The organism is Trinickia terrae (genome assembly GCF_005144415.1).
In the GTDB taxonomy this organism is placed as follows: domain Bacteria; phylum Pseudomonadota; class Gammaproteobacteria; order Burkholderiales; family Burkholderiaceae; genus Trinickia_A; species Trinickia_A terrae.
Window position 1 is genome coordinate 1 of record NZ_SWJE01000005.1, and the last position, 57,671, is coordinate 57,671.

Sequence of the window (57,671 nt, forward strand, 5' to 3'; positions counted from 1 at the left end):
AATGCTCAGCTTTTGCTTATTCATGATCGAATCCTTTCAGGTTAGTACTACTACTCACAATGATTAAACCCATGTCGGGAAAGAACGCGCACTTGGCGCTTTACAACTCCATCATCACTACACGAACCACAACTACCCACGTGCTAGACTGCCTTCACAACAATCGAACCAACACAAACCATGAACCGGCCCGATCCCTTCTACGTCAAAACCATCGCCGTCGGAAAAGAAATCGTCGGCTTCACGAACGACAGCGACAACCTAAAAAACGCGTCCTATTTCCTCCACTCACTTATCGCAGAACACGGCGAGGACGAAATCGCCGTCGTCATTCAGCGAAACGACGGATTCACAATCGGAGAAATCTGGAATCGCTACTCGTCATATCACTCGCTCAAAACGATCCACGACTTTGAGCACTATCTGACGCTTCAAGGCTTCTACGCGTCAAAGTTGTAGTGCCCACCAGCACAGACACCGGCGGCTCGACAAAAGGTTCGAACTCCTCCAGGTACTTCAGCGCCCGAGCCCGAACAACTCGCTTCACCATTACCCCGCCCGACACAACCGAAGCCCACGCCCCCACCAGCTCCCGACGATCCAACGGACCGCCCCCGCTCAAAACGCACAGGTACAGGCCAAAACCTTCACTTCGTCCAAGCCACAATTCCGGCTCCCCACCCGCCGCCACCAACTGCGGACGGACCGCCTCATAACCGCGCATCAACGTCGGTTCGTCCGCCCCCTTAGCGCCGGGCCACAACATGACCACGTTTGCATCAGAAGACGGCTTACACATGCACATCATCTATTCCCCTCCTGTCAAATCGCTGCAAGCACCGCAACCGCCCGCACGGTCCACACCGCACCATGCGCACAACTCAGCAACAACGTCGCCCGGCAACGCGCCTACGTCTCGGCACCGAACATCAACCGGCATAGGCGTAAGAGACACGGGCACCATCGGTTCGAACAGCCCCGACATACCCTCGCTCATCCGCGCCCAAACCACGCTAATCGCCACGGCTCACCCCGTTCGTTGAATGCCGCAATCCGAAAAACAGATGCGATATATTTAATGCTCCGCCACAACCAGGGAGAAACCATGACGCGCCCTAGCATCGCACTAATAGCGATTGGAACAGTCATCAAAGAATTTGAAGACGGCCCAGACAACGGAAACCAAGCATGGGACTTCTATTCAACTGAACTCGGAAAACACGAAAACCCAGTAGCCATCGTTATTGGCAACGACCAATGCGAATACTTCGGCGAAATCTGGAGCAGAAACGACGTACCGGCCTCATACCAAAATTTCCACACACGGATGAGCTTCCTGGGCGTATATGGGGACTACGACGACTAACGCCCCAGCAAATCGCACCCCGACAGCAACCCGAGCACCGCTGCACCTCGCACGCGGTGCACATTCACTGCCCCACCAGCGACAGAGCGCCAACGTTCCGCCAACTCCCGCCACGAAACACGACCGCTGCAAAGAACCTGAAGCCACGCCCCGCCGTACATGCCCCGCTCAACAAGAGCAAACGGCTCATACCCACCAACCGTCAGCAGACCCTTAATCTCCGCATAGCCCGTACTCAACGCCTCAACGTCCGCCAACCCCGGCCCACACGTCAGAGTCACCAACCGAAGCTCACCAGACATAAGCCCTCTCTCCGTTCGTATCTGCACCAACGCCCTCAAAAGACAGGCGGCTATACAAGCCCGCCATGCAAAGCAACCGCTATCCGAGGGGGAGGCAACAGCGCGGTTGAATCCTTTCGCATGCGAACGCGGTGTACCCAATGGGTTTACCTTCTCACCGGAAATGCTAGACTTTCGCTATCGCCACAAACATGGCGTTTTCTCCATGCAAATAGTATGGAGAAAACGCCACATGGTCAAGGGAAATTTATGGATATCGCCGAACTGCTCGACGCAGCAAAACGGAAGGAAGGATCGAACACCGCAGTGGCGGAGAAGCTTGGATACCACTACACCAAGCTATCGCACTGGCGCTCGGGGAGATACAAGCCGGACGCCACGGAAATCATGATGCTTGCAGAAATGGCAGGCTTGCCAGCGCTCGAAACACTCGCCGAGATCGAAAGCCAGCTCGACACCGACCGCGCGTCAGTGTGGAAACGCGCCCTGGGAAACTTGCGTGCAGCAGGAATTGCGGCAGGGGTAGTAATAGGAACAACGGGAGTGGTCGCGAGCGTCGCACCGCAAAAAGTGCAAGCCGCTGAACATGAAGTGGCGCGCCCGGCTGGGATCGAACCAGCAACCCCTGCCTTCGGAGGGCAGTACTCTATCCATTGAGCTACGGGCGCTTCGGCATGACACGCGCTGCCCGAAGAGGAAATAACGGGGACAACGTGCATACGAGGAGACCGAGAGAATACCCGGTTTCGCTGCCCCCGTCCACCGCGCCCCCGGCGAGCCGCCTCCCGTTCGCCTTCATCCGCCGCCCATTCCCCTTCCGCTGCGGGTAAACGCCTGCTTAAGCGTCCCGTCCCGCGCTCGCCGACGCCAAAACGTTGCGTCTATAATCGTCCGTGCTTGATAGAAGACAAAAGACTAGCTGTTGCCGTTGCCGTCGCGCTGTACCGCTCACCTGACAAAAACCTTGGGAGACGAGACAAGCATGAGCGAAGCACCCCACGGAGCACCGATCAAAACACCGGGGCAACTCATTGCCGCGGTCATCGCCGGCTTTGCCGTGCCGATCGTCATCATCATCCTTCTCGCCAATTACGTTAACAAGTCGACCCGCACCGGCGCCGGCACCGACGGCATGTCCGACGCCGTCGTCGCTCAGCGCATCGCGCCGCTCGCGCAGGTCAATCTGCGCGACGCCAACGCGCCGCGCGTCTACAAGTCCGGCGAGCAGGTCTATCAGGCCGTCTGCTCGGCCTGCCACGCGACCGGCAACGCCGGCGCGCCGAAGTTCGGCAACGCAGGCGACTGGGCGCCCCGCATCGCGCAAGGCTTCGATGCGCTCTGGCACACCGCACTGACCGGCAAGAACGCGATGCCGGCGCGCGGCGGCACGAGCCCCGACGACTACAGCGACTACGAAATCGGCCGCGCCGTCGCATACATGGCTGACCACGGCGGCGCCCAGTTTGCCGATCCGCCGGCGCCGGCTGCGAGCGGTGCGGCGGGGCAGGGCGCGGCGGCGGGCGCTGCCTCGGAAGCGTCGGCGTCGGCCGCGGTCAGCGCCGCCAGCGCGCAAGCCGCAGCAGCGATCGCCGCGCTGTCGAGCGCGCCGCAAGCGAACGCGGGCGCCGCGCCGAGCGCGGACGCGGCGCAGGCAGGCAAGGCGCTCTATCAGCAGATCTGTCAGGCCTGTCACGCGGCGGGCGTGCTGAACGCGCCGAAGTTCGGCGACAAGGACGCCTGGGCGCCGCGCCTGAAAGACCCGATGGACGTGGTCTACAACTACGCGCTGCACGGCAAGGGCAACATGCCGCCGAAGGGCGGTTCGACCGCGTCGGATGCGGATGTGAAGGCCGCCGTCGACTACATGGTCGGCGCGGCGAAGTAGCGAACGGCGTATCGGCGTCCAGCGACGACGCCGATTTCCCTCCCTGCGAGCGCCCCGCGCCGCAGGGATTTTTTACGCCTGTCGATAAGAAGGAATCCGGCGCGCCGCGAGAAGCATCAAGGCTTCTGCAACAACGCCTTCAAGCTCGCCAGCCGATCCTTCGGCGTCATCGGCGCTTCTTCCGGCGCGGGCGGCGGCGCGTCGTCGAGGCCCATTTCGGGGATGAATCGCGACGGCTCGCACACGACGGTCTCGCGCGCCCGCTTGCGCTTCTTGCACCAGTTCAGATGCAGGCTGCGCTGCGCGCGCGTGATCGCCACATACATCAGGCGCCGCTCTTCCTCGATGCGTGCATCGTCGATCGGCTCGTCGTCGGCGCCGCCGCGGTGCGGCATGATCCCTTCCTCGACGCCCACTAGGAACACGTGCGGATACTCGAGCCCTTTCGATGCATGCACGGTCGACAGGCGCACAGCGTCCGGGTCCTCCTCCTTGCCTTCGAGCATCGACATCAGCGCGACGGTCTGGATCAGGCCGAGCAGGTTCTTGCCGGTGTCGGCGAGACCGTCCGCGTTGTCATAGCCGGTCGCCTCGCCTTCGCCGTCGTCGGAAATCTCGCGCTCGGGCTTGGTCCCCTTGCGCTTCAGCCATTCGAGAAACTCGAGCACGTTCTGCCACTTCGACTGCGCCTGACGTTCGTCGAACGCGTCGTAGAGGTAGGCCTCGTAGTGGATCGCTTCCATCAGGTCGTCGAGCAGCGTCGTGGCGGGGTCTTTGTCGGCGCGCTCGGTGATGCGCTGCATGAAATCGCAGAACGCGCGCAGCGGCTCGACCTGCCGCGCCGACAGGCGCGCCTCGATGCCGCCCATGTAAACCGCCTCGAACAGCGACACCTTCGCCTGCCCCGCAAACGCCCCGAGCGCTTCGAGCGTCGTGTTGCCGACGCCGCGGCGCGGCGTGGTGATCGCGCGGATGAAGGCAGGGTCGTCGTCGGCGTTGGCGACGAGCCGCAGGTAGGCGCAGATGTCCTTGATCTCGGCCTTGTCGAAGAACGACTGGCCGCCCGACAGCACATACGGAATGCGCTCGCGGCGCAGCACTTGCTCGAAGATGCGCGCCTGGAAGTTGCCGCGATAGAGAATCGCATAGTCGCGGAACTGGGCGCGCCGCTCGAACTTGTGGGCCGACAGGCGAAACACGACCGATTCCGCCTCGTGCTCCTCGTCGTTGCACGGCGTGACGGTGATCGAATCACCCATCCCGTGCTCGGACCACAGTTTCTTCTCGAACAGCTTCGGGTTGTTCGCGATGACGTTGTTCGCGGCGGTCAGAATGCGCACCGTCGAGCGGTAGTTCTGCTCGAGCTTGATCAAGTGCAGCTTCGGAAAATCCTTGCCGAGCTGCGCGAGGTTTTCGAGCGTGGCGCCGCGCCAGCCGTAGATCGCCTGATCGTCGTCGCCGACCGCCGTGAACGCGGCGCGCGGCCCTGCGAGCAGCTTGACTAGCTCGTACTGGCACGCGTTGGTGTCCTGATACTCGTCGATCAGCAGGTAGCGCAGCTTGTTCTGCCAGCGGTCGCGCACCGCCTCGTTCTTCTTGAACAGCTCGGCGGGCAGGCGGATCAGGTCGTCGAAATCGACCGCCTGGTATGCATGCAGCGTCGCCACGTAGTTCCGGTAGACGATCGCGGCCTGGTGCTCGTCCTCGTTCGACGCGATCGCCATCGCCTCGTCCGGCATGACGAGACCGTTCTTCCAGAGCGAGATGATCGTCTGGATCTTGCGGATGAAGCCCTTGTCGGTGGTGCCGACCTGCTCCTGGATCATCGCGAAGCAGTCGTCGGAATCCATGATCGAGAACTGCGGCTTCAGGCCGACGTGCTCCGCTTCCTGGCGCAGGATCTGCACGCCGAGCGAGTGGAACGTGCAGACGGTGAGCTGATTGACGGGCACCTTGCGCCCTTCCTTGCCGGGCGCCGAGAGCGTCTTGCCTTCGAGCAGCTTGCCGACGCGCTCGCGCATTTCCGCGGCGGCCTTGTTGGTGAACGTGACGGCTGCGATGTGGCGCGGCTCGAAGCCTTTGTTTTCGATCAGATGCGCGATTTTCTGGGTGATCACGCGCGTTTTGCCGCTGCCCGCGCCGGCGAGCACGAGACACGGACCGTCGAGATAGCGCACCGCTTCGCTTTGGGCGGGATTCAGGCCTGCGGACATCGTCTTTGGAGGGGTTACGGTTGGCGGCTCGGGGGCCGGAAGCGCATCCGGGGATGCCGCCAATGATGCTTGAAGGAAGTGCGCGATGTTAACACGGATAGGTTGCGCCGGAATTCGCGGCGCGCCGGCCTTGTTTCGCGCGGGCGCGCTCGGACACGCCGCATTCGTCATGCCAAAATAACCGCGGTTGCGCGCGGCACGTCGCCGCGCGCCATTTGATGATGGATGCTCGCATGACATCACCCTTGAAAATCGGTTTGATGGGCTACGGCTACGCCGGCAAGACCTTCCATGCGCCGGTGATCGCGCACTGCGGCCACGCCGAAGTCGCCGCCATCGCCACCAGCCAGCCCGAGCAGGCGCGCGCCGACTACCCGAACGCCGAGATCGTCGCGGACCTGGACGCGCTCGTCGCGCTCGAGACGGTCGAGTGCGTGGTCGTCGCGACGCCGAACGACACGCACTTCGAGCTCGCCGCACGCGCAATCGAGGCGGGCAAGCATGTGGTCGTCGACAAGCCGGTCACGCTTTCCGCCGACGATGCCCGCACGCTCGCGCTCCTCGCCAAGAAATACGGCGTGCTGTTCGCGCCGTTCCACAACCGCCGCTGGGATGGCGATTTCATGACGGTGCGCGAACTCGTCGCAAGCGGCGAGCTGGGGCGCATCACGCATTTCGAATCGCACTTCGACCGTTTCCGTCCGCTCGTGCGTCCGCGCTGGCGCGAGGAAGCGTCGCGCGGCGGCGGCCTGCTGTTCGACCTGGGGCCGCACCTGATCGACCAGTCGCTGGCGTTGTTCGGCGCGCCCGAGACCGTCAACGCGACGGTGAAGATCCACCGCGACGAGGGCGTCGCGCCCGACTACGTCCACCTGCAGCTCGGCTACGCAGACAAGGAAGTGGTCCTGCACGCGACCGCGCTCGCCGCGCTGGAGCCGCCGCGCTTCGCGATCCACGGCACGCGGGGCAGCTACGTGAAGAGCGGGCTCGACACGCAGGAAGACCAGCTCAAGGCGGGGCTGCGTCCAGGTCACGTCGATTTCGGCGCGGGCAATCCGCCGGGCTTGCTGCGCATGCTCGAAGGCGAGCAAGAGGTGGAGCGCTCGCTACCGACGCGCGACGGCAACTACGCGGACTTTTACGGAACGCTTGCGGCAGCGATTCATGACGGCGCGCCGTTCCCGGTCACACCGCAGGATGCCATCGACGTCATGACGATCATCGATCTGGCGAATCAAAGCGCGGAGGAGGGGAAGCGCTTGCCGTTCGAGCGCGTGGGTTTCGAATGACGTGGACCGCTTGCGCCGCGAGCCAGGCTGCCATTCCGAAAGGAACGAACCGTTACAAATTATTCCGCTCGCGGCGTCATCGCTTCACGCTTGCGGGCCGTTTTTTCGGCGGCGGTTTCCCCTCGCAAAACAACTAGGAGAATGGAATGCAACGCTTGATTCGCGCGGTCGCTTGCTGCGCGCTGGTGGTATCGCTGGCTGCGTGCGTGGTGCAGCAGCCGCGGGTCGTCGCGCCGCCGCCTGGGCCGAGCCCGCATGAAGTGGCGATGCGGCGTCTCGGCGAAGTGAACACGCGCATCGACAACCTGGGCCGTCTCATCGACGCTCGCGTCAATCAAGGCTACTACCCGCCGCCGCAGGGTGGCGCGCTGCATCACCGCCTCGACGTGATCCGCCAGGAAGCGCACGATATGTCGGCCCAGCGCGGCGGCGGCCTGTCCGGCGACGAGCAGCACGTGCTGAACGAGGAACTCGACGGCGCGGCGCGCGCAATCGGACAGTAAGCTACCGGTCGCTCGAGTTTCGGGCGAAGCGCGGGAAGCATGGCGGCGGACTCGATGTCCGCCGCTTTTCATTTGTGGGTTTACCAAGCCCGCCAACCCTCAATTGACAACCCTATTACGCTCGCGTAAATTCGCCGCACGCGTCGGGAGAGCGCGCTGGCCACGGGTATCCGGCAAGGCCGCGCCGCCGAAGGGGCACACCCGCAAACTCTCAGGCAAAAGGACCGACGGCGTCGAAAAACCCGCTTGAAAACGTTTGGATCCGCGATGTTGCGCGCCGCTTTCGTGCGCTGCCGCGCGGGTTTGCTGCCGGTTTCGTCCGGAAGAGGCAACGTATCGAGCGCTGGTTTTTCGCACTCTGGAGAGCGGCAGCGGCCTTCGCTTCGTCATCGAAGCAGGCAGGCTGCCCACCGAAGGGGCGCGCGTTCGAAGGGAGGGATCCCGGGCAACGCAATCTCTCAGGTACCGAGGACAGAGGGGTCATGCATGACAACATCGCTTGCGGCCGGAAGGCTGTGAGGGCGGTGCCGCATGCGTGGCTTTTTTGTTTTCGCGAGACACCTGACGAGGCCCCGATGACCGAACTGAAACACACCCCGCTCCACGCCACCCACTGCGCGCTCAAGGCGCGGATGGTCGACTTCGGCGGCTGGGACATGCCCGTCAACTACGGCTCGCAGATCGACGAGCACCACGCCGTGCGCCAGGACGCCGGCATGTTCGACGTCTCGCACATGTGCGTCGTCGATTTCCGCGGCGAGCGCGTGCGCGCGTTCTTCGAGCATGCGATCGCGAACAACGTCGGCAAGCTGCAGACGCCGGGCCGCGCGCTCTATTCGTGTCTCCTGAACCCCAACGGCGGCGTGATCGACGACCTGATCGTCTACTACTTCGCCGAGGACTTCTTCCGCCTGGTCGTCAACGCAGGCACTGCCGACAAGGACATCGCCTGGTTCGGCCAGCTCAACGCCGAAGGCGGCTACGGCCTTGCGATCACGCCGCGCCGCGACTTGGCGATCGTCGCCGTGCAGGGCCCGAACGCGCGCCACAAGGTGTGGGCAGTCGCGCCGTCGGCGCGCACCGCCACCGAACTTCTCAAGCCGTTCAACGCGGCGATCGTCGAAGGCACGCCGTTCGGCGAATTGATGATCGCGCGCACCGGCTACACGGGCGAAGACGGCTTCGAAATCGTGCTGCCCGCCAGCTTCGTCTGCGAATTCTGGGATTCGCTGCAGCGCCAGGGCGTGCGCCCCTGCGGCCTCGGCGCGCGCGACACGCTGCGCCTCGAAGCCGGCATGAACCTCTACGGTCAGGACATGGACGACAACGTCTCGCCGCTCGACGCCGGCCTCGCCTGGACCGTCGATCTCACCGCGCCGCGCGACTTCGTCGGTCGCGCCGCACTCGAGGCGGCCGGCTCGAAGGCCGCGTTCGTCGGCTTGATCCTCCAGAAGGAAAACGGCAAGGCGGGCGGCGTGCTGCGCGCGCACCAGAAAGTGCGCACACAAGCGGGCGAAGGCGAAATCACGAGCGGCACGTTCTCGCCGACCATGCAGGAATCGATCGCGTTCGCGCGCGTGCCGGCCGGGGTCGCCGTGGGCGACACCGTGCAGGTCCAGATCCGCGACAAGCAACTTCCCGCGCGCGTGGTAAAACTGCCATTCGTGCGCAACGGCAAAGTGCTGGCGGCCTGACAGCCTGCCCTCTTATCCATTCCGCGGCGCCCGACCCCAATTCAACGCATACCAACCAGGAGCATCCGATGAGCAACGTCCCGGCCGATCTGAAATACACCGACGAACACGAGTGGATCCGCACCGAAGCTGACGGCACGCTGACGGTCGGCATCACCGACCACGCGCAGAGCACGCTCGGCGACATCGTCTTCCTCGAACTGCCGGAAACCGGCAAGCAGGTGAAGGCGGGCGACGCCGTCGGCGTCGTCGAATCGGTGAAAGCCGCGTCGGACATCTACTCGCCCGTGTCGGGCGAGGTGATCGCCGCCAACACGGACGCCGTCGACACGCCGGAAGAAGTGAACAGCGACGCCTACGGCACGTGGCTCTTCAAGATCAAGCTTGCGGACGGCGCCTCGACCGACAGCCTGATCGACGCGGCCGCCTACGAAAAGCTGGTCAATTAATCCTCCCCCACAGCATGGGGCCAGAGTAGGTGCTGAAGCGCCGACTCTGGCCGACACAGGAACGCCATGAAGCTCGAACACCCGGATCGTCTGATGAACCGCACCCCTCTCTCGCTTGCCGCACTCGAAGTGCACGATGCCTTCGCCGAGCGGCACATCGGCCCGGACGCCGCCGATCAGCACAAGATGCTCGAAGCGCTCGGCTTCGCGTCGCGCGCCGCGCTGATCGACGCCGTGATCCCACAGACGATCCGCCGCACCGAGCCGCTGCCGCTCGGCGCTTTCGCGCAGCCAAAAAGCGAGGCGGAAGCGCTCGCCGCATTGCGCGAGCTCGCGGACAAGAACCAGGTGTTCCGCTCCTACATCGGCCAGGGCTACTACAACGCCCACACGCCGGCGGTGGTCCTGCGCAACGTGCTCGAGAACCCGGCCTGGTACACCGCGTACACGCCGTACCAGCCCGAAATCTCGCAAGGGCGCCTCGAAGCGCTCCTGAACTTCCAGCAGATGGTGATCGACCTGACGGGCCTCGCCATCGCGAACGCGTCGCTGCTCGACGAAGCGACCGCCGCAGCCGAAGCGATGACGCTGCTGCAGCGCGTCGGCAAGCCGAAGTCGAACGTGTTCTACGTGGCCGACGACGTCCTGCCGCAAACCATCGAAGTGATTCAAACGCGCGCGAAGCCGGTCGGCATCGAGGTGAAGGTCGGCCCGGCCGCTGAAGCCGCCACGTCGAACGCGTTCGGTGTGCTGCTGCAATATCCGGGCGTGAACGGCGACGTGCGCGACTATCGCGAACTCACCGAAGCGATCCACACGGCGGGCGGCCACGTGGTCGTCGCCGCCGACCTGCTCGCGCTCACGCTCCTCACGCCGCCGGGCGAATGGGGCGCGGACGTCGCCGTCGGCAACTCGCAGCGCTTCGGCGTGCCGGTCGGCTTCGGCGGCCCGCACGCGGCCTACCTCGCCGTGCGCGACGAGTTCAAGCGCCAGATGCCGGGACGGCTCGTCGGCGTGACCGTCGATGCGCAAGGCAACCCCGCGCTGCGTCTCGCGCTGCAAACGCGCGAGCAGCACATCCGCCGCGAGAAGGCGACTTCGAACGTCTGCACCGCGCAGGCGCTGCTCGCGATCATGGCGAGCATGTACGCCGTCTATCACGGCCCGCATGGGCTGAAGACGATCGCGCTGCGCGTGAACCGCATCGCCGCGCTGCTCGCGGCCGGCGTCAAGCAGCTCGGCTACGCGCTCGCCAACGACACCTTCTTCGACACGCTCACGATCGAAACCGGCGCCCACACGGCCGCTGTCCATGACGCGGCGAAAGCGAAGCGCATCAACCTGCGCCGCGTGAGCGCGACGCGCGTGGGCGTGTCGGTCGACGAGACCACGACGCGCGCCGATCTCGCCGGCCTGCTCGCCGTTTTCGCGCAAGCCACGGGCGCGATCGACGTGCCGCACATCGACTCGCTCGACGCCGCGCTGACGGGCGCCGGCGCCGATGCAAGCGCCTCGGTGCCCGCCGAACTCGTGCGCACGAGCGCGTATCTCACGCACCACGTCTTCAACCGCCACCACTCCGAGACCGAGCTGCTGCGCTACCTGCGCAGCCTCGCCGACAAGGACCTCGCGCTCGACCGCTCGATGATCCCGCTCGGCTCGTGCACGATGAAGCTGAACGCGACCTCGGAGATGCTGCCGGTCACCTGGCCCGAGTTCGGCCAGATCCACCCGTTCGCGCCCGCCGAGCAGACCGTCGGCTACCGCGAGATGATCGACCAGCTCGAACAGATGCTCGTCGCCGCCACGGGCTATGCGGCCGTGTCGCTGCAGCCGAACGCAGGCTCGCAGGGCGAGTACGCCGGTCTGCTGATCATCCATGCTTACCATGAGTCGCGCGGCGAGGGCCATCGCGACGTCTGCCTGATCCCGGCGTCGGCGCACGGCACCAACCCGGCCTCGGCGCATATGGCGGGGATGAAGGTCGTCGTCGTCGCCTGCGATGCGCAGGGCAATGTCGATATCGAAGATCTGAAGGCGAAGGCCGAGCAGCACGCGCAGAACCTCGCCGCGATCATGATCACCTACCCGTCGACGCACGGCGTGTTCGAGCAGAACGTGCGCGAGATCTGCGAGATCGTTCACGCGCACGGCGGCCAGGTCTACGTCGACGGCGCCAACATGAACGCGATGGTCGGCCTCACCGCGCCGGGCCAGTTCGGCGGCGACGTCTCTCACCTGAACCTGCACAAGACGTTCTGCATTCCGCACGGCGGCGGCGGGCCGGGCGTCGGCCCGGTCGCGGTCGGCCCGCATCTCGCGCAGTTCCTGCCGAACCAGTGCTCCACCGGCTACAAGCGCGAAGCGAACGGCATCGGGGCGGTGTCGGCGGCGCCGTACGGCTCGGCGTCGATTCTGCCGATCTCGTGGATGTACATCGCGATGATGGGCGCGAAGAACCTCACCGCCGCGACCGAGACCGCGATTCTCAACGCGAACTACGTCGCCAAGAAGCTCGCGCCGCACTACCCGGTGCTGTATTCGGGGCCGGGCGGGCTCGTCGCGCACGAGTGCATTCTCGACCTGCGTCCGATCAAGGATTCGAGCGGCATCAGCGTCGACGACGTCGCCAAGCGTCTCGCCGACTACGGCTTCCACGCGCCGACCATGAGCTTCCCGGTGCCGGGCACGCTGATGGTCGAGCCGACCGAATCGGAATCGAAGGAAGAGCTCGACCGCTTCATCGAGGCGATGATCGCGATTCGCGAGGAGATCCGAGCCGTCGAGGAAGGCCGCGCCGACCGCGAGGACAACCCGCTCAAGCACGCGCCGCATACGGCGGTGGCCGTCGTCGCCAACGAGTGGCCGCATGCGTATTCGCGCGAGACCGCGGCGTACCCGCTGCCGTCGCTGATCGCCCGGAAGTACTGGCCGCCGGTCGGCCGCGCGGACAACGCGTATGGCGACCGCAACCTGTTCTGCTCCTGCGTGCCCGTCGCCGACTACGAGTAACCGCGGCCAGTTCGATCGACGTCGTGACTCGTTGACTCAGGCCGCTTCGCGCGGCTTGAGTCTTTCCCGCACGCGTTCTCCGCAAAACGCCGGGCCGCCCCAAGTTTTGCGGCCCGCCAGGAAGTCCCCTTGGGGGACGGCCCCCTCGGGGGGGCCTGGCGCGAAGCGACCGGTTTGGGGGCACTCAAAAACGGCTAACATCTGACACCGAAATCGAACCAACGAAGGAGTTCCGCATGGTGCGAAAGGTGCAAACGATGACAAAGCACAGAACGCAAACGCTGTCGAACAAACAAACCGGCGCGTCTCTCGCGCCCTTGCTGCTGGCCTGCGCGGTGCTCGCGGCGCCATTCGCCGCGGCCCACGCGGCCATGAACTTTTGCGCGGCGCCCGCGCTGCAGACGAGCGAGCGCACCAACGCCGACCCGGGTGTGCAGGCGCTCGTCAAGAGCGTGCAGGCACGCCTGAACGACCAGCCCAAGCCGCTCGAGCGGCTGCACGTCGAAGGCACGCTCCCGCACGAAGGCATTTACGATCAGAGCGCCGAGGCGTTGAACGATCTCGAACTCATGCGCAATGCGTCGCTCGCCTGGCGCGCGACGAGCGACGATCGCTACCTGAAGCTCGTCGATCGCTTCCTGTACGCCTGGGCCACCACGTATCAGCCGAGCTTCAACCCTATCGACGAAACGCGCTTCGAAGGGATGATCCTCGCCTACGACCTGACCGCGAGCGCGCTGCCCGTGAAGACGCGCAACGTGACGGCAGCCTTCATCGCCAAGCTTGCGAACGGCTATGTTGCCCAAATCGATGCCCAGCCGCGCCCCCTTACCGGCACTTTTCGCAACAATTGGCAGAGCCATCGGGTCAAACTGATAGCGATGAGTGCGTTCACGCTCGACGACCGCAATCTCATCAACGCCGCGCAGCGTCTCTTCATCGAGCACATCGGCGACAACATCGCGCCGGACGGCTCGACCTTCGATTTCACCGAGCGCGATGCGCTGCACTACGTGACCTACGACTTGCAGCCGCTCGTGACCGCCGCGCTCGCCGCGCGCCGCCACAACCGCAACTGGCTGCCGGAGCGCGCGGCCAACGGCGCCTCGCTCGCCGACGCGCTGAACTGGCTCACGCCCTATGCGCTCGGCACCAGGACGCACGACGAATTCGTGCATTCGAGCGTCCCGTTCGACGCCAAGCGCCGTGAAGCGGGCCTGCCCGGCTACTCGGGCGAATGGGAGCCGAAGAGCGCAACCGAACTCTTTTATCTCGCAGCGCGGCTGAACGGCCGCTATACGCCGGTCGCGCTGCGGTTGTCGCCCACGCCGCCGGCATGGCTCGCGGTATGTTTGCCGCTGCCGGCGCGCTAAGCCACTCATACCTATCTGGGAGCAGTCATGGCAGTCAGCGTTTTCGATCTCTTCAAAATCGGGATAGGGCCATCGAGCTCGCATACGGTCGGGCCGATGCGCGCCGCGCTGATGTTCGTTCAGGGGCTCGAGCGCGACGGGCTGCTCGCCGCCACGGCGTCGGTGAAGGTCGATCTGTACGGCTCGCTCGGCGCGACCGGCAAGGGCCACGGCACCGACCGCGGCGTGATGCTCGGCCTGATGGGCGATGCGCCCGACACCGTCGACCCCGAGACGATCGCCGCGCGCCTCGAAGCAGTGCGCACCTCGCGCACGCTCGCGCTCGGCGGCACGCATAGCGTGCCGTTCGTGCCGAAGGAGCACATCTCGTTCTACCGGCAGGCGCTGCCGGAGCACCCGAACGGAATGAAGCTGCACGCGTTCGATGCGGCGGGCGCGACGCTGCGCGAGTCGACGTATCTGTCGGTGGGCGGCGGTTTCGTCGTGACGGCGGGCGCGCCGAACACCAAGGTGCTGCAGGCAGCCGACCAGCTGCCGCATGCGTTCAGCACCGGCAACGAGCTGCTCGCGCTCTGCGAATCGACGGGCAAGACGATCGCGCAATTGATGTGGGAAAACGAGCGCGTCTGGCATACCGAGGAGGAGACGCGCGCCGGACTGCTGAAGATCTGGGGCGTGATGCAGTCGTGCGTCGCGCGCGGCTGCGGGATCGGCAACCCCGACGCCGACGGCACGCTGCCCGGCCCGTTCCAGGTCAAGCGCCGCGCGCCGCAGCTCTACCGGACGCTGTCGGGCAATCCGGAACAGGCGCTGCGCGATCCGCTGTCGATGGTCGACTGGATCAACCTCTATGCGATCGCCGTCAACGAAGAGAACGCCGCGGGCGGGCGCGTCGTCACGGCGCCGACCAACGGCGCGGCCGGCATCATCCCGGCGGTGCTCCACTACTACACGCGCTTCATGCCGGGGTCGAACGAGCAGGGCGTGATCGACTTCCTGCTGACGGCGGCGGCGATCGGCATCCTCTACAAGCTGAACGCGTCGATCTCGGGGGCCGAGGTGGGCTGCCAGGGCGAAGTGGGCGTGGCTTGCTCGATGGCGGCGGGCGCGCTCGCCGCCGTGATGGGCGGTACGCCTCGCCAAGTGGAAAACGCCGCCGAAATCGGCATGGAGCACAACCTCGGGCTGACCTGCGACCCGGTCGGCGGGATGGTGCAGATTCCGTGCATCGAGCGCAACGCGATGGCGTCGGTGAAGGCCGTCAACGCGGCGCGCATGGCGCTGCGCGGCGACGGCAGCCACTACGTGTCGCTCGATTCGGTCATCAAGACGATGCGCGAGACCGGCGCCGATATGAAGACGAAGTACAAGGAGACGTCGCGGGGTGGGTTGGCGGTGAATATCGTCGAGTGTTGAGAAAACGCATTCGGTGAAGCGGGCGGTCTGGTTGGCCGCCCAATTTATTTGAGCGGCAGGAACGTGCATGGTCCGGACAGTGTCCATCCGACCGAGTAGCCGCCTCCCCCCACTCGGCGTAAGCTGTCAAAGCCTTCATATCCCATCCGCCCCGCCACTCCACCGTCTGCCAAGAGGACCCCGCACAATGCCGTATGCCGCCGATTCCGCCACCGTGACGGGCGCGCGCCTCATCGTCGATGCGTTGCTCACGAACAGCGTCGACCGAGTGTTCTGCGTGCCGGGCGAGAGCTTTCTCGCCGTGCTCGATTCGCTTCACGACGAAACCGAACGCATCCAAACCATCGTTTGCCGTCACGAGGCCGCCGCGGCCAACATGGCCGAGGCGACCGGCAAGCTGACGGGACGTCCCGGCGTCGCGCTCGTCACGCGCGGGCCCGGCGCCACGCATGCGTCGATTGGCGTACACACGGCGTTCCAGGATTCGACGCCGATGATCCTCCTGATCGGTCAATGCGCGCGCGAGCATCTGGACCGAGAGGCGTTCCAGGAGATCGACTACCGGCGCATGTTCGGCCAGATGGCGAAGTGGGTCGCGCAAATCGACGACGCACGCCGCATCCCCGAATACCTGAGTCACGCGTTTCATACGGCGTGCGCCGGACGACCCGGCCCGGTCGTGCTGGCGCTGCCCGAGGACGTGCTGTCCGACTCATGCCCGGCGATGCCCGCCGCGCCCGCATTCCAGCGCGTCGCCGCCGCGCCTGCTCCTCAACAGATCGACCGGCTGCGCGAATTGCTCGAGCATGCCCAGCGGCCAATGGTGATCGCCGGCGGCAGCGGCTGGACGCCGGCCGCCTGCGCCGACTTGCGCCGCTTCGTCGAAGCGTGGCGGCTGCCGATCGGCTGCGCGTTCCGCTACCAGGACACGATCGACAACGAGCACTCGAACTACGCAGGCGACATCGGCCTCGGCATCAATCCGGCGCTGGCCGCGCGCATCCGCGAGTCGGACCTGCTGCTCGTGATCGGCCCGCGCCTCGGCGAAGCGACGACGGGCGGCTACACGCTGCTCGACATCCCGAAGACCAAGCAAACGCTCGTTCACGTGCATCAGGGCGCGGAAGAGCTGGGGCGCGTCTACGCGGCCGATCTGCCGATCGTCTCGGGCATGCCCGAGATCGCCGCCGCGCTCGCGGCGCTCGAACCGCGCGCCACACCTGCCTGGGCCGGCAGCGCGGAGGAAGCGCACGGCGCGTATCTGGAATGGCGCAAGCCGCGCCCGATGCTCGGCGATGTCCAGCTCGGCGAGATCATGGCGCAGCTGCGTGCGCGGCTGCCCGCCGACGCCATCCTCACCAACGGCGCCGGCAACTACGCGACCTGGCTCCATCGCCATTTTTCCTATCGGCACTTCCGCTCGCAGCTCGCGCCGACGAGCGGCGCGATGGGCTACGGCGTGCCGGCCGCCATCGCGGCAAAGGCCATGTACCCCGAGCGCGCGGTGGTCGCACTCGCCGGCGACGGCTGCTTCATGATGGCCGGCCAGGAGCTCGCGACCGCGATGCAATACGGGCTTAACGTGATTTTCATCGTCGTCAACAACGAGCACTATGGAACGATCCGCATGCATCAGGAGCGGCACTATCCCGAGCGGGTGCACGGTACCGGTCTCACGAATCCCGATTTCGCCGCGTTCGCGCGCTCGTTCGGCGCGCATGGAGAGACGGTCGAGCGGACCGCGGATTTCCTGCCCGCGCTCGAGCGCAGCATGGCGAGCGGACTGCCCGCGTTGATCGAGCTGCGCGTGCCGAAGGAAGTCAGCACGCCGGGCGCCACGCTCGAGCAGATTCGCGAGCAGGGCCGCAAGGCCCGCGCGGCGCAGCAGTAGCAAAAGCGGCAGCAGGCGCAGCAAGCCGTCGCGGCGCGCGGGACCGATTCCTACTGCGACGGCCGGTAGTAAAGGTTCACGATCAGGTTCACCGGGCAGGTCCACGTCGACGACGAAAGAGGGGGACCCATGGCTGATTCGCAATCGTTCCTGCAGGCGCGCGAATTCCTGCTGCGCCATCGCGAGGAATACGACGTCGCGTACCGCGACTTCAAATGGCCCGCGCTGATCGAGTTCAACTGGGCGCTCGATTGGTTCGACCTGTACGCGCACAACAATCACGAACCCGCGCTCTGGGTCGTCGACGACGAAGGTCGGGAGGAGAGGCCGACCTTTGCCGAATTGTCCGCGCGCTCGAATCAGGTCGCGAACTATCTGCGCGGCTTGGGCGTCGCACGCGGCGACCGCATGCTCCTGATGCTGCCGAACGAACCGGCGCTGTGGGAAGTGATGCTGGCGGCGATCAAGCTCGGCGCCGTGACGATCCCCGCAACGCTCCTGCTCACGCCCGCCGATATCGCCGACCGCATGACGCGCGGCGAGGTCAAGCACGTCGTCACGGCGGCGAACGCCACGGAAAAGTTTGCCGGCGTCGACGCTGCGATCACACGCATCGCCGTCACGCCTGGAAGCGCCGCCGCCCCCTCGGGCTGGCATCGCTACGCGGATGCCTTCGACGCCAGCCCCAGCTACGCCCCCGACGGCCGCACGCTCGCGACCGACCCGATGCTGCTCTACTTCACGTCGGGCACGACGAGCGCACCGAAGCTCGTGCTGCACAGTCACCAGAGCTACCCGGTCGGGCATCTGTCGACGATGTACTGGATCGGCCTGAAGCCCGGCGACGTCCACTGGAACATCAGCTCGCCGGGCTGGGCCAAGCACGCCTGGAGCAGCGTGTTCGCGCCGTGGAACGCGGGCGCGACGGTGTTCGTCAGCAACAGCGCGCGCTTCAACGCGAAAGCGGCGCTGGAGACGCTCGTCACGCACGGCATCACGACGCTGTGCGCGCCGCCGACGGTCTGGCGCATGCTGATCCAGGAGGACCTCGCGTCGTATCGCGTGAAGCTGCGCGAGGCGGTCGGCGCGGGCGAGCCGCTGAACCCCGAGATCATCGAGCGCGTGAAGAAGGCATGGAGGATCACGTTGCGCGACGGCTTCGGGCAGACCGAGACCACGGCGCAAGTCGGCAACTCGCCGGGGCAGCCGCTCAAGGCGGGCTCGATGGGCCGGCCGCTGCCGGGCTACCGCATCGCGCTCATCGATCACGACGGCCGGCCCGCCGACGAGGGCGAGCTTTCGCTCGTGCTCGATCCGCGGCCGCTCGGGCTCATGGACGGCTACGTCGACGATCCGGCGAAGACCGAGCACGTCATGCACGGCGGCTTCTATCGCACGGGCGACATCGCGCAGCGCGACGCCGACGGCTACTACACCTACGTCGGCCGCGCCGACGACGTCTTCAAGGCTTCCGACTACCGCATCAGCCCGTTCGAGCTGGAGAGCGTGCTGATCGAGCACCCGGCGGTCGCGGAAGCGGCGGTCGTGCCGAGCCCGGACCCGGTGCGGCTCGCGACGCCGAAGGCGTTCGTCGCGCTGCGCGCGGGCTTTGCGCCGACGCGCGAAGTAGCCGGCGATATCCTGCGCTTCGCCGCGCAAAAGCTCGCGGCCTACAAGCGGATTCGGCGCGTGGAGTTCCATGAGCTGCCGAAGACGATCTCCGGGAAGATTCGCCGCGTCGAATTGCGCAAGATCGAGGCGGCGCGCCAGGGTGATGCGCGTCGCGAGAACGAATACTGGGAGGCCGATTTCGGCGATGCGCCGGCGGAGGACGCGCAGCGCGCGTCCGACTGAGTCAGCGGGAGCCGCCTGCCTCCGGCAGTGGCGGCAATCCGGGCGGCAGCCCCGGCGGCGGGCCCGTGTCGTCAACGCTGAACGTGCTGAACGTACCGAATGCCGGCATCGAGCCCGGACACCGGAAGCTCGTCAGCAAGTCGTTCGCCAGCGCACTGGCGGCGCTCGCGCCGCCAGTGCTCGCGATGTCGAGCACCGCCGGCCTGCCTTCGAAATCGAACACCACGCGCGTGCGCCCCGGCGCGGCCGCAGGGATCACGCGCCCTTTGTGCACCAGCCGCATCAACGCCCAGGGACCGTTCGCCTCGATGGTCGAGGCGTTGGGCCGGATCTCCGGGTTGGCTGCGACCAGCGCATGCACGCCGCCGCGCGGCCCCGGCCAGCTCACCGCCAGAGGCTCGACCGGCCCGTGCTCGTAGAGCATCGTTTGCCCGTCGATGTCGATCAAAAGACTCGTCGCGTTCGGATCGAGCTCGGGCACGCGGATCTCCCCCTTCCACGTCTGCAGCTTCTGGCCCGCTTCGTCGAAGAACGCGTCGCGGATTGCCTTGGCGTGCTGGAACGGTTCGAGATCCGGCCCGGGCACGGGTTCGGCCGCGCCCGGCAGCGTCTTGTAGCGCCAGGGCCGCGCTGACGTATCGGCGAGCGGCGCGAGCTTCTTCGTGAAGAAGTCGTCGAGGATGCCGCCCTGCGCAAAGAGGCGCGTGAAGTCGGCGCTGCCGATATCGCGCGAGCTTTCCGGCGCAAACGGGTAGTTGCCGTCGACCATCTGCCGGCAACTGTCGCCGACTGCCGCCGCCATCTGCTGCGAAAGCAGACGGCCGATCCCCCGGTTGATCTCGTGCGAGCCCTGCGCCGCCAGATCGAGCAGGACCGCGCTGAACGGCGCGGGCATCGCGGTGGCCGTCATCTTCAGGCGCGCCGCCGCGCCGTCAGGCGGCGGCATGGTGTTGCTCGCGAGCGCGTTTTGGGCAATGGTCAGCGCGAGGGAGTAGTCGTTCAGCAGCTTCGCGAGACCGTCGAGCCCGGTCTTGGCCGGCAGCGCCGCCGCGGCTCGCTTGGCGCTCGGCGCATCGGCGCTGTCGGTCACGACTTCGCGCAGCGCGGTAAAGCGGCTGTCGACGAGATCGCGTTCCATCCGCGCCTTGTGGTTGGTGTCGAGCGGCGAGCGGGTTGCGGCTTTCCCGCCGCCCTGAGCGAGCGCGGACGCTGGCTGTGTGAGCGTGGTTTCGTGCACCGCGGCACGCGAGAGGCGGACCAGCGGCGAATCCGGCGCCACGAGATCGCGCAACCCGGAAAGGCCGAAGGCAAGGTTCGAGCCGCTCGCCGGGCGAATGTCGGCAAGAAACGCCTGCCACGCCTGCGCGTACTCGTTCAGGTATTGCATGCGGATCGCGTTGGTCAGCGGATCGTCGGCGCGTGCCTTGGCGCTTTGCTTGCCGGCCGGCGGCGCATGGCCCATGACCCAGGTGTCGTCGTCGCGCGCCAGCTGGACGAATTCGGGCAGGCGCTTGTCGAACAGATTGTGATAGCCGTCGTAGGTGAAAAGACCCGGCACGCCGCTCGAAAGCGGCGCACCGCTCGCGCGTGTGAAGACTTCTCCCGCGTGCGGCCCCACCGCGCCAAGCAGCGTGAAATCGCCGGGCGCCTCTTTCAGCATCGCCGCTTTCGCGCGCGCGTACAGGCGCTGCGTGGCGTTGCCGCCGTCCAGAAAGGCGCGTGCCTGCCGAATCAGCGCGTCGTTGCGGGCGAGCGGCGACTGGACGATGCGCGCGCCGGAGAAAAGCGCCTGGATATGTCCGGCCATCGCAGCGCGCGCACCGGACTCGGCCGCGTCGTCGTTCGCCGACTCGTCGTCGAGCACCCATGCTTTGACGTCGGCGGCGTTGAACTTCGACTTGTCGTGGAGCATCAGGTAGACGCGCAGCGCATCGTAGGCCGTCTTTGCGTCGTGCTGGGCAATGGCCTGCGCAATCACGGTCTCCTGGCGGCGGACGATTTGCGGCAGCAGCAGCTTGTCTTCCAGTGCGGCGTAGACGCGTCGGCTTTCCGGCGCAAGACCGCCGGGCGTGTAGAGGCCGAAGCGGTAGCTGATCGCCGGGGCTGCCAGATCGAGGCCGGGATAGGCCGGCAGCGCTTGGGCATCGGTCAGGATGGCGGGGATGGCATTCGCGTCAGGCTTCTTGTACGTCTCTTCGACGCGTGCCGCGAGCAGACGGGCCTTGCGCTCGGTCGCGTCGAGATAGGCGCGGTTATGGTCGAAGCTGATCCAGAGGCCGGCGGCCATCCCTGCGAACAGCAACGCAACCGATACGTGAGCGCCGGCGTTCAGCACGCGCCGGCGGCGTTCCACGCGAACGTCGGGAAGAACGAGACTGGCGTCGGGAAAGATGACCTGCTTGAACAGATCGCGAAGAAAGTAGCCCTTCCTGGTGGCATGCAGCAGCTCGGGGGCGGCGGCGTGCAACCCATGCCGGTCGGCGAAACACCGCACGATCGTCTGCCGCTCCGCGGCCACCTCGCAGCCAGTCTGCGCCGCGCTCGTGAAATACACGCCGCGCAACGCGGTATCGGCGTGCGTGCCGTCGCGCGAATCGGCGAACACGTCTGCGATCAATTTCTCGAGACGAGGCGCCAATGCGGCGAACTCCGTCGATAGCGCGATGAGCTTGCGCCGCGTGAGCGTGTCGCTTTCTTCATATAGACGGGCATCGGCCTCGTCCGCCAAACGCGCCGCGAGCAAGCCGAGCTGCGCGGCGCAATGCGTCTGGAGGCTTTCCTTGGCGCTTGTCTGCTTACCGGCAAAGCCAAGCGCGAAGCCCCACATCCGGGCACGAGTCTCCGGCGGCAAGCCGCCGAAATACGCTTCGAAACCCGGCAGCTGGTCGATCTTCGTGACCAGCAGGTACACCGGGAAATCCACGCGCAACGCCTTGCGGAGTTCGTCGAGACGCACGCGCAATGCCGCCGCCTCGGTCTTGCGCGCTTCCTCGCCGTCGTCGAGCAAAACGGCCATATCGACGGTTAGCAATGCGCCGTTGATCGGCGCAAGCGGGCGGGTCTTGCGCAGGACATCGAGGAGGCCGCGCCATTCGGCCGTTGCGCGTGCGCCGCTTTCGGAGCCGTCGCGGCTCACGTAGTCGCCCGGCGTGTCGACCAGCACGGCATCGTCGGCGAGCCAGCATTGCAGCGAATTCGCGCCCTCGCCGTGCGCTGCGAGCAGCTGCAGTCTCTGCTCGGCGAGCGGAATGGCAAGGCCCGCGTTCAGCACGGCGCTCGTTTTCCCCGAAGCGCGCGAGCCGAGCACGATGTACCAGGGAATCTCATACAGGCGGCGACTGTGTTGAAACAGCCGCCGAATCCCGCGCGCTCGCCGGCCTATCTGCCTGAGCACATCCGCGATTACCGCCTCGACCTTTGCCTTCTCGTGCTGAGGCGCGGCAAGCGGCGTTTCGTTCTTTTCGGCGACGTTGACCGCGACGTCGTGCCGGCGTGCCGCGATTGGCCGATCGCTCCGCGCGTCTCGCCGCAGCCGGCCGGCTCCATGGGCGACGAACACCGCCAACATGATGGCCATGGCGGCGATGCGCGTCGACGCCGGCGCGAAAGGCTTGACACGCTCGATGCTGAGCGAGGGAAGCAGGTACCAGATCGCGAGCGCAAGAGCGATCGCCGCCAGCACGGCGATGACCCGGCGCGAGACCAGTAACGACACATACCGCTTCATGACGCAGCAGGCTCGGCGGGATTGGGTTTCGCACGCTCGATGACGGAGAACGGGTCACGAATGCGAGCAGCCTGTTCGTTCAGCTCATGCCGGAAATAGCCGAACATTCCGAGCAGGATCACCGACAGCACCGCCACCGTGATCCACAGCGGAAACTCAAGGGGCGACGCGCGCTCGCCGTTCGCCACGGCGGGCTCGCTCACGAAGAGATCGAGAGGCGCAGGGTTGCCGCGCCGCGCCGCGATTTCTTCGTAGAGCCGTTTGCGCAGCGCCTCGTGCTTCGCGCGCTCGTTCTCGTCGAGCCGGTATCGGCCCTCGAAGCCGCAACTGAGCAGCCGGTAGATGACTTCGAGCAGGTGCAGGTGCGTCTGCGTATCGGTCATCAGATAGCCGATCAGCAAGTAGATTTTTTGGCCGCCCTCGCCGTCTTCGCGGAAGGCGGCGGCCAGGCTCCGCGCATTCCATGCGGCTGCGCCCTCGCGGCTTTTGCCCCAGTCCGTTTGCAGCGCTGCTTCGTCGAGCGCGGCGCAAAGGCAGTAGCGGGCGCCGAGCATATGATCGCGGCGAACGCCTGCCGCCACGCAGAGCGATTCGAAGGTGTGCAGTTCTTCTACGAGCGCGGCCGCGAGCGCGGCGATTTCCGACTGGGAGCGCAGCCCGTCCGGCATATCTGCTTGCGCTCGCAGCAAGACGCGCGACGCCTCCCGGAGCGGATTGCGGGCGGCTCGAACTTTCGCGAGACGCTGCTGGAAGGGTTCCGGCGACTCCCATTTCGCGGATGCCCCGGGCCCCGAAACGACGACGGCTTTCGTCTTCGGGACGCCATCCAGGCTGCTGCGGACGCGGCTGTCCACGGCAGTGCCGGACATGCGTGGTCCTTGGCTATCGTTGAATTGAGACACGTTGTTAGGTTCCTGGTCGAAATAGGCAGAGATCGAATTCGCTATATGCCTTAAATTGCGCGACGCGCAAATATACAGCTTTCCGGGGATTTCCGATTAAGCTGTTTCATTTCATCGGGAGTTCAAGATCTTTCTGAGGTGAAATTCTTGCTGAACATCAAAAAGTCAATAAGATCAATCCCAAAGAACGCGTTTATCTCATAATGAAGAACTCGCTCCCGTAATAATCCAGGGCGACTCGGGTCCAAATAAAATTAAATATGCGCCGCCACAAGGCAATGCGAAAAAAATGGTGCGTCACGGCGCACCGATTAATATTTCCCGCCACGCAGTTTGAAAAAATCGAGCGAGAGGGCGAGCAGCATCACGCTCGTAGAGCGATCGACACCCCCACCGGGCGGCACAAAGCGTGACAAGCAGAAAAAAGGGACGTGAATGCCCCTTCCCTACGCGGCCTTCCTCTCGCGCAGCGAATCCGACGGCCGTTTCCCGAACAGCTTCTTGTAGTCGGTCGCGAACTGGCTCAGATGCCAGAAGCCCCAAGCGGCCGCGACGTCCTGTACCGTGCGCGCGTCGCTCGAGGCGCCGCTGCACAGATCGCGCCGCGCGCCATTCAAGCGGATCGTGCGCAGGAACGTGGCGGGCGCCATCCCGAGCACATCCTGGAAGCAGTACTGCAGCGTGCGGCGGCTCACGTGCAGTTGCTCGCACAGCTCCGGCACGCCGACCGGGCGGGCGCGGTTCGCAAGCACGTAGTCGCGCGCCCGGGAGACGATCCATTGCCGCCGAGGCCTTGCCGGCAGTGCCGCCTGCGCTTGGCCGCGCGAATTCACGCAGAGATCGGACAGCAGCTCCAGCACCGCGGCCTGCAAGCTGTCGCGCGAGGCACTCGACAGCGGCGCGCGGCTCGCCTGCGTCGCATCGAGCATCTGCCCGAGCGCGGCGCGCAGCCTGTCGATCTGAGCCGATCCGATAGTGACGACTTCGCGCAGCGGCAGTGCGTGGAGCGGCGCATCGAGGTCGAGCCGCTCGACCTCGCTCGCGTAACGGCGCAGCACGTCGCCTTTGACGACCACCCCGTAGATCGCGAACCGCGCAGGCGTCACGAGCTCGAATTCGATGCCGCCGGGACGGAACGCGAGCGCATCGGCGGCGATCGGGCTGGCGTCGATGCGCGCGGCCGTTGCGGTGGATGCCGGCGCGCCCGCCGCCGGAACGCCGGCCGCCGGAACGCCGAACCAAAACGCGTCTTCGGGCACCTCGCAAGTTTGCCGCAAGGCGTGGCTGGTCGCTTCGCAAAAGACCTGCATGTGCTCGAGCGGCAGCTCGGTCAGCGTGCCGGTGAATTGGCCCGGCATCAGTTGATCGTAGGTCTGGCGCCACTCGGTCAGGTTGCGCGCCTGCTCGTCCGCATCGTGCGCGGTGCGCACGTGAACCGACCGCGCGGCGTCATGCGCGCCTTCGATACGGCTTGGAAAGATGTCGATCGTCATACCGCTGCTCGAACCGCCCACCGCGGGCCAGATCGATCTGAAACGCAAATCCCGTGCCGATGAAATCGATATCCGCAACCATGCGGCGCCGCTCCATTTTTGAACAGTCCGTCGTCGACTGCTCCGATTCGACACAAGGACGCACTGCGCATTGAACAGCACTCGAACAACGGCATCCGCAGGATTGCGCGACAGCGCACGGCGAATGGGCGCGCCCCGCGGCTTGGCACGCTTTTGGCGTAAGCGACGTGCCGCAAAGCGGGGCAAGTCGCCATCGACATTGCACCTGAGGCATCCATTCGATATGTGAGGAGCACACAAATGAATCACGCGGAAATGCAGTTTCTGAACACCGAGTTCCCGTACAAAAAGCAGTACGGCAACTTCATCGGCGGCGAATGGGTGAAGCCCGTCGGCAATGAGTACTTCGACAATCTCTCGCCGATCACGGGCGAGCCGTTCACGTCGATCCCGCGCTCGCGCGAGGCCGACATCGAGCTCGCGCTCGACGCCGCCCATCGTGCGAAGGCAGGCTGGGGAAAGACCTCCACGACCGACCGCGCGAACATCCTCAACAAGATCGCCGAGCGCATGGAGGCGAACCTCGTGCGCCTCGCGGTGGCCGAATCGATTGACAACGGCAAGCCGCTGCGCGAAACGATGGCCGCCGACATCCCGCTCGCGATCGACCACTTCCGCTATTTCGCGGGCTGCATCCGCGCGCAGGAAGGCTCGATCGGCGAGATCGACGGCGATACGGTCGCCTATCACTTCCATGAGCCGCTCGGCGTCGTCGGCCAGATCATTCCGTGGAACTTCCCGATCCTGATGGCCGCGTGGAAGGTGGCGCCCGCGCTCGCCGCCGGCAACTGCGTCGTGCTGAAGCCGGCCGAGCAGACGCCCGCGTCGATTCTCGTGCTGGCGGAGCTGATTGCCGACCTGCTGCCGCCGGGCGTGCTGAACGTCGTGAACGGCTTCGGGCTGGAGGCCGGCAAGCCGCTCGCGACGAACAAGCGCATCGCGAAGATCGCCTTCACGGGCGAGACCACCACGGGCCGCCTCATCATGCAGTACGCGAGCCAGAACCTGATTCCGGTCACGCTCGAACTGGGCGGCAAGAGCCCGAACATCTTCTTCGCCGACGTCATGGATGCCGACGACAGCTACTTCGACAAGGCGCTCGAAGGCTTCACGATGTTCGCGCTGAACCAGGGCGAGGTGTGCACGTGCCCGTCGCGCGCGATCGTCGAAGAGAAGATCTACGACCGCTTCATGGAGCGCGCCTTGAAGCGCGTGGCCGCGATCCAGCAAGGCCATCCGCTCGATCCGAAGACGATGATCGGCGCGCAGGCGTCGAGCGAGCAGCTCGAGAAGATCCTCTCTTACATCAAGCTCGGCAAGGAAGAAGGCGCGCAGTGCCTCGCGGGCGGCGAGCGCAACCAGCAGGGCGGCGAGCTCGCCAACGGCTACTACGTGAAGCCGACCGTGTTCCGCGGCCACAACAAGATGCGCATCTTCCAGGAGGAGATCTTCGGGCCGGTGCTGTCGGTGACCACGTTCAAGACCGAGGACGAAGCGCTCGAGATCGCCAACGACACGCTTTATGGCCTCGGCGCCGGCGTCTGGACGCGCGACGGCAACCGCGCGTACCGCTTCGGCCGCGACATCCAGGCCGGGCGCGTATGGACCAACTGCTATCACGCGTATCCGGCGCACGCGGCGTTCGGCGGCTACAAGCAGTCGGGCATCGGGCGCGAGACGCACAAGATGATGCTCGACCACTACCAGCAGACGAAGAACCTGCTCGTCAGCTATAGCGAGAAGCCGCTGGGCTTCTTCTGATTCCGATTGGCCTTCGATGCCTGACCGGCGCGAACGAATCGCAGCAGACGATTCGTTCGCGCTTTTTCGTTTTCGGAGAGGAGGACGAGAGATGACAGCGGAATATGCAGTGCCGCGCGTGATCGCAACAGAGGCGGCCGTCGCGCTGATCGGGCGGCTCGTCGCCGAGCATGGCGCGGTGATCTTCCATCAGTCGGGCGGCTGCTGCGACGGCAGCGCGCCGATGTGCTTTCCGGCCGGCGAGTTCATGGTCGGCTCTTCCGACGTGAAGCTCGGCGAGATCGGAGGTGTGCCGTTCTATATGAGCGAGTCGCAGTTCGAGTACTGGCAGCACACACAGCTGATCATCGACGTGGTGCCCGGCAACGGCGGCATGTTCTCGCTGGAGCGCCCTACCGGGCTCAGGTTTCTCACGCGCTCGCGGCTCTATGACGATGCCGAAAGCGCGTGGCTCGAAGCGCATCCGGTCGAGCGGGCGGGGGCGTGATGCGGTCGTGGGTCAGCGTGCGGTGTCGTCGTCTCCCGCTTCGATCGAACGCGGTTGCGCTTGCGGCGCGTCGAGCAGCGCATCGCTGTCGTCCTTCAAGCCGACGCCTGTCAGACCGAGTCTGCGCGCATGCGTGAGCAGGTAATGCAGCTTATGGGCGGCCGCTTCATGGCTCAGGCCCTCCGGCCGCACGTTGGAAATGCAGTTGCGCTGCGCGTCGCTCGTTCCGACCTTCGGCGCGTAGGTGAGATAGATGCCGAGGCTGTCGGGCGAGCTGAGCCCCGGACGCTCGCCGATCAGCATCACGACGAGCTTCGCGCGCAGGATCTCGCCGATCTCGTCGCCGAGCGCCACGCGCGCCTGGCGCGCGACGACGACCGGTCCGGCATGCCAATCGGCGAGCCGCGTCGTCACCGCCTGCAACAGCGGCAGCGACTGACGCGCGGCGGCAAACGCCGACAAGCCGTCGCCGATCACGAACACCACTTCGGGCGGTTCGAGCGACAGTTGCCCCAACGTCTCGCGACTCTCGTCCGACAAGCGCCGCCCCAGGTCGGGCCGTCGCAAGTAATGCGCGCGATCGGGCGCGGCGCTGTGCACGTCGAGCGTCTTGAAGCCCGCGTCCTGCAACTGCCGATGCAGCACGTCCACATCGAGCGGATGATGCACGGCGTCGCGCGCCTGCGCGTGAGACAAGTTGAACGCGAGCAGCGGCGCCGTCGGCAGGCTGTTGCCCGCGCGGCCCAGCGCGATGCGCGCCTGCGTGAACTGCCGCAGCGCATTCCAGGGGTTCTTTTCGAGGAAGTCGCTCATGATGCCTCCCGCCGGGCCGCCCCAAGGGAGGCATCAGCCCCCTTGGGGGGAGCTTTGCATGGGACCGGAGTAAGCGCTAAAGCGCCAACTCCGGTCGACAGCGAACGATAGTGAGCGTGGGGGTAGTTCATTCGACGCCCATCCATTCGTTGACGCCCGCGAGCAACGGCTGACGCGCCGACGCCGGCAGCAGCGCGCCGCGCGCATCGGCGATCTGCATCGCCTCGAGCCAGTCTTCGAATTCCGGCGCGCGCCGCAGGCCCAGTACGTCGCGCACATAGAGCGCGTCGTGAAACGACGTGCTCTGGTAGTTGAGCATGACGTCGTCCGCGCCGGGAATGCCCATGATGAAGTTGATGCCCGCGACGCCGAGCATCGTCAGCAGGTTGTCCATGTCGTCCTGGTCGGCTTCCGCGTGATTCGTGTAGCAGATGTCGCAGCCCATCGGCACGCCGAGCAGCTTGCCGCAGAAGTGGTCTTCGAGACCCGCGCGGATGATCTGCTTGCCGTCGTACAGGTACTCCGGCCCGATGAAGCCGACCACCGTGTTCGTGAGGAACGGGTTGTAATGCCGCGCGACCGCGTACGCGCGCACCTCGCAGGTTTGCTGGTCGACGCCGTGATGCGCGTTCGCGGACAGCGCGCTGCCCTGACCGGTCTCGAAGTACATGACGTTGTCGCCGACCGTGCCGCGCTTGAGCGACAGCGCCGCCTCGTACGCCTCCTGCAGCAGCGCGAGTGTGATGCCGAAGCCCGCGTTCGCCTTCTCGGTGCCCGCGATCGACTGGAACACGAGATCCACGGGCGCGCCCTTCTCGATCGCGGCGATCGTGTTGGTGACGTGTGTGAGCACGCACGATTGTGTCGGCACGCGGTAGCGCTGGCGGAAATCGTCGACCATCGTGAGCAGCGTCGTGATCGCGGCGAGGCTGTCGGTGGCGGGGTTGATGCCGATCATCGCGTCGCCGCAGCCGTACATGAGGCCGTCGAGCATCGACGCGGCGATGCCCTTGACGTCGTCGGTCGGATGATTCGGCTGCAGGCGCACCGACATGTGCCCCGGCAAACCGACCGTGTTGCGAAACCGCGTGACCACCGGGCGCTTCTTCGCCGCGATCACGAGGTCCTGGTTGCGCATCAGCTTCGACACCGCCGCGACCATCTCCGGTGTGAGCCCCGCCGTGATGCGTTCGAGCGCCGCCGTATCGGTCGTATCGGCGAGCAGCCAGTTGCGGAAATCGCCGACCGTCAGGTGCGAGATCTCCGCGAACGCCTCGCGCGAATGCGTATCGACGATGAGGCGCGTGACCTCGTCGCTCTCGTAGGGGATCAGCGCTTCGTTCAGGAACGCCGCGAGCGGCACCTGCGCCAGCGCCATCTTCGCGGCGACGCGCTCCTCCTCGCTCGCCGCCGCGACGCCGGCGAGCTCGTCGCCGGAACGCAGCGGGCTCGCTTTCGCGAGCAGCGTCTTCAGATCGGCGAAGCGGTAGGTCCGCGCACCGATCGTTTCCGAATAGTTCATCTTTCCAACTCCATGTGCCGAGCGCCGCGTGAACGCGGCGCGGCGGCGGCTCTCACTCTTCGAGCAGCGCGTCGGCGGGCGCGATCTCGCGCTGGCGGCGCGTCATCAGGAAGTACACGTAGCCGAGCGCCAGGAAGATCGCGAACACGATCGCCACGAGGAAGTTGTAGTACACCATCGTGGCCAGCGAGATCGCCGCCGCAACGAGCGCGAACGCCGGGAAATACGGGAACAGCGGCGCCTTGAACGGACGCTCCATGTCCGGCTCGGTGCGGCGCAGCCTGAACAGCGCGAGCATGCTGACGATGTACATCACGATAGCGCCAAACACCGACATCGTCACGATATTGGCCGTCAGCGTCTGGCCGCCGAACTGGATCAGCTCGTCGCTGTAGATGGCGGCGATGCCGACCACGCCGCCCGCGAGAATCGCCCGATGCGGCGTCTTGAAGCGCGGATGCACTTTGGCGAGCCACTCGGGCAGGTAGCCGGCGCGAGCGAGCGCGAAGATCTGCCGGGAGTAGCCGAGGATGATGCCGTGGAACGACGCCACGAGCCCGAACAGGCCGAGCCAGACGAGCATATGCATCCAGCCGCTGTTCGCGCCGACGATGTACTTCATCGCTTGCGGCAGTGGGTCGTTGATGTTGGCGAGCTTGGTCCAGTCGCCGGCGGCGCCCGCGAACACCATCACGCCGATCGCGAGCGCGATCGCGGGCGGCGCGAAGACGAACTCGACGAGCGTCGCCGCGCCCGCGAGATAGCCGCCGACGGGGCCGAATGCGTGCCGCGCATACGCGAACGGGCCGCCCGCATGCGGTATCGAGGTGGTGAGCTCGGTGAAGCTGAAGACGAACGTCGTGTACATCGCCGCGATGAAAAGCGCGGTGATGACGAAGCCGAGCGTGCCGGCGCTCGCCCAGCCGTAGCTCCAGCCGAAATACTCGCCTGAAATCACGAGCCCGACCGCGATCCCCCACAGTTGCCATGTGCCGAGCGTCTGCTTGAGCTCGTGATGGGTGACCTTGCGGTGATGGTTCGACTCGGTTGTCATCGACGACTCTCCTCCACTCCACAGCGGTTTTGCTTTTGCCCGATGTTTCCGCACGCCTCGCCGGCGCGCGGAAGCGCTTCGAATCGATGCTAGAGAGTCATTAATCGAGGTGTTATCGAAATTCGGCAAACTTATCGAGGGCGTCGAAAGCCATTTGCAAGCATTCGCGGCAGCGCTGCAAGTCCGCAAGAATTGTCAAATGGCCTCGTACTATGTTGGTTGCACGAACATGAGATCGCGCAGCGCGCCGGCTATGGCAGCCTGCAGGCATTCACGCGCACGTTCGGCCCGGTGTTCGGCATGCCGCCGGCGCAGTACCGCAAGCACGGCACGCACCGGCATTTCCAAGCACAGAAATCAGGAGGGAACCCCATGACCTTGCGCGAAGTCACGATTCGGACCGTGCCTGCAATGACGGCGGTCACGGTCGATCACACCGGCTCGTATATGCAGATCGGCAAGGCGTTCGACGCGCTGTTCGGATGGCTCGCTTCGAACGATATGCTGGCCTCGGTCCAGCACGCGGTGGGGATCTTTTACGACGACCCCGGCGCGGTCGCGGAAGACTCGCTGCGCTCGAAGGCGGGCGCCGTGCTGGCGGCGCCGATCGGGGTCACCGCACCGCTGTCGCTGACGGAAATCGCCGGCGGGCAATACGCGGTGCTGCGCCACAGGGGACCTTATGCGGACATGGCTGCCGCTTATCAATGGCTGTACGGCGAATGGCTGCCGCAGTCTGGCCGCGAGGCCGCCGATGCTCCGGTGTTCGAAGAGTATTTGAACAATCCGCGCAACACGGCGCCTTCCGAGTTGCTGACCGATATTTGCTTGCCTTTGCGGTAAGCGGTCGTATGGCTCGGCAAGGCATCGCCATTGCCATGGCGTTAGTGGCCGCGATACAGGCGGTTGATCTCCTCGCTCACGGCGAAGCGCTGCGCTACGGAGGGCGCGGATTTTGGGGGCGCAGGCTCGACCACGGCGCTTCCCGAGGCTTCGCGCATCGCGACCGGTGCGGCATCCGGTGGCGGCGCTTTGCGCACGACCTCGACAGGCGCCGCCGTGATGGCGGAAGCGGCGGCGGTGCGAACGGGCTCGCGCGTCAAGCGCTCGCGGGGCGCTGTCTTCGGCTCGGCATTGACGGCCTCGGCTACGCCGCTTTGGTCTGATTTTTCGACGCGGTCGATGCTTTCCGTCTTCGCCAACTGGCGATGGATGCAGCCTGTCGAATTCTCCTTGTTGCACGCTTGCGCGGCACGCTGGATGGCGTCGCCGCGCTGCCCGTTCGCGGCGTTGGCTTGCCGCGGCGCGCGCGGCGTTGGCGTCGGTGTTGGCATCGGTGCGGTTTCCGCTGTTTTTTCCAAGGCGGCGCTAGCCGGTTTTTCTGTTGTTACGACTGGCGGTTTTTCCACCGCGACGACCGCAGGTTTTTCCACCGGCTTTTGAACCGCTTTTGCCACCGTCGCCGTTACCGTCTTCGGCGGCGCCGTTTCGGCCTTGCGCGGCTCGCTCACACGTTGCTCGCGGCTCGGCGCGGCGCTCGCCACGGCTGCAGCCTTCGCTTTCGGCGGATGCGCCGCCGCAACCGGCGCCGGCACAGCCTGCGATTTCTTCGCGGCGGCCTGGGCCTCGCTCGCCTTGGCCTCGTCGTTCCTGACGATCTGCGCGTCCTTGGCGTCTTCGGCGCGCGACTTCGCGATCTCGCGCTCCATCAAGGCGACGAGCGGCACCGGCGAGGGCGGCGCAGGCAGGTTGTTGCCGATGCCGGCCGGCAACGGGCCCGGCTCGTTGTGAAACAGGACTTTTTGCCACTTCACGAGCGCCACGTCGCGCTCGGTGATCGACACATAGGTGCCGAACGCGATGGCGAAACCGAACAGCAGGATCGCCGCGCTGCGGCTCATGCCCCAGCGCCGCGCGCCGTTCAGGTCCGCGGGCCTCGCGCGCCGCCGCGCCGCCAGAACGGTTCTTGCCTGCGCGATTGCCCGAGGATCGGGCGTCAGGATGCGGGCTGGCAACAGCGCCGGTGGCGGGACCCGCTCCGCGGCCGGCAGCACTTCGAGCAATACCTTCGCCCCGCATTGCGGACAGACGGCCACGTGCTCGGCCAATGCCGCGCCGCAGTGACTGCAAGGCATGGGAATCGCGGTGTGAGACGGCGCTTCTGTCGGCATCGTCGGAGCCCCACTCGCGGCACGCTGCGAGAACGCGCGCCGGCGACTTCATGTGTCTCGATCCGAAGCGGCGCCGGCGTCCGTCATTGGTATTCAGAATCGGACGCGCAATGGGCGCAGTCGGGCCAGGATATTCGTCCGGTTCAATATGTGTCACTTCTGAGGAAACATCAACGAAAGGCCGGCCGCGTAAGTTCGTTACTGAACATACGAATGGCAGGCGGGCAACGTGTCGCCGATGGAAGCGGTAATCTGTACAGTGTCCTAAGGACTTCGTTGTGCGGGAACATGAAGACGCGGGTCGTGGCCGCTGCCCTGGCGGGCGTGGCAAGCGCATGGGTGTGGGGCGGATGTCTCGCCGCCACGGCGCCGGACGTGTGCTCGCCAACGCTGTCCGAGGTGAGCGTCGCGCGCGGCTTCGCGGTCGAAGCCGGTTGCGGCGCGCCGGCCCGCATGTTCAAGCGCCTCGTGCCGGCGCTGAACCGGGCCGCAGCGGGCGCCGGCCTGTCGAGCGCTCAGCGGGTGTCGCTCGCGAAAGCGGTCAACGAGATGCTGCGCTCCGCAGCGGCGCAAGCGGGCCGCAACGCGCAAGTGGCCGATGCGATCTTCGATAACATCGAGCCGCTGATCGAAAGCCTCGCCGCGCAAAGCAAGCCGCACTTCGAGACCGATCTCGTCGCCGTTGCCCGGCAATGGGACGAACGCTACTGGGCGCTGCTGCGCAAGACCTCGATCACGCGCAGCGCGGACCCGCGCGAACTGCAGATCGACGCCGCCATCGAACGCCTCGATCTCGCGGGCGCATCGAGCTTGCTCGATTCGCTGCTTGGCGACCGGCAGGGCTCCCTCGAGCTGCAGGCCAATCGTCTGTACGCAGCGGCCGCGATCGAACTGCTCCGCTTCGCCCCGCAGAACGCGCTGAAATATCTGCAATTGGGGTACGTGCTGCAACCCGACGATACGGAGATCATGGGCGCCTACGGCGATACGCTGCGCGAGTTGCGGCAGTTCGAGCTCGCCGAGACCGTGTGCCGGGCGCTGCTGCTTCGCCAGCAAGCGCTCGCGGAAGGCGACGCGTCCGAATGGCAGCCGCAGATCGCCCGCACGCTCGACAAGCTGGGCTACCTGTACGTCGACCTGAGGGAACCGGCGCAGGCGGAGGGCGCCTACCTGCACGCGCTCGAAGCGTATTGGACCCTCGCGCACGCGGACCCGGTGACGTATGGGCCGGCGGTCGCCGAGACGTTCGACAATCTCGGCACCCTGTACCGCGACAGCCAGCACTTGAAGAACGCGGCGGATGCCTATGGCGAGGCGTTGAAGCTCGATCGCGCGCTGGCCGAGCGCGATCCCGCGGCGTACCGCCCCGACGTCGCCAAGACGCTGAACGACCTGGGCATCCTCTACAACGCGACGCAGCGCGCCAACGAAGCCGAGCACGCCTATCGCGAGGCGCTGGAGATGCAGCGCCAGCTCGTGGAGGAAAATCCGGCCGCGTATCGACCGGCGCTTGCGCGCACACTGAACAACCTCGGCAATCTCTATAGCGGCATGCAGCGCTTGCCCGAAGCCGAGCAGTCCTACCAGGAGGCGCTGACGATCCGCCAGCAGCTCGCGCGCGAGACGCCCGCGCAATACCGGCCCGACCTGGCGCGCACGCTCAGCAATCTCGGCGTGCTGTATCGCATCGAAGAGCGCCCGCGGGAGGCGCGGCGCGCCTATTTGAAGGCATTGCGGATCTATCAGTCGCTGGCGCGCGGCGACCCGGTCGCGTACCAGCCCGACGAGGCGCGCACGTTCAACAACCTCGGCGTCCTGTTCAGCCGGACGAACCGGCCGCGCCAGGCGGAGCGGGCGTACCGGCATGCGCTGGGGCTCTACAAGGGACTGTCGCGCGTCGATCCTGTCGCGTATCGGCAGGACGAGGCGCGCACGCTGGATAATCTGAGCCGGTTGTATGGACAGTTGCAAAGGCCGCGGGAAGCGGCGCAGGCGAAGCAGGAGGCGGCGCGGCTGCTGGATGCGGGCGAGGGGCGGGAGCAGGGGGAATGAAAGAGATGAGTGAAGTGGACTATCAACTGATGGAAGTGGCCAACGGCCGCGCCGTGAAGATGTGGACGCAAGGCGTTCCCGTGGAGAGCGATGCGCGCGAGCAACTGCGGAACACGGCCAGCATGCCGTTCGTGTTCAAGCACCTCGCCGTGATGCCCGATGTGCACGTCGGCAAGGGCTCGACGATCGGCAGCGTGATTCCGACGCTGGGCGCGATCATTCCGGCGGCGGTCGGCGTCGACATCGGCTGCGGGATGATGGCCGTGCGCACGACGCTCACCGCCGATGACCTGCCGGATTCGCTGTCGGGCGTGCGCGGCGCGATCGAGCGCGCCGTGCCGCACGGACGCACGCCGGGACGGCGCGATCCGGGTGCATGGAGCCGTCCGCCCGAGGCCGTCGATCAGGCGTGGAAAGCGCTGCAACCCCGCTTTCAGCGCATCCTCGACAAGTATCCGGCACTCGCGCGGACCAACAACCATATGCATCTCGGCACGCTGGGAACCGGCAATCACTTCATCGAGGTCTGCCTCGACGAAAACGAAAGCGTGTGGTTCATGCTGCACAGCGGCTCGCGCGGCGTGGGCAATGCGATCGGCAATCTGTTCATCGAACTGGCGCAGGCGGACATGCGTCAGCACATCGCGAACCTGCCGGACCGCAACCTCGCCTACTTCGAGGAAGGCAGCAAGCACTTCGACGATTACGTGGAAGCGGTCGGCTGGGCGCAAGACTTCGCGCGCCTGAACCGTCAAACGATGATGGATGCCGTCATCGAGGCTGTGCGCACGGCGATCGGCAAGCCGTTCGAGATCGACGAGCACGCGGTGAACTGCCACCACAACTACGTGCAGAAGGAACGTCACTTTGGTGCGGATGTGTTCGTCACTCGCAAGGGCGCCGTGTCGGCGCAGAAGGGGCAGCTCGGCATCATTCCGGGCTCGATGGGCGCGAAGAGCTTCATCGTGCGCGGCCTCGGCAACGAAGAGAGCTTTTGCTCGTGCAGTCACGGCGCGGGACGCGCGATGAGCCGCACGGAAGCGAAGCGGCGCTTCACCGTGGCGGATCAGATCAAGGCGACGGCGCACGTCGAGTGTCGCAAGGATGCGGGCGTCGTCGATGAAATCCCGATGGCGTACAAGGACATCGACGCCGTGATGGCCGCGCAGCGCAGTCTCGTTGAAGTCGTGCATACGCTGCGGCAGGTGGTTTGTGTGAAGGGATGACCTACTACCTGTGTTGCTTTGGTGGGATCCAGCGCCACGTCAGCATGACAAGCAAGGCGAAGATCACATAAGCCAGCGTAAACACCCACGTAGGCAAGTCGTAGAAAAGCAGGCGGCTTACCCAGTGCTGGATGAAACCCTGGCTTCCGACCGAGCCATGTCTCAGCCAGTCTTCCAGCACTGTCAACGGGCAAGCAATGCCAAGCACCGATAACAGCGCGACTACGCAGATCGCGAACACATGCGTGAATCGGAAGCCGCGGTTACGAACCCATTCCCATTGAAGCATCGCACCGGCCCAGATCACCGGCAGCGCGCACACAATAAAAAGCGCGAGCAGCGCGTGGACGATCAGAACGATGTTGGCTAGCAACGTGGTCATGGCTCGATGGTTGATTGTCAGCACGGAGGTTTAGACCTGTGCGGATAGCAAACGCCAATAACGTTGCACGGAATATTGCGCCCTGCCGGCCGTTTACTCGTCACGGCGGCACGCACCGCGTACCGCCGCCGCATCTCGAGGAGGACGGAAATCATGATCAAGACCTTGCTTTGCGTCGCCATCTGCTCGATCCCTGCCGTCTCGTTCGCCGAGCCGCCAAAGATGGCGAACGGCATGATGGTCGACGACGACGGCATGACGCTCTACATGTTCGACAAGGACACCGTGCCCGGAAAAAGCGCCTGCACTGGCGGCTGCACGACGATGTGGCCCGCCGCGACGGCCGATTCGTACGACAAGGCGAGCGGCGACTTGAGCTTCATTCCCACCGCCGACGGGAAAAACCAGTGGGCCTTCAAAGGGCATCCGCTCTATCGCTTCGCCAAGGACACAAAGCCCGGCGAGATGCACGGCGACGGCTTCAAGGGCATGTGGCATGTCGTCAAGCCTTGACAGTGCGCATTTCGAATCCGGCTGGCCGGGAATCGAGGTTTCCCGGCGCCATCCCTCGATTGATTTCGCCATTGTGCGATTTTGACTGAATCGCTGGCGATATAGTCGAGCGAGGTAAATTAAAGGCGCCGGTATTTTCTGCTGACACATTCAATTCCGGCGCCTCCGGCATGCAATTTGTTCCGATTTAACACTTCCTTTTAACGTCCCGATTGCGAAAACCCTTGATTCCTCTGTATTATCCCGCGAGTTAAATCCGGCGGTAAAAGAGGTGAATATGGGAGCGCAGGACATAATCGGAGTGATTAACGGCGGCCCGATCCAGCGCGAGCGCCTCCTGAAGCTCGACACGCCTCTCGGCGAGAACGTCCTGCTGCCGCAACGCGTAGTCGGCCATGCGCGGCTCGGCCGTCACTTCGAATTCACGCTCGACGCCGTTTCAACGTCCGATGCCATTGAACTCAAGAAGCTGATTGCGCAGCCCATCACGCTCTGGATGCAGCAGTCCGATAAAACCTATTTGCCGCATCACGGTTATGTCCACACCGCGCGCCGTCTCGGTTCGGATAGCGGCCTGACGACATATCAATTCGCGTTCGCGTCGTGGATGCATTTTCTGAAGTTCCGCAAGGACGCTCGCATTTGGCAGGATAAATCCGCCGACGCCATCCTTGCCGATGTCTTCAACCAGCACCCGCAAGCGCAAGGCGCATTCCGCTTCGCGCTGCAAAACCCCCTGCCGTCGCGCTCGTTCTGCGTGCAATACGAGGACGATTGGAATTTCTGCCTGCGGCTGATGGAAAGCGAAGGCCTTTACGGTTGGTTCGAGCAGGCGCAGGACGGCAAGTCGCATACGCTCGTCGTGACCGACAACCTCTCGTCGCTGAACGCGCTCTCGCCGCAGTCGGTGCAGTTCTATCGAGCGGGCACCGGCAGCGAGACCGACGCGCTCGTGCAGTGGTCCGGCACGCGCACGCTGCAGAGCACGACGCTCACCACGCGCACCTTCGACTACAAGGCGCCGTCGGCCGCCGGCAATCCGAAGGGCACGTCGGTGCCGACGCTCGCGACCCAGGGCGATCTCCCGCAGCAGGCCGAGGTCTACGAATACACGGGCGCGTACTCGTACAACGATCAGCAGCGCGGCGACCATCTCACGCAGATCCGCATGGAGGAGTGGGAGTCGCGCGCCAAGCGCTTTCATGGCGCCGGCGCCCTGCGCGGCGCGGACGCGGGCCGCTGGTTCGAACTGGCCGATCATCCCGAGCACGACCAGGACAGCGCGCAGAACCGCCAGTTCGCGATCATCGAGGCCGCGTGGTTCATCGAAAACAACCTGCCCGTCTCGGCGCAGCAGCCGCTCTTTCCGCACAGCCTTCAAGCGCAGCTCGCGTCGGTGAGGGCCGCGCATGCTCATGCATCGGATGTGCTCACGGCGCCGCACACGGACGGAAGCGAAGGTTTCTTCCTGGTCGAGATCGAGGCGCAGCGCAAGGCCGTGGCGTATCGCAGTCCGCTCGAACATCACAAGCCGAAGATGCGGATGCAGACGGCGATCGTCGTCGGGCCCGAGAACGAAGAGGTCCATACGGACTCGCTGAACCGGATCAAGGTGCGATTCCATTGGGACCGCCTGAACGCCGGCGACGAGAAAGCATCGTGCTGGGTGCGCGTCGCGATGTCCGATACGGGCGGCGGTTACGGCGGCGTGCATGTGCCGCGCGTGGGCGAGGAGGTGATGGTCGACTGGCTCGACGGCGACTGCGATCGTCCGATCGTCACCGGCCGCGCCTACAACGGCTCGACGAGCCCGCAGTGGCATTCGAACGGGCTGCTGTCGGGGTATCGGTCGAAGGAGCATCAGGGCAGCGGCTACAACCAGATGGTGATGGACGATGCGACCGGGCAGAACCGCGTGCAGCTCTACAGCAGCAGCTCGAATGCGGCGCTGCATCTGGGCTACCTGATCGCGCAGGACGGCAACTCGCGCGGCGCGTATCTCGGCAGCGGGTTCGACTTGAAGTCCGATGCGTATGGCGCGGTGCGGGCCGGACAAGGGCTGTACGTCTCGACCTACGCGAAATCGGCGGCGAGCCAGCAGCTCGATGTCAGCGAAACGCAATCGCAGCTCGTGAACGCGGAGAGCGTGATCGAGGCGATGTCGCAGGCGAGCGTCGCGCACCAGGCGGAGGATTTGACGCCTGGGCACGATGCGCTGAAGTCATTCACCGATGCGACGCAGAACAGCGTATCGGGCGCCGCCGCGAGCGGCGGTAACACGGCAGGCGGTGGCACCGGCAACGCAAACGCATTCAAGCAGCCGGTGATCGCGATGGGAAGTCCTGCCGGCATCGCGTTGTCGACACAGCAGTCCGTGCATGTCGCCGCGACCGAACATATCAACCTGGTGAGCGGACAGAGCACGCATCTCGCAGCCGGCAAATCGCTGATCGCGAGCGTCGGCGACAAGATCAGCCTCTTCGTGCAGAACGCGGGGATGAAGCTCTTCGCGGCGAAGGGCAAGGTCGAGGTCACCGCGCAGTCGGACAACCTCGAGGTCACCGCGCAGAAGACGATCAAGCTCCTCTCCGCGACCGACAACATCGAAGCCGCCGCCGACCAGGGCATCCTGCTCACCTCGGGCGGCGCCTATATCCGCATCTCGGGCGGCAACATCGAGATCCACGCGCCGGGCAATATCGACATCAAAGGCGCGCAGCACAGCTTCGCGGGGCCGGCGAGCCAAGGCTATCCGCTGCCGGCCGCGCGTCCCGACCAGCCGGGGCAGCTCGATCTGCTCCATCAGTATGCGAACGGCGAAGCGGTGAAGGGCGGGAAGTTCTCCGTGCTCGATGCCAACGGCGGCGTGCTGCGGCAAGGCGCTCTCGATGCGAGCGGGCGCACGACGGTGAGCGGCCTGCCGCCGGGCGTCGCGCAGGTGAAGTTCGACGTCGATCCGCGCGACCCGTCGCAGCCTGCCAACTACTTCAAGAGCATGAAGTGGCCTGCCGACCCGTCGACGCCTTCGAGCGGCGATGCGGCGGCGGCTTCGCAGATGGCGTCGCTCTTGCCCGCTGCGGGCAATGCCGGCAGCGCCGCGGGCGCCGCGAGTGCGCTCGGAGGCGTAGCCGGAAACGCATCGCAACTCGCCGGCCTCGCCAAAGCGGCGACGCAAGGCGGCGGCGCGCTGGCATCCGCCGCGTCGGGGCAAGCGGAATCGCTCGCTCAAGGCGCGCTCATGAAAGCGTTGCCGTCCGCCGCCGGCAATGCGCTTTCGCAAGCGAACCAGTTGAGCGGTGCCGCCAAGGCGGTCAGTTCGATTGCGCAATCCGCGCGCAGCGGCTTGCCGGCGCTCAAAGGTCTTGTCTGAGAAAGCGCAGGTTCAGCGCCCCAAGCCGACGCCCGCGCACAAGACGCCTCGCAAACAACGACACAACGCACCCGATTCGCCATGAGCTCACCCGCAGCCCAAACCCCTGCCGTCCAACCGACCCAAGTCGCCATTGCGCCGCTCGTTCAAATCGTCAAGGAGGACGCAGCCTCGGCGGTCGATCAGTTCGACGCATGGCTCAAGAGCGTGAGCGATGGCTATATCACGTTCGATCGCGTCAAGTCGGTGGCCAATGCGATTCCCGTGGTGGCCAACATTCTGTCGGCCATCGACGTCGTGATGGATATCGCCCGCTTGATCGAAGCCGAATCGAGGGACTTCTTCGACTACCTCAATCTCGGCATCGACCTGATCGGCGTGATCCCCGTGCCTCCCGTGATGGGCGAATTCCGCATGGGCGCGCGGCCGCTCCTGAAGCTCGCGCGCGAGGAGCTGATCAAGAGCGGCGAGGCGGTTGCCGGGGCCACCGTCCAAGCGATCTCGGATGCAGTCATCGGCGCGCTGGTCGCACATTTGAGCACCAAGTTCGCGGGCGAGATCGAGGCCTTCGTGCAGGAAGTGCAGGCGAAACTCGCCGAGTTGCTGAATGCCTGCGCCGAGCATGCACGCCAGATCCTCGAAGGGCTGGCGCAGATTTTCGAGCGCGCGGCGGCGGGAACCTTGTTCGACAAGACCGGCAATGTGCGGGCGGCGAGCACGCATTTGCAGAACGTGGGCGACGGGTTTGTCGCGCATGACGCCAGGAAGGTCGTGGGCAACCTCTGGGAGTACCTCGAGGACGGCGCCAAGGCGTTCGCCAAGGACTCCGCCAATCTCGTGACATGGGCCGCAAACGAAATCTCGCCCGAGACGAATCAGCGTCTCAAGAACATGGCCGAGGAGACGCGCAAGGCCATTCCGTTCGTGACCGGGAAAATCAAAGGCTTGAACAGCTCGGACGTCGGCGGCTTGATGTGGCTGTTGAACGCGCTGATGCAGGCGGTCGGCAAATGGCGGGCGAAACGCCTGCATGAGGGGCAGAGCGTCGGCATCAAGGAAGCGGGGAAAACCGAAGCTCAGCTGCACCGCGCGGAGGGCGAGCTGGAGACGGTGGGCAAGCAAGCCCCTGCCAAGCAACCCGGGCCGAACGATTGCAAGAACTGCCCGAAAGTCAGCAGCACGCCAAACTCGATCGGCTACGCGCTCGGCGACGAACGTATCGACCACGCGGATTTCGTGCTGCCAGGCGCGCTGCCTATCGTGTGGGAACGCACGTATCGATCGTTTCTCGCCGCCTATGACGAAGGCGAACTCGGCGCGCGTTGGATCACGCCGTACACCACGCGCTTCGATATCCACGAAGCGAAGCTCGTCTATCACGATCCGAGCGGGCGCAGCATCGACTATCCACTGCTTCCCGCCGGCGCCACGCACGACGACTTGGGCGAAGGCATCACGCTCGCGCGCCTTGACGAAGCGTGGCTGACGCTCACGCGCGGCCACGAATTGCTCGAGGCATACGAGAAGCGCGGAGACGCGTTCCGTCTTGCCTTCATCAAGGACCGCTCGGGCAACCAGGTCACGCTCGATTACGACGAGCAGCAGCGGCTGAGCCGCTTGATCACGCCGCAGGCGATCGTTGCGTTCATGCACGACGGCGCGGGGCACGTGCTCGAAGCGATCCAGTTCGATGCCGAGGGCGAACGCGTCGGCAGGCTGGCGAGCTATACGTATGACAGCAACGGCGATTTGATCTCGGCCGCCGACCGCTACGGCAACAAGCGCGACTACGAGTACCAGCATCACCTCGTGACGCGCTACACGGATCGCACGGGTCGCGGCATGAATCTCGAGTGGGACGGCATCGGCCCCAAGGCGAAGTGCATTCGCGAATACGCCGACGACGGCAGCAAGGAAACGAAACTCGCGTGGCATCCCGACATCCGCCTCGTGTCCGCGACGGATGCGCTCGGCAATGTCAGCCGCCACTACTACGACATCGACGGCTACACCTACCGGATCATCCATCCCGACGGCCTCGAGGAATGGTTCTATCGCGACGCGAACCACAACCTGACACAGCACATCTATCCGGATGGAAGCGTCGAGCGCTTCAGCTACGACGATCGCGGCAATCTGATCGAACAGCGTCGCCGCGACGGCAGCGTCGTGAAGCTCGCTTACGACAACAAGGACCAGGTGACGGAGATCACCGATTCGGAAGGCCATCGCTGGCTGCGCGAGTACGACGACGCGGGGCTCGTCACGTCGCAAACCGATCCGCTCGGGAACGAGACGAAATACAGCTATAACAAGCAGGGCTTGCCTACGGAAATCGTCGACGCAAAAGGCGGCGCCAAGGTGCTGGCCTACGACGCTTCAGGCCAGCCGACGAGCTATACGGATTGCTCGGGCAAGACGACGAAGTGGCAATACGACGCCGAAGGGCGCTTGCTGGAAACGAAAGACGCCGCGGGCGGAAGCGCTACGTATCGCTATGGCGCCAATGGACAGCCCAGCGCGGTGATCACGCCTGCCGGAACGGAAAAGCTCGAGCACGATGCCGAAGGCCGGCTCCTGTCGCATACCGATGCGCTGAACCGAACGACGCATTTCTCCTACGACGCGGCGGGCCGGATCGCGAGCCGTCGCGATGCGATGAGCCAGGTGCTCGCTTACCGCTATGACCGGATCGGGCGGCTCTCCGGGCTCACCGATCCCAATCACGCGACCTATTCGTTCAGCTATGACCCGGCCGGCCGGTTGCTGGAAGAAATCGGCTTCGACGGTAAAGAGACGCGCTATGCGTATGACGCTGCAAGCGGGCGATTGCTGTCTGTCGAAGAAGGCGGGCAGAGCACCGAGCTCGAATACGACGGCAACGGCCGGCTCTCGCGCCGAGCGGCTGGCGAGAGCGAAGAGCGGTTCGCCTACGACGGCAGCGGCCGTTTGATCGATGCGCAAAACGGCTTTAGCCGCGTGCAGCGTTTCTTCGATCCGGTCGGCAATCTGGTGCGTGAACATCACGCGTACAACGTGTTCGGCGAGCGTCGCAGCTATGTTTGGCGTCACGAGTATGACGAGATCGGCACACGGGTCAAGACGATTCGCCCCGATGGACATATCGTCGATTGGCTGACGTACGGCTCCGGCCACGTGCACGGGATGATGCTCGATGGCCGCGAGCTGATCCAGTTCGAGCGCGACGATTTGCATCGCGAGACGCAACGCACGCTATCGAGCCGCATTGCGCAGAGCACGCAGTACGATCCTGCCGGGCGTGTGTTGGAGCAGTCGCTGAAACGCGCTGGCGCGCCTGCTCCGTTTGCGGCGAGAGAGTATCGCTATGACGCTGCGGGGCAGCTCAAGCAGATCGACGATATTCGCCAGGGCGTGACGACGTATCAGTACGATCCGGTCGGGCGGTTGCTCGAAGCGATCAGTCCGGTGGCGAAGGAACGGTTTGCGTTCGATCCGGCCAGCAATATCGTCGATGCGGGGAGTCCGGAGCGGGCGCGTACCGAGGACGGTGGCTTGCGGCACGAGAATACGCTGCCACCGCAAACGCCCAAGGTGCTTGGGAATTTGCTGAAGGAATATGCGGGCACGCACTTCGAATACGACGCGCGCGGGAATTTGCTTGCGAAGCAGTCGCCGCAGGGCGTGCAGCGGTATGAGTGGGATGCCTTCAATCGGATGAAGGCGGCCGATGTCGAAGAGGTGAATCGACGGCATCGAGCGCGGTATTTCTATGATGCGTTTGGGCGGCGGATCGGGAAGGAGGTCGATGGCGCTCGAACTGTGTTCGGGTGGGATGGGGATACGCTTGCGTTTGAAAGTGTGGGTGAGCGCAGCACGCACTATGTGTATGAAGTTGGCTCGTTCGTGCCGCTCGCGCAGTATGTGGCGGGGGCGGTGGAGGGTGTCGCGACGCCGGAGTGGAAGACGACGGATCGGTATGCGCCGGAGGATGATCCGTTGCAGCGTACGCCGGAGCCGGCTTCATCTGCGCATGTCTTTTACTATCATTGTGATCAGATCGGCACGCCGCAGCTGCTCACCGATGAGCTCGGTGAGGTGGTCTGGGAAGCGAAGTACAAGGCGTGGGGTGAAGCGAAGGAAGTTATCGCGCGGGTGTCGAAGGCCGCGCAGGTTGAACCAAGGAATCCGATTCGGTTTCAGGGGCAGCAGTGGGATGAGGAGACGGGGTATTCGTATAACCGGTATCGGTACTATGACTCGCAGCACGGTCGCTTCATCGCTCAAGATCCGATCAGGCTCGCGGGTGGTATAAACGTCTATCAATACGCCTCGAACCCAGTAACGTGGATCGACCCATTTGGGTTGGCACCCTGCAATCTCGTCCGTTACAAGATCCGGGATGATATAACGCCGCAAGCGGGATCTCGTCAAACCGGCATAAACCGCGCGTGGAGGGGTGAACAGGACTTAGTCCGAACTACGGGTTCGGGAACCGTGGACTGGACGCCTGCACAGATGGATGAGTTGGAAAGTACAGGGAAGGTGTCTGGATTCACGGGGCATCACATTAACAATGTCGAAAGTAACCCTGCTTGGGCCGGGGATCCGCGCAATATCGTATTTTTGTCGAATGGGCCGAACGGTGGCGACCATTTGAACAGTTTGCAAGGTCACCGCGGCAATTACCAAAACCCTACATCTGGTCGATTGATCGATCGGTCGGCCATGATCACTCAGCACCAAAGAGAGAGTGAAAATGCGAGATGTCGATAGTATTTTTGATGAAATTCGCCAAATGCTTGGTGTGTGCTCTAGCAGTACAGGTAGCGTCATTGCAACGGTAGCGGCAGGATTGCCTGCGAATCAGGAGATTTCCAAGTGGCTTGCTGCGCTAAAGGGATGCGATCTGTTGATTCCCTGGTCCGCAGAAGAATTGCGACTGCATGGGAGCAAAGAGAGTTTGAACGACGGGCAGATTGGATATCGCTTAGACAGGGCGGGGCGCCGGCTACCAGATTGGCCGGATGAATGGCTGGTACTTGGAGCGATAAGCGGTGACCCGATTATCGGAGAAGTCAGCGAGAACGGCTGCGCCATCCTTTTTGCTCGGCATGGCGCTGGGAAGTGGCAGGCGAAAGTTGCCTCGAGCTCCATGGAGCCGTTTGCGACGGTCTTGTTGACTTGGTGTGACCTATTCGTTCAACAGTATTCGAAAGATATTTATGACGATACGTTCGCTATTCGACCTGACTTCTTGGCCGAACTCAGGCAGCGCATTGATCAAACATTGCCAGTTGCTGAGGCCGATGTTTTTATGAGCATGGTTGACGGATAGCGGCGACCATTTATGAAGCTGCGAGATGTGCCCAACGATATTGATCGCGCTGCCCGCGTCCTATCGCGAGCTAATGCGCTATTCGGACGGCGCCTTGCTGGACAGCGGAGTTTCGGTCTACTCGGTGGACGATATATGGGAGCGAAACACCACTTATTCAACGCATCTCTGGTATCAAACGCACCCCGAGACGGGGAACGGGTATAACCGGGACCATCGAAACGATTGAGGTCGAGATGAACCCATCCTTGAATGACCAGGCCTACAAGGTGATTTCTGAATTCCTTAGTATGCTTAACTCCATGGATGAAGTGGCACTAGAGTCGAGGTTTGGCGTTACCGGACCAATTCTCGAGGAGATATGCGAGTGCCTCGACGATTACTTTGGAAGAAAACCCAGTGTCAGCCTGGCACCGGTTGATGTAGCGTTCTCAGGCAAGAGAGGATCGAGACCGTATATTGATCTCTTCGAGATGAACGACGGCCGATCCTGGGGGGCAGAATGCGTACTTTGGGTAGATGGGAGGGCAGAAGAGCCTATTTTGCATGTAGAACTGATCGAAACGGGTAACGGACTCGATCTGAGGTACAAGTACATCGGTTCGTAATGAACGTAACTACCCCAGCGACGGTAAAGTCGTCCGTGCGTATTCATGTATGCACACTCCGGCAGATTAGGTGTTAGGGTCTTGCCACAGAGATCAAAGAGGTGGCAGGCGGCATGAAGGTGGCTACGAGGACGAAAGCCAAAGTGCGGCTAACCATGAAGTGCAGCAATGTACGAGAATGAATTTGCAAATGGCGGTCCACAGGTTTCTATGGACGACCTTCAACACGCTGAAGCCGACATGGGCGTCCAGCTGCCGCAAGACTTCAAGGACTATTTGTTATTTGCCAACGGTGGTGTTCCCAGCAAGGCCTATTGGCCGATTGATGGGGGAGAATATCTTTGGGTGAAGCGCTTTCTTTCGCTCAAAGATTCACTCGGGCGAGGCAGGCCGATCGAGGAAACATACGCCCTCGGGTTGCAGAAAGCGTTCCTCTCGCCGAATCTCATTCCGTTCGCGATTGACCACGGAGGGAACTACTTCTGCCTGGACCGCGACGGTGTTTATTTCTATGTAGTCGATGCATGGCGCGCAGAAGTTGGTTTCGAAGAAAACGCGCGTCACGCGAAGCGCCATCTTACCGATGGAATACGCTCGTTTATAAATGGGCTAGAAGAGGACGGGTACTGATCCGTGCCGCGGAGACGGAATCGGGATGAACCCTGCCCAAGTCATTCTCAGACTGGCTGTTGGACAACAACGGTAAAGCATTGGGTGCTTTGGTTGTGTTTCCTGTCTTTGATGCACGTGATTCCCGTAAGATAACCGCCAACTCGATGCATGGTAGTCCGGGTTATACAGCCGTATCCTCTGTCCTCTGAGCTGCCCGCCCCGGCATCCTAATGGCCCTGTGGATCTCCCCCGGCCGGGTTTTGCGAGGATTCGCTCGTCATCGAGCCTGATGTGTTTTCGGGCGTATCGGGCGTCGGCGTAGGCGTCGATCCCGGCTCTTCAACGGGTAACGCACCAGGCGCTTGAACGGCGCTGGCCGCCGCAGACGGAGACGGAAGAATCGGCGGCATCTCGGCGGGCTGAGCCGAAGCCGCCACACCCGAAGCCGGAACCGAGGCAGGCTCGGCGGTTTCGGCCACGACGGGCGCGGGATTCGTCCGCTGAGGCGAACGCCGGACGGGCGGCGCTTCCGGCTTCGGCTTGGAGTCGAACAGGTTGTCGATCCAGGCTCGCAGCTTGTCGCGGAACTGATCGAATGCGCCCGGCTGCTGCTCGGTCATGAACTTCGCGCGCGGATCGACGATCCGTGCGCGCAGCGCTCGTTGGAAGAAATCGCCGACGATCGGCAACGCGCTATGCGCGCCTTGCCCCCAGTAGTCGCTGCCGAGCGTCACGCGGCCGTCGTCGAAGCCGACCCAGGCGCCGGCGACCAGTTGCGGGTCCATCAGGATGAACCACCCGTCCGCATTGTCTTGCGTCGTGCCGGTCTTGCCCGCGACGTCCGCGCGGATGCCGAACCGCGTGCGGATGGCCGAGCCGGTGCCGCGATCGACGACGCCTCGCATGACGTCGATGAGCGTTTGCGTCGCGGCCACCGGCAGCGCCTGTTCCGGCGGCGCAGGCTGGAACTCGGCCAGCACGTTGCCGTTGTGATCTTCGATACGGGTGACCATGCGCGGCTCGAGATAGGCGCCGTCGTTCGCGATGGTGGCATACCCCGAGACCATTTCCTTGAGCGTGACCGGGCTCGTGCCCAGCGCGAGCGACGGCACGGGGTTGAGCTCGCTGTCGCGCACGCCCATGGCGCGCGCGACGCGGACGACCTTGGCCGGCCCGACGCTTTCCATCAATTGCGCCGTGATGCGGTTGCGCGAGAACGTGAGCGCATCACGCAGCGTCATCGGGCGGCCGCTTGGCGGCACGTCGTCGCTAGGACGCCAGATTTCGCCTCCCGTCAGCGTGATCGCCACCGGTTGATCGATGAAGGTGTCGTCCGGTTTGGCGCCCTCCGCGAAGGCGGCGCCGTAGACGAACGGCTTGAAAGTCGAGCCAGGTTGGCGGCGTGCCTGTTGCACGTGATCGTAGGGCTCGTCGCCGAAGTCGCGGCTGCCGACCCACGCCTTGATCTGTCCATTGCGCGGATCGATGGCGATGAAGCCCGCCTGCACGTCGTTCTTGTTCTTGCACAGCTTGCGCATGAAGCCGCTGTCGGCGCTCAGGTGCTTGAGTGCCTCGCCGTCGCTTTGTCCCGCGTCTTTCGCTGCGCGATATTCGGGCGTTTCGCGCATGAACGTCTTGAACAGATCGCTGCCTGGCGCGCAGCCGGTACGCGAATTCCACGCGCCGTTGGCGATCGATTGCAGCTGGTTGCCTTGCCAGCTGACCGCCTGGGTCGCCATCGCCTGCAGGCGCGAGTCGATGGTGGTGCGCACCACGAGACCGTCGGAGTAGATGTTGTAGTCGTTGCGGTCGGCCCACGCGATCAGCCACTTGCGCAGTTGCTGCGCGAAGTGCGGCGCAGGGCCGGGCGGCTCGATCTGCCGCTCGAAATCGAGGCGCAGCGGCTTCTTTTGCAGCGATGCATACGCGGCAGGTGTGAGCTTGCCGTACTTGACCATTTGCGCGAGCACGGTATTGCGCCGCTGCAACGCGCGTTCGGGATTCAACACCGGGTTGTAGTAGCTGTTGCCCTTGAGCATGCCGGTGAGCGTCGCGCTTTCGAGTATGTCGAGCTGGTCGGCCGATTTGCCGAAATAGGTGCGCGCGGCCATCTCGACGCCGTACGCGTTGTAGAGAAACGGCACCGTGTTCAGGTACGTTTCGAGAATCTGCTGCTTGCTGTACACCGCTTCGATCTTGAACGCGGTGATCGCTTCCTTGAGCTTGCGGGTGAGGGTAGGGGCGCGGCCGATCTCGTCGGGATACAGATTGCGGGCAAGCTGCTGCGTGATGGTCGAGCCGCCCTGGCGATCACCCGAGAACGTATGCAGCGCCGCCGATGCGGTGCGGCGCAAGTCGATGCCGTGGTGCTCGTAGAAGCGGTGGTCCTCGGTCGAGATCAGCGCATCCACCATATGCGGCGAGATTTCCGCGAGTGTCACCCATTCGCGGTTGCTCGGCTTGAATTCGCCGAGCAGCTTGCCGTCGGCCGACATGATCTGCGCGGGCTCGTCGACGCGCGCCTTGCGGATGTCCCCGATGCTCGGCGTGAACGGAATCAGGAGCAGCGCGTAAAGGACGAAGGCTGCGGGCACGGTGGCGACGGCGAGCGCCACGCTGCGTCGCGTGGGGTGGCGCAGATGGAACAGCGCCGCGGCCTGCGCGCGCTTGAGGAGCGCGCAGCCGGTTGCGGCGAGCGGCTCTAGCCGCGCCGATCCGCTTGCGATAGCGGGCTTGATGCGGGCGAGCCAGGTCGCAAGATGGCTACGGACAAGGGAAACGAATCGGCGGCTCACGCGGGCACGGGGTCGGCTGGAAATGCGTGCATCGTATCAAAACGCGGGGCTTGCCAGATGTATGTCCAATCTCCGCTTTTCATGCGGAGATGAAGGAGGGCAATCAACGCGCTCGCACGTTATTCGCCGCAAAATATGCGTCGAATACTGGCCGCATCGGCAAAGCCAGCTATTCAAGTTTGTCGCGAATGCCTTGCGAAATACTTATCGGCCGGCAGCCTAAAGACTCCCTGCACTGGATGCGCAGCCGCGAACCCGCCGGCGGGCGAAATGCCGCCCGGCGGGGCTCCGGCGGGTGATACGAGGCCCCGGCAACGGCAAGGCGCCCTCTGCGTCACCGCCGATCGCGTCAATTCCGCCGCGCTACCGGCCGCCGTCCGTCCCGCCCCGGCCCTACAAGTCAGGTATCGAAAGCCGATAAAGCTGTCCGTAGGCGACGCCATGACGGCCGCCCATAGCCAGCCACACCGGACGCACGTAACGTAGCCGCTCGCACACGCCGCTGCGTGGCATACCGAGGCAGGCGACAACGACACAAAGAGGAGACCGGGAGTGCACACCTTAACGCCGATCGCGCAGGGCGAAGTCCCTTTCCCCGCGGGAAAAATGCTTGTCTCGACGACCGATACCACCGGGCTCATCACGTACTGCAACGACGTCTTCATAGAGACCAGCGGCTTTTCGCGCGACGAACTCCTTGGCCAGCCTCACAGCGTCATCCGGCATCCGGACATGCCCGCCGAGGCGTATCGGGACATGTGGGCCACCCTCAAGAAGCAGCAGCCGTGGATCGGCGTGCTGAAGAATCGCGTCAAGGACGGCCGCCACTTCTGGGTTCAGGTGGGCGTCATGCCGATCGTCGAAGGGAAGGAGGTGGTCGCATACCGGGCCGTGCAGACGCAGGCTTCGCGCGAACAGATCCAGACCGCCGAGGCGATCTACGCGAAGCTGCGGGACGAGCAGACGCGGGGCCGGCAGGCGCACCGCCTCGATAGCGGCGCGATCGTGCGCACGGATCTGGCCGGACGCCTCGATCGCTTCCTGCATCCGACCATGAAGCGGCAAACCTATCTGCTGACGATCGGCCTCGCGACGCTCGGGATGGTGGCGGGCGCGCTCCTGAACGGCGGCGTGTCGGCGCTCACGTGGCCGCGTGCGGCCGTGGCGTTCGCGGCCTGCATCGTGCTGGGGATACTGGCGGAATACCGCATGCGGTTCATGTTCATCTACCCGCTACGCCGTTTGCTGGGCTTCGTGACGCGGATCGCAATGGGCGACCTGACGCAGACGCTCGAGAACAGCTGGAAGCCGACCGGCGTGGTCGGGAAGCTCGAGCAGTGCGTCAATCAGGTGAGCCTCAATACGCGCGTGATCGTCGCGGATGCGCGCGACCAGATGGTGAGAATGGCGCAGGCGACGGCGACCGTGAGCGAGGGCAGCCAGAAGCTGTCGGCCCGCACCGAATCGCAGGCGGCGAGCCTCGAGCAGTCCGCGGCGTCGATGGAGCAAATAGCCAACAACGTGCAGCAGACCGCCGAGGTGGCGCGCCGCGCCGCGTTGAATGCAGGACACGCTTCCGGCATCACAGAGGATAGCGGCGCCGCCGTGCAGGCCATGACGCAGACGATGCAGGGCATCACCGAAGCATCGCGGAAGATCGGCGAAATCATCCAGGTGATCGACGGGATCTCCTTTCAGACCAACATCCTCGCGCTCAACGCGGCCGTCGAGGCGGCGCGGGCCGGCGAGCACGGACGCGGCTTCGCGGTCGTCGCCGGCGAAGTTCGCAACCTGGCCGGCCGGGCGGCCGCGGCGGCGAAGGAAATCACGGCGCTGATCGCCGATTCGACGCAGAAAGTCGAAGCGGGCAGCAAGCTCACGGAGACCGCGCGAGACAAGATGCAGCAAGCCGTTCAGGCGGTTCGTGATGTCAGCGCGCTGATCGGCGAGATCAACACCGCTGCTGCGGAACAGAGCATCGGCATTTCGCAGATCAAGCAGGCGCTCGATCTCATCGAGGATCTGACTCAGCAGAATACGTCGCTCGTCAATCACCTCGCGCTCTCGGCCAATACGCTCGCGGGCAATGCCCACACCGTGACCGAGACGGTGGGTATGTTCAGGATCTGATGGACGCCACGGCATCAAAGCGCCGCGACCGCCTCCATCCCCGCCATTTTCCGCATCGGGACGGCGCCCTTCCCGGCCCCGTCGGGAAACGCCGCCACCTGCTCCGCCTTGCGAGCGAAGTACTCCACGAGGTGATCGATGAACGTCCTCACCTTGACCGGCAAATGCCTCCGGCTCGGATACGCGACATTGATCTCGACCTGCGGCAACCGGTACTCCGGCAGCAGCCTCACCAGCCGCCCCTGCGCCACATCCTTGCTGATCAGATAACTCGGCAGAATCGCCACCCCCATCCCGAGCAGCGCGAACTGCCGCAGCATTTCCGTGTTGTTGGCCGTGATCACATTCGCCGGCCGCACGCGCACGTCGCCGTGCTCGCCGCTGAACACGTGCTCCTCGCCCCAGTACTCCGAGGGCGGGTTCAAGCAAGGATGGTCCATCAAGTGCTCGGGCCGCGTTGGCGTGCCGTGCTCGTTCAAATAAGCCGGCGTCGCGCAGACGGTCATGCAATCGTTCGTCAGGCGCCGCGTCACGATGCTGCCGGTGCGCATCTGCCGCGCGATCACGATGCCCACGTCGTAGCCTTCTTCGACGAAGTCGACATGGCGATCCACGAGCGTCACGTCGGGCACGACCTTCGGATAGCTTTGCGAATAGCTCTGCAGCACCGGCGCGAGCGTATGCAGCCCGAACACGACCGGTGCGACGATGCGCAGCGTGCCGACGGGTTCGTGATTGCGCGCGGTCACCATCTGCTCGACGTCTTCGAGGTCGTCGAGAATCTGGCGCGCGCGTTCGAGGTAGACCTGACCGGATTCGGTCAGCGAGAGGCTGCGCGTCGTGCGATGGAGGAGCCGCGTGCTGAGCCGGCTTTCGAGGTCGGCGACGTGGCGCGTCACGACCGCATTGGAAATGTCGAGCGCATTGGCCGCGCCGACAAAGCTGCCGACATCCGCCACCTTGACGAATATCCGCACCGACTGCAAATGATCCATGATGGCACCCCATGATTCCATGCAACGCTGTCGCAACAGCCGCGTGCCCAAGCATTGTGATTCGGCGCTCTCACACGGCATCAACTCATGTAAGCGATTGTAAAGAGCGCACCATGTCCCAATCCTGACCCGAAGATGACAATGCTGTCAGGTTGCCGAACCCCGAGCGCTATTCCATCTGGTCCCACGGCGGCTCGTTGCCCCACTCCTCGGCCAGCGCATCGACGAAGCGCCGCACCTTGAGCGGCAGGTGGCGCGCGCTCGGGAAGACGGCCTGGATCGTCAGGTCCGCCGTGCCGTAGTCGGGCAGCAGGGCGACGAGCTCGCCCTTGCGCAACGCATCGCCGAACACGAAGCTCGGGCCGAACGCGACGCCCGCCCCGGCGACTGCCGCCGCGAGCAGCATCTGCATGTTGTTGGCGGCGATGGATACGCGGCCGTCGACGCGATGCGCGGCGCCGTCGCGATCGAAGAACGTCCAGTCGCCTGCCGATACCGCGTCGCTGAATGCGAGCCGCGGGTGCTCGCGCAGCGCCTCGGGCGTCTTCGGCGCGCCGCGGCGCGCGAGGTAGGCCGGCGCTGCGCACGCCACCATCCGGCAGCGCGCGAGCCGGCGCGCGACGAGCTCGGAATCCGGCAGGCGGCCGATGCGGATCGCCACGTCGATGGCCTCCTCGAGCAGGTTGGCGAAGCCGTCGCTGAGCACGATTTCGAGGTTCACCTCGGGATTGCGCTCGACATAGCGCGCGATCACGCCGCCCAGATGCAGCGCGCCGAACGTGACCGGCGCCGCGATGCGCAACGTGCCGCGCGGCGTGTGCTGCGCATCGGCGGCTTCGCGCCGGGCGTCGTCGAACTCTTCGAGGATGCGTCGGCAGCGCGCGTAGTAGGCGGCGCCGGCCTCGGTCAAGGCGAGGCGGCGCGTCGTGCGCTGGAGCAGCCGCGCCTGCAGGTCGGCCTCGATCGCGCTCACATGCTTGCCGGCCATCGCCGGCGAGAGGCCGAAGCGCCGCGCCGCGGCGGCGAGGCTTCCTTCGTCCACGGCGGCGGCGAACACCGCCATGCTGGTCAGCCGGTCCATGTGCGGCACCTCGATTCGATATTGCGGCTATCGACTGTATGTCGGTGGAGGCGGATTATCAATCGTGACGCTCGACTCTACGATGACGTCAACAGCAACCCGACTATCAGGAGTCACGTCATGAAGATCACGGCAAACGGTATCCACATCCACGTAGAGGACGAGGGCAGCGGCACGCCCGCGCTCGTCTTCCTGCATTACTGGGGCGGCTCGTCGCGCACCTGGGCGCCGGTCATGGCGCATCTGAACGGGCGCTACCGGACCGTTGCGCTCGATCAGCGCGGCTGGGGCCGATCCGACGCGCCCGCCGACGGCTACCGCATCGCCGATCACGCCGACGACGCCGCCGGCGTGATCGGCGCGCTTGGTCTCACGCGCTACGTGCTCGTCGGGCATTCGATGGGCGGCAAGGCCGCGCAGCTGCTGGCGTCGCGGCGTCCCCAAGGGCTCGCGGGGCTGGTGCTCGTCGCGCCGTCGCCGCCTGCCCCGATGGCGATACCCGCCGAGCAGCGCGACGCGATACGGCACGTCTACGAGTCACGCGAATCGATCGCAGCCGCGCGCGATCACGTGCTCACCGCGCGGCCGTTGAGCGCCGCGCTTCAGGAACAGGTCGTGGAGGACAGCCTGCGCGGCGCGGCGCAGGCCAAGGCGGCGTGGCCGACAGTAGGGATGCTGGAGGACATCACGCGCGAGGTGGCGTCGATCGACGTGCCGACGCTCGTGATCGCTGGGGAACGCGACCAGGTGGAGACGCCCGACACCTTGCGCCGCGAACTGCTGCCGCGGATTGCGCACGCGGTGCTGCATGTGCTGCCGAAGACCGGCCACCTCTCGCCGCTCGAAGCGCCGGCGGAAATTGCGGATATGGTCCGGGCGTTCGTCGATCGGCGAATTGAAGCCTCTGCTCGCTGACGCTTCGAATTCTTCCATCGTCCGGTTTGCCCACGTCTATCAGGTTTTCCCAAAGCCAGACGCCGGTCGCCGAAGCCAGCCGGGCCTCGGCTCGGCTCGGCTCGGTGACCTGCCACGGGCATGGAGCCGTGCCTTACGCCACATCTCCAGACCTGTTCCGCTCGGCGCCAAAATCAAAATAGCGCCGAAACCCCGGTCTGTTTGCCCGATCGAACGGCATCGCCCGCCGCTAACCTTCCACCATCGCCAAGACCGCGCGCGTTGCGCCGGCCAACTCGCCCCCTGGGCGCGAACGCCGCCAAGCGCCGCCTGCTCCCACGGAAGGACCGCTTCAATGCCCACTGTCAGCATTCTGATCCCCGCCTGCAAGGCCGAATACCTCGGCCGGGCGATCCTCAGCGCGCAACGCCAGACTTTCGAGGACATCGAAATCCTCGTCGGCGACGACACGCCCGATGCCGCGCTGCAGGAAGTCGTCAGAACGTTCGACGATCCCCGCATCCGCTACTTCCACCACGGTTTTCAAAACGGCACGCGCAATTCGCAAGCATTGTGGGAGCACGCGCGCGGCCAGTACGTGAAGTTCCTGTCTGGCGACGACATGCTGATGCCGACCTCGGTTCAGACGCTCGTCGACGAGCTGCGCGCCAACCCGGAGGTGGTCCTCGCGTTCCACGAGCGCGTGATCGTCGACGAGACGGACAACGTCGTCGCCACGCCGGGTCCGCTGCTCGCGCTAGGCAAGACCGCCCTCATCGACCGTCCGTTCCTGATCGAGCACATGGTCGCCGGGCTGAACAACTTTGTCGGCGAGCCGAGCAACATCATGCTCGTGCGCGATCGCGTCGACATTTCGACCGTCTGGGACTACCGCTCGTCGGTGCTCGACTTCACCGGCGACGTGGCGGCCTATCTGAACTGTGCCGAAAAGGCGCCGCTGCTCGCAGTGGGCGGCTATCTGAGCGCGTCCCGCCGGCATTCGGCCCAGGCGCCGGAAACCGGCAACGCGAACTTCAGTGCGGGGCTCTACGAGTGGGAACTGATGGTGCGCGGCGAAGCGGCGGCCGGCAATCTCACGGGAGACGCCCTCCGGAATGCGCGGCGCGCGCTGCGCCGGCTCTACGCCAACTGGTCCGCGACGCTGCCCGAAATCGCCCGCTTGCTTGCCAACCTCGACGAATTCGAGCGCCGGCCCGCACATGAGCTCTACGCGTCCGAGCGTTTCCAAGCGGATCTCGCGAATGCCCGCGCGGCCGTTGCTGCGCGCGTAGGTGTGAGCAGTAAAGGGCCGCGGGCGCCGCAGCAAAAGTTCTGCGTCGTCTGCGAGCAGCCCGTACCCGGCTGGCTGCCGCACCCTGAGAACGGCAACCCCGGCAAGACCTTCATGCGGCAAATCGAATCGGTGGGTTCGACGCTCCAGAACCACTCGTGCCCGAAGTGCGGCTGCAACGACCGCGAGCGCCATCTGTGGCTCTATGTCGCCTTTTCGCGCATTCTCGAAGACGCGAGCGCGAAGCGCATTCTCCACGTCGCGCCGGAAGCCGGGCTCGAGCCGCGCATCCGCAGGCTCCAGCCGCGCGAATACATCGTCGGCGATCTCTCGCCGCGCCTCGCGCATCACTGCGAAATCAACGTCGAAAAGCTCGACTTCCCCGACGGCTACTTCGACCTGATCATCTGCAACCACGTGCTCGAGCATGTGGACAACCCGGCCGCGGCGCTCGCTGAGTTCAACCGGTGCCTTGCGCCCGGCGGCCACTTGGTCGCGCAGACGCCGTACTCGCCTGTGCTGCGCAATACGTTCGAATTGACCAAGCCCGTCGATGAAGCCTTCGCGACGAACTACTTCGGGCAAAACGACCACGTCCGCATGTTCGGCGCCGACCTTGTCGATCACTTCCGCAACGCAGGGTTCAAGGGCGACCTGTATCCGCATACGACGGTTCTTGGCGAGCTCGATCCGGACACCTACGGCTGCAACGGACGGGAGCCTTTCTTCTTCTTCGCGAAAGGGGCCGCGCCAGGGTTCCCGGCTTATGCGTCTTCGCAGCCAATCCAGTAACCACCGGCTTGAGACAACCATGAGTGCTGCCGCCCCCGTTCGCGTGATATCTCCGGAACCAGACGATCGCATCTTCGTCACGCAGCCGCATATGGCGCCGCTGGACGAATTTATCCCCTATTTGGAAAAGATATGGGAGAGCAAGGTACTGACGAACCGCGGCCCGTTCCATCGGCAGCTCGAAGACGCGCTGTGCGAATATCTCGGCGTTGAACACTTGGCGCTCTTTGCCAACGGGACACTGGCGCTTGTCACCGCGCTGCAGGCGCTGCGCATCACTGGCGAGGTCATCACCACGCCGTATTCGTTCGTCGCCACCGCGCATTCGTTGTTGTGGAACGGCATCAAACCCGTA

At 64.8% G+C, this 57,671-nt stretch carries 39 protein-coding genes, 1 tRNA gene and 2 riboswitches (1 of these 42 running past the window's edge); of the genes, 27 read left to right on the forward strand and 13 right to left on the reverse strand.

Annotated elements, in window-relative coordinates; genetic code table 11:
• The first annotated feature begins 180 nt into the window (after positions 1-180).
• Together FAZ69_RS09415 and FAZ69_RS09420 are read left to right on the forward strand one after the other, a co-directional pair.
• A complete protein-coding gene (locus tag FAZ69_RS09415) occupies positions 181-459 on the forward strand; it encodes a hypothetical protein (RefSeq protein ID WP_136893693.1) in 279 nt (92 codons plus the stop codon).
• A 646-nt stretch (positions 460-1,105) separates the two neighbouring features.
• Positions 1,106-1,366: a hypothetical protein gene (locus FAZ69_RS09420; RefSeq protein WP_136893695.1), complete on the forward strand. Its 261-nt coding sequence runs from the start codon at positions 1,106-1,108 to the stop codon at positions 1,364-1,366.
• A gap of 894 nt (positions 1,367-2,260) precedes the next feature.
• Here the strand turns inward: FAZ69_RS09420 and FAZ69_RS09430 are convergent.
• A tRNA-Arg gene (locus tag FAZ69_RS09430) sits at positions 2,261-2,336 on the reverse strand.
• Between the two features lie 314 nt (positions 2,337-2,650).
• Here FAZ69_RS09430 and FAZ69_RS09435 point away from each other — a divergent pair.
• On the forward strand, positions 2,651-3,553 hold the full coding sequence (locus tag FAZ69_RS09435; protein ID WP_136893697.1) for a c-type cytochrome: 903 nt from the start codon (positions 2,651-2,653) through the stop codon (positions 3,551-3,553).
• Between the two features lie 116 nt (positions 3,554-3,669).
• On the opposite strand, the gene FAZ69_RS09440 is transcribed toward FAZ69_RS09435, so the two are convergent.
• Complete coding sequence (locus FAZ69_RS09440; RefSeq protein WP_136893699.1) at positions 3,670-5,766, reverse strand: UvrD-helicase domain-containing protein; 2,097 nt, start codon at positions 5,764-5,766, stop codon at positions 3,670-3,672.
• Positions 5,767-5,999: 233 nt separating this feature from the next.
• Between FAZ69_RS09440 and FAZ69_RS09445 the strand changes: the two genes are divergently transcribed.
• The 9 genes from FAZ69_RS09445 to FAZ69_RS09485 all read left to right on the forward strand — a co-directional run bounded on the left by FAZ69_RS09445 (position 6,000) and on the right by FAZ69_RS09485 (position 19,247).
• A complete protein-coding gene (locus FAZ69_RS09445) occupies positions 6,000-7,055 on the forward strand; it encodes an oxidoreductase (protein WP_136893701.1) in 1,056 nt (351 codons plus the stop codon).
• Between the two features lie 146 nt (positions 7,056-7,201).
• Positions 7,202-7,558 (forward strand): hypothetical protein, encoded by a 357-nt coding sequence (locus FAZ69_RS09450; RefSeq protein ID WP_136893703.1) that lies wholly within the window; start codon positions 7,202-7,204, stop codon positions 7,556-7,558.
• Positions 7,559-7,692: 134 nt separating this feature from the next.
• Positions 7,693-7,795: riboswitch (glycine riboswitch) on the forward strand.
• A gap of 111 nt (positions 7,796-7,906) precedes the next feature.
• Positions 7,907-8,043: riboswitch (glycine riboswitch) on the forward strand.
• A 90-nt stretch (positions 8,044-8,133) separates the two neighbouring features.
• The gene (gcvT, locus tag FAZ69_RS09455; RefSeq protein WP_136893705.1) at positions 8,134-9,252 is read left to right on the forward strand and encodes a glycine cleavage system aminomethyltransferase GcvT; all 1,119 of its coding nucleotides are present in this window, start codon (positions 8,134-8,136) and stop codon (positions 9,250-9,252) included.
• A 68-nt stretch (positions 9,253-9,320) separates the two neighbouring features.
• Positions 9,321-9,701, forward strand: coding sequence for a glycine cleavage system protein GcvH (gene gcvH / locus FAZ69_RS09460; protein ID WP_136893707.1), 381 nt, complete (start codon positions 9,321-9,323; stop codon positions 9,699-9,701).
• 66 nt (positions 9,702-9,767) lie between these two features.
• Positions 9,768-12,713, forward strand: coding sequence for an aminomethyl-transferring glycine dehydrogenase (gcvP, locus tag FAZ69_RS09465; RefSeq protein ID WP_136893709.1), 2,946 nt, complete (start codon positions 9,768-9,770; stop codon positions 12,711-12,713).
• 236 nt (positions 12,714-12,949) lie between these two features.
• Positions 12,950-14,086, forward strand: a complete 1,137-nt coding sequence (locus FAZ69_RS09470) for an alginate lyase family protein (RefSeq protein WP_136893711.1) — start codon at positions 12,950-12,952, stop codon at positions 14,084-14,086.
• A 27-nt stretch (positions 14,087-14,113) separates the two neighbouring features.
• Entirely contained in the window at positions 14,114-15,502 is a 1,389-nt protein-coding gene (locus FAZ69_RS09475) for an L-serine ammonia-lyase (protein ID WP_136893713.1), read from the forward strand.
• A gap of 187 nt (positions 15,503-15,689) precedes the next feature.
• The gene (locus FAZ69_RS09480) at positions 15,690-17,393 is read left to right on the forward strand and encodes a thiamine pyrophosphate-binding protein (protein ID WP_136893715.1); all 1,704 of its coding nucleotides are present in this window, start codon (positions 15,690-15,692) and stop codon (positions 17,391-17,393) included.
• A 129-nt stretch (positions 17,394-17,522) separates the two neighbouring features.
• The gene (locus tag FAZ69_RS09485; RefSeq protein WP_136893717.1) at positions 17,523-19,247 is read left to right on the forward strand and encodes an AMP-binding protein; all 1,725 of its coding nucleotides are present in this window, start codon (positions 17,523-17,525) and stop codon (positions 19,245-19,247) included.
• A gap of 1 nt (position 19,248) precedes the next feature.
• On the opposite strand, the gene tssM is transcribed toward FAZ69_RS09485, so the two are convergent.
• The 3 genes from tssM to FAZ69_RS09500 all read right to left on the reverse strand — a co-directional run bounded on the left by tssM (position 19,249) and on the right by FAZ69_RS09500 (position 25,369).
• A complete protein-coding gene (tssM, locus tag FAZ69_RS09490; RefSeq protein WP_240702165.1) occupies positions 19,249-22,962 on the reverse strand; it encodes a type VI secretion system membrane subunit TssM in 3,714 nt (1,237 codons plus the stop codon).
• Positions 22,963-22,970: 8 nt separating this feature from the next.
• A complete protein-coding gene (icmH, locus tag FAZ69_RS09495) occupies positions 22,971-23,843 on the reverse strand; it encodes a type IVB secretion system protein IcmH/DotU (RefSeq protein ID WP_136893721.1) in 873 nt (290 codons plus the stop codon).
• A gap of 479 nt (positions 23,844-24,322) precedes the next feature.
• A complete protein-coding gene (locus FAZ69_RS09500; RefSeq protein WP_136893723.1) occupies positions 24,323-25,369 on the reverse strand; it encodes a helix-turn-helix domain-containing protein in 1,047 nt (348 codons plus the stop codon).
• 321 nt (positions 25,370-25,690) lie between these two features.
• On the opposite strand from FAZ69_RS09500, the gene adh reads away from it, so the two are divergent.
• A complete protein-coding gene (gene adh, locus FAZ69_RS09505; protein ID WP_136893725.1) occupies positions 25,691-27,211 on the forward strand; it encodes an aldehyde dehydrogenase in 1,521 nt (506 codons plus the stop codon).
• Between the two features lie 91 nt (positions 27,212-27,302).
• Positions 27,303-27,698: a DUF779 domain-containing protein gene (locus tag FAZ69_RS09510; RefSeq protein ID WP_136893727.1), complete on the forward strand. Its 396-nt coding sequence runs from the start codon at positions 27,303-27,305 to the stop codon at positions 27,696-27,698.
• A gap of 12 nt (positions 27,699-27,710) precedes the next feature.
• On the opposite strand, the gene eutC is transcribed toward FAZ69_RS09510, so the two are convergent.
• From eutC to FAZ69_RS09525, 3 genes are all read right to left on the reverse strand, one after another.
• A complete protein-coding gene (gene eutC / locus FAZ69_RS09515; RefSeq protein WP_136893731.1) occupies positions 27,711-28,511 on the reverse strand; it encodes an ethanolamine ammonia-lyase subunit EutC in 801 nt (266 codons plus the stop codon).
• A 127-nt stretch (positions 28,512-28,638) separates the two neighbouring features.
• Positions 28,639-30,033, reverse strand: a complete 1,395-nt coding sequence (locus FAZ69_RS09520; RefSeq protein WP_136893733.1) for an ethanolamine ammonia-lyase subunit EutB — start codon at positions 30,031-30,033, stop codon at positions 28,639-28,641.
• Between the two features lie 52 nt (positions 30,034-30,085).
• On the reverse strand, positions 30,086-31,087 hold the full coding sequence (locus tag FAZ69_RS09525; RefSeq protein ID WP_136893735.1) for an amino acid permease: 1,002 nt from the start codon (positions 31,085-31,087) through the stop codon (positions 30,086-30,088).
• Between the two features lie 219 nt (positions 31,088-31,306).
• Here FAZ69_RS09525 and FAZ69_RS09530 point away from each other — a divergent pair, with 219 nt between their 5' ends.
• Positions 31,307-31,930, forward strand: a complete 624-nt coding sequence (locus FAZ69_RS09530; protein ID WP_240702166.1) for an AraC family transcriptional regulator — start codon at positions 31,307-31,309, stop codon at positions 31,928-31,930.
• A gap of 41 nt (positions 31,931-31,971) precedes the next feature.
• Here the strand turns inward: FAZ69_RS09530 and FAZ69_RS09535 are convergent, their stop codons facing one another.
• Entirely contained in the window at positions 31,972-33,222 is a 1,251-nt protein-coding gene (locus FAZ69_RS09535) for a zinc ribbon domain-containing protein (protein WP_136893736.1), read from the reverse strand.
• 324 nt (positions 33,223-33,546) lie between these two features.
• On the opposite strand from FAZ69_RS09535, the gene FAZ69_RS09540 reads away from it, so the two are divergent.
• The gene (locus FAZ69_RS09540; protein WP_136893738.1) at positions 33,547-35,310 is read left to right on the forward strand and encodes a tetratricopeptide repeat protein; all 1,764 of its coding nucleotides are present in this window, start codon (positions 33,547-33,549) and stop codon (positions 35,308-35,310) included.
• A gap of 5 nt (positions 35,311-35,315) precedes the next feature.
• Positions 35,316-36,536, forward strand: coding sequence for an RtcB family protein (locus tag FAZ69_RS09545; RefSeq protein ID WP_169708622.1), 1,221 nt, complete (start codon positions 35,316-35,318; stop codon positions 36,534-36,536).
• A 4-nt stretch (positions 36,537-36,540) separates the two neighbouring features.
• On the opposite strand, the gene FAZ69_RS09550 is transcribed toward FAZ69_RS09545, so the two are convergent.
• Positions 36,541-36,918: a DUF2784 domain-containing protein gene (locus FAZ69_RS09550; protein WP_136893740.1), complete on the reverse strand. Its 378-nt coding sequence runs from the start codon at positions 36,916-36,918 to the stop codon at positions 36,541-36,543.
• A 153-nt stretch (positions 36,919-37,071) separates the two neighbouring features.
• Between FAZ69_RS09550 and FAZ69_RS09555 the strand changes: the two genes are divergently transcribed.
• The 6 genes from FAZ69_RS09555 (at position 37,072) to FAZ69_RS09580 (ending at position 47,356) form a co-directional block, all read left to right on the forward strand.
• Positions 37,072-37,431, forward strand: coding sequence for a COG4315 family predicted lipoprotein (locus FAZ69_RS09555; RefSeq protein WP_136893742.1), 360 nt, complete (start codon positions 37,072-37,074; stop codon positions 37,429-37,431).
• Between the two features lie 277 nt (positions 37,432-37,708).
• Positions 37,709-40,801 carry a type VI secretion system Vgr family protein gene (locus tag FAZ69_RS09560; RefSeq protein WP_136893743.1) on the forward strand — a complete coding sequence of 1,031 codons (3,093 nt, stop codon included), beginning with the start codon at positions 37,709-37,711 and terminating at the stop codon, positions 40,799-40,801.
• An 81-nt stretch (positions 40,802-40,882) separates the two neighbouring features.
• Positions 40,883-45,556, forward strand: a complete 4,674-nt coding sequence (locus tag FAZ69_RS09565) for an RHS repeat-associated core domain-containing protein (protein ID WP_136893745.1) — start codon at positions 40,883-40,885, stop codon at positions 45,554-45,556.
• On the forward strand, positions 45,540-46,118 hold the full coding sequence (locus FAZ69_RS09570) for a hypothetical protein (RefSeq protein WP_136893747.1): 579 nt from the start codon (positions 45,540-45,542) through the stop codon (positions 46,116-46,118). The genes FAZ69_RS09565 and FAZ69_RS09570 overlap by 17 nt, the downstream gene beginning before the upstream one ends.
• Positions 46,119-46,354: 236 nt before the next feature.
• Complete coding sequence (locus FAZ69_RS09575) at positions 46,355-46,726, forward strand: hypothetical protein (protein WP_136893749.1); 372 nt, start codon at positions 46,355-46,357, stop codon at positions 46,724-46,726.
• Between the two features lie 168 nt (positions 46,727-46,894).
• The gene (locus FAZ69_RS09580) at positions 46,895-47,356 is read left to right on the forward strand and encodes an SMI1/KNR4 family protein (RefSeq protein WP_136893751.1); all 462 of its coding nucleotides are present in this window, start codon (positions 46,895-46,897) and stop codon (positions 47,354-47,356) included.
• A gap of 209 nt (positions 47,357-47,565) precedes the next feature.
• On the opposite strand, the gene FAZ69_RS09590 is transcribed toward FAZ69_RS09580, so the two are convergent.
• Complete coding sequence (locus FAZ69_RS09590; protein WP_439654763.1) at positions 47,566-50,076, reverse strand: penicillin-binding protein 1A; 2,511 nt, start codon at positions 50,074-50,076, stop codon at positions 47,566-47,568.
• A 609-nt stretch (positions 50,077-50,685) separates the two neighbouring features.
• Between FAZ69_RS09590 and FAZ69_RS09595 the strand changes: the two genes are divergently transcribed.
• Entirely contained in the window at positions 50,686-52,263 is a 1,578-nt protein-coding gene (locus tag FAZ69_RS09595; protein WP_136893755.1) for a methyl-accepting chemotaxis protein, read from the forward strand.
• A gap of 14 nt (positions 52,264-52,277) precedes the next feature.
• On the opposite strand, the gene FAZ69_RS09600 is transcribed toward FAZ69_RS09595, so the two are convergent.
• Positions 52,278-53,258 (reverse strand): LysR family transcriptional regulator, encoded by a 981-nt coding sequence (locus FAZ69_RS09600; protein WP_136893757.1) that lies wholly within the window; start codon positions 53,256-53,258, stop codon positions 52,278-52,280.
• Positions 53,259-53,427: 169 nt separating this feature from the next.
• Positions 53,428-54,339 (reverse strand): LysR family transcriptional regulator, encoded by a 912-nt coding sequence (locus FAZ69_RS09605; RefSeq protein ID WP_136893759.1) that lies wholly within the window; start codon positions 54,337-54,339, stop codon positions 53,428-53,430.
• Between the two features lie 120 nt (positions 54,340-54,459).
• On the opposite strand from FAZ69_RS09605, the gene FAZ69_RS09610 reads away from it, so the two are divergent.
• The 3 genes from FAZ69_RS09610 to FAZ69_RS09620 form a co-directional block, all read left to right on the forward strand.
• Positions 54,460-55,254 carry an alpha/beta fold hydrolase gene (locus tag FAZ69_RS09610; RefSeq protein WP_136893761.1) on the forward strand — a complete coding sequence of 265 codons (795 nt, stop codon included), beginning with the start codon at positions 54,460-54,462 and terminating at the stop codon, positions 55,252-55,254.
• A gap of 334 nt (positions 55,255-55,588) precedes the next feature.
• Positions 55,589-57,316 carry a methyltransferase domain-containing protein gene (locus FAZ69_RS09615; RefSeq protein ID WP_169708601.1) on the forward strand — a complete coding sequence of 576 codons (1,728 nt, stop codon included), beginning with the start codon at positions 55,589-55,591 and terminating at the stop codon, positions 57,314-57,316.
• A gap of 19 nt (positions 57,317-57,335) precedes the next feature.
• Positions 57,336-57,671, forward strand: the 5' end (the start) of a protein-coding gene (locus tag FAZ69_RS09620) for a DegT/DnrJ/EryC1/StrS family aminotransferase (RefSeq protein WP_136894878.1). The gene runs 816 nt beyond the window's last position; the window shows 336 of its 1,152 coding nt (coding positions 1-336); its start codon is at positions 57,336-57,338; the stop codon falls past the right edge of the window.

Excerpts from the sequence above, each read along its gene's own strand:
- FAZ69_RS09415 (WP_136893693.1), top strand. The coding sequence starts at position 181 with ATGAACCGGCCCGATCCCTTCTACGTCAAAACCATCGCCGTCGGAAAA.
- FAZ69_RS09420 (WP_136893695.1), top strand. The coding sequence starts at position 1,106 with ATGACGCGCCCTAGCATCGCACTAATAGCGATTGGAACAGTCATCAAA.
- FAZ69_RS09435 (WP_136893697.1), top strand. The coding sequence starts at position 2,651 with ATGAGCGAAGCACCCCACGGAGCACCGATCAAAACACCGGGGCAACTC.
- FAZ69_RS09440 (WP_136893699.1), bottom strand. The coding sequence starts at position 5,766 with ATGTCCGCAGGCCTGAATCCCGCCCAAAGCGAAGCGGTGCGCTATCTC.
- FAZ69_RS09445 (WP_136893701.1), top strand. The coding sequence starts at position 6,000 with ATGACATCACCCTTGAAAATCGGTTTGATGGGCTACGGCTACGCCGGC.
- FAZ69_RS09450 (WP_136893703.1), top strand. The coding sequence starts at position 7,202 with ATGCAACGCTTGATTCGCGCGGTCGCTTGCTGCGCGCTGGTGGTATCG.
- gcvT (WP_136893705.1), top strand. The coding sequence starts at position 8,134 with ATGACCGAACTGAAACACACCCCGCTCCACGCCACCCACTGCGCGCTC.
- gcvH (WP_136893707.1), top strand. The coding sequence starts at position 9,321 with ATGAGCAACGTCCCGGCCGATCTGAAATACACCGACGAACACGAGTGG.
- gcvP (WP_136893709.1), top strand. The coding sequence starts at position 9,768 with ATGAAGCTCGAACACCCGGATCGTCTGATGAACCGCACCCCTCTCTCG.
- FAZ69_RS09470 (WP_136893711.1), top strand. The coding sequence starts at position 12,950 with ATGGTGCGAAAGGTGCAAACGATGACAAAGCACAGAACGCAAACGCTG.
- FAZ69_RS09475 (WP_136893713.1), top strand. The coding sequence starts at position 14,114 with ATGGCAGTCAGCGTTTTCGATCTCTTCAAAATCGGGATAGGGCCATCG.
- FAZ69_RS09480 (WP_136893715.1), top strand. The coding sequence starts at position 15,690 with ATGCCGTATGCCGCCGATTCCGCCACCGTGACGGGCGCGCGCCTCATC.
- FAZ69_RS09485 (WP_136893717.1), top strand. The coding sequence starts at position 17,523 with ATGGCTGATTCGCAATCGTTCCTGCAGGCGCGCGAATTCCTGCTGCGC.
- icmH (WP_136893721.1), bottom strand. The coding sequence starts at position 23,843 with ATGTCCGGCACTGCCGTGGACAGCCGCGTCCGCAGCAGCCTGGATGGC.
- FAZ69_RS09500 (WP_136893723.1), bottom strand. The coding sequence starts at position 25,369 with ATGACGATCGACATCTTTCCAAGCCGTATCGAAGGCGCGCATGACGCC.
- adh (WP_136893725.1), top strand. The coding sequence starts at position 25,691 with ATGAATCACGCGGAAATGCAGTTTCTGAACACCGAGTTCCCGTACAAA.
- FAZ69_RS09510 (WP_136893727.1), top strand. The coding sequence starts at position 27,303 with ATGACAGCGGAATATGCAGTGCCGCGCGTGATCGCAACAGAGGCGGCC.
- eutC (WP_136893731.1), bottom strand. The coding sequence starts at position 28,511 with ATGAGCGACTTCCTCGAAAAGAACCCCTGGAATGCGCTGCGGCAGTTC.
- FAZ69_RS09520 (WP_136893733.1), bottom strand. The coding sequence starts at position 30,033 with ATGAACTATTCGGAAACGATCGGTGCGCGGACCTACCGCTTCGCCGAT.
- FAZ69_RS09525 (WP_136893735.1), bottom strand. The coding sequence starts at position 31,087 with ATGACAACCGAGTCGAACCATCACCGCAAGGTCACCCATCACGAGCTC.
- FAZ69_RS09535 (WP_136893736.1), bottom strand. The coding sequence starts at position 33,222 with ATGCCTTGCAGTCACTGCGGCGCGGCATTGGCCGAGCACGTGGCCGTC.
- FAZ69_RS09540 (WP_136893738.1), top strand. The coding sequence starts at position 33,547 with ATGAAGACGCGGGTCGTGGCCGCTGCCCTGGCGGGCGTGGCAAGCGCA.
- FAZ69_RS09545 (WP_169708622.1), top strand. The coding sequence starts at position 35,316 with ATGAGTGAAGTGGACTATCAACTGATGGAAGTGGCCAACGGCCGCGCC.
- FAZ69_RS09550 (WP_136893740.1), bottom strand. The coding sequence starts at position 36,918 with ATGACCACGTTGCTAGCCAACATCGTTCTGATCGTCCACGCGCTGCTC.
- FAZ69_RS09555 (WP_136893742.1), top strand. The coding sequence starts at position 37,072 with ATGATCAAGACCTTGCTTTGCGTCGCCATCTGCTCGATCCCTGCCGTC.
- FAZ69_RS09560 (WP_136893743.1), top strand. The coding sequence starts at position 37,709 with ATGGGAGCGCAGGACATAATCGGAGTGATTAACGGCGGCCCGATCCAG.
- FAZ69_RS09565 (WP_136893745.1), top strand. The coding sequence starts at position 40,883 with ATGAGCTCACCCGCAGCCCAAACCCCTGCCGTCCAACCGACCCAAGTC.
- FAZ69_RS09570 (WP_136893747.1), top strand. The coding sequence starts at position 45,540 with ATGCGAGATGTCGATAGTATTTTTGATGAAATTCGCCAAATGCTTGGT.
- FAZ69_RS09575 (WP_136893749.1), top strand. The coding sequence starts at position 46,355 with ATGAACCCATCCTTGAATGACCAGGCCTACAAGGTGATTTCTGAATTC.
- FAZ69_RS09580 (WP_136893751.1), top strand. The coding sequence starts at position 46,895 with ATGTACGAGAATGAATTTGCAAATGGCGGTCCACAGGTTTCTATGGAC.
- FAZ69_RS09600 (WP_136893757.1), bottom strand. The coding sequence starts at position 53,258 with ATGGATCATTTGCAGTCGGTGCGGATATTCGTCAAGGTGGCGGATGTC.
- FAZ69_RS09605 (WP_136893759.1), bottom strand. The coding sequence starts at position 54,339 with ATGGACCGGCTGACCAGCATGGCGGTGTTCGCCGCCGCCGTGGACGAA.
- FAZ69_RS09610 (WP_136893761.1), top strand. The coding sequence starts at position 54,460 with ATGAAGATCACGGCAAACGGTATCCACATCCACGTAGAGGACGAGGGC.
- FAZ69_RS09615 (WP_169708601.1), top strand. The coding sequence starts at position 55,589 with ATGCCCACTGTCAGCATTCTGATCCCCGCCTGCAAGGCCGAATACCTC.